The organism is Limobrevibacterium gyesilva, from assembly GCF_025989185.1.
Taxonomy (GTDB): domain Bacteria; phylum Pseudomonadota; class Alphaproteobacteria; order Acetobacterales; family Acetobacteraceae; genus Limobrevibacterium; species Limobrevibacterium gyesilva.
Genome location: NZ_JAPDNT010000007.1, coordinates 1 through 57,671 on the forward strand (window position 1 = coordinate 1; position 57,671 = coordinate 57,671).

Genomic DNA, 57,671 nt, shown 5'->3' on the forward strand with positions numbered 1-57,671 from the left:
GGGCGCGTTCAGGCCGGGCACGCTCGGGCCGCGCACGCTCAGGGGCTGCCTGCTCGGGGGCTGCCTGCTCGGTCGCCGCGTGTTCGAACAGCGGCACCTCGGCGGGCGCTTCCTCGGCCGCGGCCGCGCTGCGCTTCGGCGCCGCGCGCCGCGGCTCGGCCTTCTTCGGCGCAGGCTTGCCGCGGGCGCGGCCACGTCCGCGGCGGCCGTCGCTCTCGGCCCAATCGACGGGATCAAGCTCCTCGATCGTGATGCGCGGGATCTTGTGGCCGGTCAGCTTCTCGATCGCTTCCACCGCCAGCCGGTCCTCGGGCGTGGCAATCGTGAAGGCGCGGCCCTCGCGCCCGGCACGGCCGGTGCGGCCGATGCGGTGCACATAGTCCTCGGCATGGTGCGGCACGTCGAAGTTGAACACATGGCTCAACCCGCCGATATCGATGCCCCGCGCCGCGACGTCGCTGCAGCACAGCAGCCGGAGTTCGCCGGCCTTGAACTTCTCCAGCGTGGCGAAGCGCACCGACTGCGCCATGTCGCCGTGCAGCGCGCCGACGCTGAAATTGTGCTTGGCCAGCGACTTGTAGAGGATGTCCACGTCACGCTTGCGGTTGCAGAAGATCAGCGCGTTCTGCACGTCCTCGCTGCGGATCAGGCGGCGCAGCGCCTCGCGCTTGTCGTGCTCGGCCACCAGCGCCAGGCGCTCGGTGATGGTCGTCGCCACCGATGCGGGCTTGGAGACGGTGATCTCCTTCGGATTCTGCAGGAACGCATCGGCCAGCTTGCGGATCTCCGGCGCCATGGTGGCGCTGAAGAACAGCGTCTGCCGGTTGGCCGGCAGCAGCGACACGATCTTCTCGACATCGGGGATGAACCCCATGTCCAGCATGCGGTCGGCCTCGTCGATCACCAGCACGCGAGTGTCGGTCAGCAGGATGCTGCCGCGCTCGAACATGTCCATCAGTCGGCCGGGGGTGGCGATCAGCACGTCCACGCCGCGCATCAGCACGTCCTTCTGATCGGACATGCTCTCGCCGCCGATGATCAGCGCGTGCGTCAGCTTCAGGTACTTGCCGTATTCGACGAAGTTCTCGGCGACTTGCAGCGCCAGTTCGCGCGTCGGCTCCAGGATCAGGCTGCGCGGCATGCGGGCGCGTGCACGGCTGCCGGACAGGATGTCCAGCATCGGCAGCGTGAAGCCGGCGGTCTTGCCGGTGCCGGTCTGCGCGCAGCCCAGCACGTCACGGCCGGCGAGCACCGCGGGAATGGCCATCTGCTGGATGGGCGTGGGCGAGCGGTAGCCCTTCTCGGCCACGGCACGCAGGATGGGCTCGGACAGGCCCAGCTCCTCGAAGCCAGGCGCGGCCGGCTCCGCCGGCGCCTCCGCTTCGGGCGCCTCGGCTTCGTTCGGGACGTCTTGGGGATGTTCTTCGGGGCGAGCATCCGGCGCGTCTTCGCGGATATGCGCCCCCGTGACAGGAACAGCATCGGGCGACGGCCCCGTGGCGTCGGGCTCCGCGTGTGCGGGCAGGTCCGCCGGGGCGGTCATGGGTTCGGTCAACGGAATGGTCTCGGTCAAATTGCCTGTGCTTCCATGGCAGCACCGATGGCCGGTGCGCCGCAGCTAGCGCGCGGGTCGCGCACCTGTGCTGCGGCATATCTGGAAACGGCGGCCGAAAGTCAAGCTTGGCAGCGCCGCGAGGTGCCATTAACTCCGATTGTATGCCCGAATCCGTTCTGTTCCTGCCTGGTTTGCTGTGCGACACCCGTCTGTGGCGCGACCAGATCGCTGCACTCTCCGACATTGCCCATGCAACCGTCGCGGACCTGACCCGCGACGACAGCGTCGACGACATGGCACGGCATGCGTTGCAAGGGATGCCAGATCGTTTCGCTTTATGCGGCCTTTCGATGGGCGGCTACGTGGCGCTCGCGCTGATGCGCCTGGCGCCCGATCGCGTCACCCGGTTGTGCCTGATGGACACCAGCGCCAGGCCCGACAGCGAGGAACAGGCGCGGCGCCGGCGCGGGCTGATCGCGATGACGCGCGCGCACCGCTTCCGCGGCGTGACGCCGCGCCTGCTGCCCATGCTGATCCATCCTGCCCGCCAGACGGACACGGCATTGACGCAGGAGGTGATGGACATGGCCGAGCGGGTCGGCCGTGACGCCTTCCTGCGCCAGCAGAATGCCATTCTGCATCGCCCGGACAGCCGCCCGCATCTTCCGGCCATCAACGTGCCCACGCGTGTCGCGGTCGGCAGCGACGATCAATTGACGCCGCCGGATCATGCACGGGAGATCGCCGCCGGCATTCCCGGCGCCATCCTGCACGTCGTCAGCAACAGCGGACATCTGCCGCCGATGGAGCGGCCGGATGAAGTTTCGGAAATTCTCCGCGATTGGCTGGCCGAAGCCTTATAATGCGTGAAGTCCGTCGCATTCTCCGATGAGAGTCTCAGCGATGATCAGTTCCAGGACTACCTGCTTGCGCGTCCTCGCCGCCGTTGCGGTGGTCGGTGCTTTGGCCCTGCCCACTGCGGCACAGGCGTGGCGTGGCGGGTGCTGCGGCGGCGGGTGGGGTGGCGGCTGGCATGGCGGCTTTCGTGGCGGTGTATTCGTGGGGATCGCGCCACCCCCGATCTTCTTTGGCCCGCCGGTTTTCTTCGCCCCACCCCCCGTCGTCTTCGCCCAGCCCCCGGTCTTCCTCACCCCGCCGGCCTTTGCGGCCCCGCCGGCCTTCGCGCCCAGCGGTCGCTCCTGCGTCGCTGGCGCCTTTGTCTGCCCGCTCGACAATCCGGGTCCGCCCGGCGCCACCTGTTCGTGCCCGACCAATAATGGGCGTGCCTTCGGCCAGATTCGCTGACCGGCCCGAATATCTTGACCGACGACGACCACCCGCCACCGATCGGGGATTACGCGCTGATCGGAGACGGCACCACGGCGGCGCTGGTCGGCCGGGATGGTGCCATCGACTGGCTATGCTGGCCGCGCTTTGACAGCCCTGCCTGCTTCGCCGCCCTGCTGGGCACCCCCGGGCATGGCCGATGGCGCATCGCCCCCGCCGATGCGCACCCGCGCATCCATCGCCGCTACCGCGACGGCACCCTGGTGCTGGAGACGCTGTTCGCCACTCCGGACGGGGAGGTGGCGCTGGTGGACTTCATGCCGCCTGGCCTGGGCTCGTCCAGCGTGATCCGCCTGGTGCAGGGCCGCCGGGGGCGAATTCCCATGCGCATGCACCTCCTGCCGCGCTTCGACTACGGCGCGGTCACGCCCTGGATCACCCCGCTGCCCGACGGCTCCGGCCTGCGCGCCATCGCCGGCCCCGACATGGCCGTGCTGCGCACGACGCTGCCCCTCGACCAGCGCGACGGCGCCACCACGGCCGCGTTCACCATATCCGCCGGCGAGACCGCCACGTTCGTGCTGACCTACGCCGCAAGCCACCTGCGGCCGCCCGTTGCCGTCGATCCCGCGGCGGCACTCACCGCCACCGAGGTGTTCTGGTCCGGCTGGTCCACCCGCTGCACCTATCATGGCTGCTATCGCGACGCGGTGCTGCGCTCCCTCGTCACGCTGAAGGCGCTCACCCATGCGCCCACCGGCGGCATCGTTGCCGCGCCCACGACCTCGCTGCCGGAGCAGCCCGGCGGCAGCCGCAACTGGGACTACCGTTATTGCTGGCTGCGCGATGCGTCGCTGACGCTGCAGGCGCTCCTGCACGCCGGCTACACCGAGGAAGCGCGCGCCTGGATCGGCTGGCTGCAGCGCAGCGTCGCCGGACGGCCGGACCAGCTTCGCATCCTCTACGGCCTGGCCGGGGAACGGCGCGTTCCCGAATGGGAAGCCGACTGGCTGCCCGGCTACCAGGGGGCACGTCCGGTGCGCATCGGCAACGGCGCTGCCGGCCAGTTGCAACTCGACGTGTTCGGCGAGGTGTCGGACACGCTGCATCTTGCCCGCACCAGCTTTCTGGGTGGTGACCCGCACGCCTGGGATCTGCAGCGCCAGCTGGTCGAGCATCTGGAAACCGTCTGGCACCTGCCGGACGAAGGCATCTGGGAGGTGCGCGGCGGCCGCCGGCATTTCACCTTCTCGAAAATCATGGCCTGGGTCGCGCTCGACCGCGCCATCGCCAGTGCCGAGACCTTCGCGCTCCCTGCACCGCTGGACCGTTGGCGCGCTCTGCGCACGCGCATCCACGACACTGTCTGCGCCGAGGGTTTCGACCGCACGCTGAACAGCTTCACCCAGAGTTTCGGCACCAGGGACCTCGACGCCAGCCTGCTGCTGATCCCGCAGCTCGGCTTCCTGCCGGCCGGCGATCCGCGTGTGGCCGGCACGATCGCTGCCATCGAGCGCACCCTGCTGACCGACGGGCTGGTGCGCCGCTACGACACCAACACCGGCCAGGACGGCCTGCCCCCCGGCGAAGGCGCGTTCCTTGCCTGCAGTTTCTGGCTTGCCGAGGCCATGGCAAGGCAGGGCCGCATGGACGAAGCTCGCACCCTGTTCGAACGCCTGCTCGCACTCTGCAACGATGTCGGCCTGCTCGCCGAGGAATACGACCCCGCCACCAGAACCCAGCTCGGCAATTTTCCCCAGGCCCTCACCCATGCCGCCCTGATCCGGGCCGCGCTGGTGCTGGGCACGTAAGGCGGCGCGTCGGCCCGCCTTCCTTATTCCGCCGCCGCCAGCGCCGCGCGGCGCGGGCGGCGTTGCAGGGCGAGGTAGACGATAGGGGTGGTGTAGAGGGTCAGGGCCTGGGAGACGATCAGGCCGCCGACGATGGCGATGCCCAGGGGGCGGCGCAGCTCGGCGCCGGTGCCGAAGGCCAGGGCCAGCGGCAAGGCGCCGAGCAGGGCCGCCAGCGTGGTCATGATGATCGGGCGGAAGCGTTCCAGGCAGGCGGCGTGGATGGCCTCCTGCGGCGAGCGGTTGTGCTGGCGTTCCTCTTCGAGGGCGAAGTCCACCAGCATGATCGCGTTCTTCTTCACGATGCCCATCAGCAGCAGGATGCCGATGATGGCCATGATCGACAGGTCGGTGCCGGTGACGAGCAGCGCCAGCAGCGCGCCCAGCCCGGCGGAGGGCAGGGTGGAGATGATCGTCAGCGGCTGTGTCAGGCTCTCGTAGAGCACGCCGAGCACGATGTAGATCGCGAGCAGGGCGGCGGCGATCAGCAGCGGTTGCGAGCTGAGGCTGTCGGTCAGGAAGCGGGCGTTGCCGGCGAACTGGGTGCGGATGGTCTCCGGCATGTGCAGGTCATTGGCGGCCTGCTGCACGGCGGCGAGCGCATCACCCATGGCCACGCCGGGGGTGACGTTGAAGGTGATCGTGGCGGCGGGGTACTGGCCCTGGTGGCGAACCGCCAGCGGCGCGATGCCGCGCTCCACGGAGACGACGCTGCCCAGCGGAATCTGCTGCCCGTTGCTGGCGCCGACGAAGATGCGGTTGAGCATGACCGGGTCGGTCTGCAGCGCCGGGTCGGCTTCCAGCACGACGCGATACTGGTTGCGCTGGGCGTAGATGATCGAGATCTGGCGCTGCGCGAAGGCATTGTTCAGCGCGTTGTCGATGGCTGACACCGAGACGCCCAGGCGGGATGCTGCCACACGGTCGATCACCACATTGGCCTGCGGGCCGGCGCGATCCTGGTCGCTGCTGACATCGGCGACGAGCGGCACCGCGCGCAGCCGGTCCACCAGGCGCTGCGTCCAGTCGCGCAGCTCCGTCAGATCCTGGTCGATCAGCACGAACTGGTTGGATCCGCCGGAACGCCCGCCGCCGCGCAGGTCCTGGGCCGAGAACAGGAAGACCTGCAGCCCGCCCACGCGGGCGAGCTGCGGGCGCAGGCGGGCGATGACCTGCTCCGACGACACGCCGCGTTCGGGCAGCGGCTTGAGGCTGACGGTGAGCTGGCCGCGGTTCAGCGACGACCAGCCGGAGGTGACGCCGATCACCGAGCCGACGCCGGCGACGGCGGGGTCCTTCAGGATGATCTCGACGGCGGCGCGCTGCCGCTCACCCATGGCGGTGAACGAGATCGACGGGTCGGCCAGCGTCCCGCCCTGGATCAATCCGATATCCTGCGTCGGAAAGAAGCCCTTGGGGACGATGGTGTAGAGCCAGACCGTCAGCCCCACCGTGGCGATGGTGGAGAGCAGCATCAACACGCGGTGCCGCAGCGCCCAGTCCAGGGTGCCGGCGTAGAGCCGCAAGGTGGCCTTGAAGGCGCGGTCCACGCCGGCGTCGATGCGCGTCCACAGCGTCCGCTTGCGGGGTGGCGCGTCGGCCCGCATGAGGCGCCCGCACAGCATCGGCGTCAGCGTCAGCGACACCAAGGCGGACACGGCGATGGCCAGCGTCAGCGTCACCGCGAATTCATGGAACAGCCGGCCGAGGATGCCGCCCATGAAGATGATGGGGATGAAGACGGCGACGAGCGAGATGCTGATCGACATCACCGTGAAGCCGATCTGCCGAGCGCCGTCGAACGCCGCCTGCAGCGGCCGCTTGCCCTGCTCCATGTGGCGGACGATGTTCTCGATCATCACGATGGCGTCGTCGACGACGAAGCCGACCGAGATGGTCAGTGCCATCAGCGAGAAATTGTCGAGCGAGAAGCCGTACAGCCACATCGCCGCCAGCGTGCCGGCGATGGACAGCGGCACGGTCACGCCGGCGGCGACGGTGGGCACGGCCCGGCGCATGAACAGCAGCACCACCAGCAGCACCAGCGCCACCGAGATCAGCAGCGTGTACTGCACGTCGTCGACGCTGGCGCGGATGGTGCTGGTCCGGTCCGACAGGATGGTGAGCTTCACGTCCGGCGGCATCCACGACCGCAGCAGCGGCAGCACCGCCTTCACGTTGTCCACCGTCGCGATCACGTTCGCGCCGGCGGATTTCGTCACCGTCAGCAGAATCGCCGGCTGGTTGCCGAACCAGGCGGCGAGGCGAACGTTGGCCACGCCGTCGACCACGCTGGCGACGTCGGACAGGCGCACCACGGCGCCGTTCGCGGTCTTCAGCACCAGCGGCGCGTATTGCGCGGCGCGCGACATCTGGCCGTTCAGCCCGATCGTCTCCGCGCGCTCGGGCCCCTGGAAGCCGCCGGTGGCGCCGTAGACGTTGGACTGGCGGATGGCGGTGTAGACGTCCTGGGTGGACAGCCCGGCCGCGGCCAGCGCGGCCGGGTCCAGCCGCACCCGCACGGCCGGCTTCTCGGCGCCGTTCACCGTCACCTGCGACACGCCTTCGACCTGCGACAGCCGCTGCGCCAGGATGCTGTCGGCGGCGTCGTAGACCTGCGCCATCGACAGCGTGTCGGAGGTCAGCGCGATCGTCATGATCGGCGCTTCGGCCGGGTTGAACTTGCGGAAATACGGCCGCGTCGGCAGGTCCGCCGGCAGGTCGGCCGTGGCCGCGTTGATGGCAGCCTGCACGTCGTGCGCGGCGCCGTCGATGCTGCGGTTGATGTCGAACTGCACGACGATGCTGGTCGAGCCGACGGAGCTGGTCGAGGTGATCTCGGTCACCCCGGCGATCTCGCCCAGCCGGCGCTCCAGCGGGGCTGCGATCGAGGCGGCCATCGTCTCGGGGTCGGCCCCCGGGCGCGCCGCGAACACCACGATGGTGGGGATGTCCACGCTGGGCAGCGGTGCCACCGGCAGGAAGCGATAGGCGACGGCGCCGGCCAGCAGCAGCCCGAGGGAGAGCAGCACGGTGGCGACGGGGCGGCGGATGAAGGCGGCCGAGAACCCCATGGCGGGCTACTCCGCCGGGGCCGCGCCGGCGGCCGGGCCCGCGACGCGCAGCCGCAGCCGCTCCAGCGCCAGATAGATGGCGGGCGTGGTGTAAAGGGTCAGCAACTGGCTCAGCAGCAGGCCGCCGACGATCGTGACACCCAGCGGGAACCGCAGCTCCGAGCCGGTGCCGCGTTCGATCACCAGCGGCAGCGCGCCCAGCAGCGCGGCCATGGTGGTCATCATGATCGGCCGGAAACGCAGCAGGCAGGCTTCCTCGATCGCCGCTTCGGGCGAGATCATGCGGGTGCGCTCCGCCTCGATCGCGAAGTCGATCATCATGATCGCGTTCTTCTTCACGATGCCCATCAGCAGCACCACGCCCACCAGCGCCACCAGCGACAGGTCCGAGCCGACGAGCATCAGCGCCAGCAGCGCGCCGATGCCGGCCGAGGGCAGGGTGGACAGGATGGTCAGCGGATGGATCGTGCTTTCGTACAGCACGCCCAGCACGATGTAGATCACCACCACCGCCGCCAGGATCAGCCACGGCTCGCTGGCCAGCGACCGCTGGAACTCCGCGGCATCGCCGGAATAGCTGCCGGAGATCGTCGCCGGCAGGCTGATCTCGTGTTCCGCCGCGGCCACGGCCTCGACGGCCTGGCTCAGCGATGCTCCCTGCGCCAGGTTGAAGCTGATGGTGACCGAGGGAAACTGCGCCTCATGCGTGATCGCCAGCGGCGCGGTCACGCGCTCGATCGTGGCGATGGCCGTCAGCGGCACCTGGGCGCCGCCGTTACCGGGCATATGCAGTTGCAGCAGCGAGGACGGGTCGGCCTGCCAGGACGGGTCGGCCTCCAGCACCACGCGATACTGGTTGGCCTGGGTGAAGATGGTGGAGATCTGGCGCTGGCCGAAGCTGTCGTACAGGATGTCCTGCACCTCCTGCATGGTCACGCCCAACCGCATGGCGGCGTCGCGATCGACCCGGATGAAGGTGCGGAAGCCGTTGTTCTGCTGGTCGCTGGTCACGTCGCGCAGGATCGGCATGGCCTTCAGCCGGTCCAGCAGCCGCGGCGCCCAGGTGTTGAGCTCCTGCGCATCGGTGTCGATGAGCGTGTACTGGAACTGGGTGCGGCTGACGCGGGTGCCGATCTGGATGTCCTGCACCGGCTGCATGAACACCGACAGGCCGGGGATGCCGGCCAGGCGCGCGGTCAGCCGCGTGGCGATGGCGTCGGCCGACTCGCTGCGCTCCCGGCGCGGCTTCAGCGTGATGGTGAGGCGGCCGGTGTTCGGGGTGGCGTTGATCGAGCCCGCGCCGACGAACGACACCACGCTCGTCACCGCCGGATCCTGGCGGATCAGCTCGGCCGCCTGGTCCTGCAACGCGCTCATGCGCGGGATGGAGACGCTCTGCTCAGCTTCGGTCACGGCCACGATCACGCCGGTGTCCTGCAGCGGCAGGAAGCCCTTGGGCACGATCACGTACAGGAACACCGTGCCGGCCAGTGTGCCGGCCGCCACCAGCAGCACGAAACGCTGGTGGCGCAACGACCAGAACAGGGTGCGCCGGTAGAAGCGCAGCATTGCCTGGAACCCGGCCTCGCCGGCGCGCGCGATCCAGCCTGGCCGCGCTTCGCTGGCCGGCTTCAGCAGCCGCCCGCACATCATCGGCGTCAGCGTCAGCGACACCACGGCCGAGACGATGACGGACACCGACAACACCACCGCGAACTCGCTGAACAGCCGCCCGACCACGCCGGTCATGAACAGCAGCGGGATGAACACCGCGATCAGCGACACCGTCAGCGACACGATGGTGAAGCCGATCTGGGCCGCGCCCTTGTAGGCGGCCTCCAGCGGCTTCATCCCGTCCTCGATGTAGCGCACGACGTTCTCGATCATCACGATCGCGTCGTCGACCACGAAGCCGGTCGCGACAGTCAGGGCCATCAGCGACAGGTTGTCGAGCCCGTAGCCGCACAGCGCCATCACGCCGAACGTGCCGACCAGCGACAGCGGCAACGCCACGGCCGGGATCACGGTGGCGCGCCAGCTGCGCAGGAACACGTAGATCACCAGCACGACGAGGAAGATGGACAGGATCAGCGTCGCCTGCACGTCGTTCACACTGGCGCGGATGGTCTCGGTGCGGTCGTTCACGATCACCATGTTGATGGCGGCCGGCATGGCGCGGCGCAGGTTCGGCAGCTCGCGCTTGATGCGGTCCACCGTCTGCACGATGTTGGCGCCGGGCTGGCGCTGCACGTCGATGACGACGGCCGGCTGGCCCTGGTAGCGCGCGCCGGTGCGGTCGTTCTCCACGCCGCCCACCACGCTGCCGACATCGGACATGCGCACCGGGGCGCCGTTGCGATAGGCGATCAGCAGGCTGCGGTAGGCATCGGGGCTCAGCAGCTGGTCGTTCGCCCCCAGCGCCACCGCCTGGCGCGGCCCGTCGAAGCCGCCCTTGGCGCCGTTCACGTTGGCGGCGGCCACGGCGCTGCGCACATCCTCCATCGACAGGCCGTAGGCGGCCAGCCGCGCGGGATCGACGCGCACCCGCACCGCCGGGCGCATGTTGCCCTGCACCGTCACCTTGCCCACGCCGTCGATCTCGCTGAGCTTCGGCTGCAGCAGCGTGTCCGCGGCGTCGCTGACCCGGTCGAGCGTGATGTTGTCGGACATCAGCGCCAGCGTGATGATCGGCGCGTCCGCCGGGTTCACCTTCGAGTAGACCGGCGGATAGGGCAGGCTGGACGGCAGCGTCCCCGCAGCGGCGTTGATCGCCGCCTGCACGTCCTGCGAGGCGCTGTCGATGTTGCGGTTCAGCGAGAACTGCAGGGTGATCTGGCTGGTGCCCTCCGAACTGGTGGAGGTCATCGTCGTCAGGCCCTGGATCTGCCCGAACTGGCGTTCCAGCGAGGCGGTGATCAGGTTCGCGACCGTGTCCGGGTTGGCGCCCGGCAGTTGCGTCGTCACCTGGATGGTCGGGAAATCCACCTGCGGCAGGGCCGAGACCGGCAGCGCCCGATAGCCCAGCGCGCCGGCCAGCAGCACCGCGATCGCCAGCAGCGAGGTGGCGATGGGCCGCGCGATGAAGGGGGCGGAAATGTTCACGCCCGGCCCCTCAGGTGTTGCCGCGGTTGCGTTGCCCGCGGGCCACCGGCGCAGGGCTGCTCGCGGGCACCGGTGCCTGTGCGCCCGGTGCCTGTACGCCCGGTGCCTGGGCGCCCGGCGCCGCTGCAGCCGATGGCGGCGTGGCTGTCGGCGACGGCAGCACGTTCACCTTGGCGTTGTCGGTCAGCCGGGCCGCGCCGTCCACGACCACCTTGTCGCCGGGGGTGACGCCCTCGGTGATCACCGCGGCCACCTGATCCTCATGGCTCACCGTCACCGGGCGGCGCGTCACCGTGTCGTCGGCGTTGAGCAGGTAGACATACGGCCCGCGCGGCCCGCGCTGCACCGCCACCGGCGGCACCACCACCGCGCCGTGCCGCGTCTCCACGCGCAGCCGCACCGTCACAAAGGCGCCGGGCCACAGCACCAGCCGTTCGTTGGGGAAGCTCGCCTTCAGCTTGATGGTGCCGGTGGCGGGGTCCACCACGTTGTCCAGCACCGTCAGCGTGCCGCGGTCCAGCACCGGGCGCGCGGTGCTGGCGCCGCTGGCCTGCGGCAGGGCCAGCACCTCCGGCGTGCCCGCGGCCATCGCCGCGGCAACCGCCGGCAGGCTCTGCTGCGGCAGGGTGAACACCACGGAGATCGGCTTCAGCGTCGTGATCACCGTCAGCGGGACGGCGTCGCTCGCGTGGACGATGTTGCCGGCGTCGATCTGGCGGATGCCCACCCGCCCGTCCACCGGGGCGGTGATGGTGGTGTAGCTGACCTGCGTGCGGGCGTTGTCGATCTGCGCCTGGTCCTGCGCCACCTGCGCTTCCAGCTGCGCCACCAGCGCCCGCTGCGTGTCCGCCTGCTGCGCCGAGGTGTAGGCGGTGGCCGCCAGCTTCTGGTACCGCCCGAGGTCGATGCGGGCATTCGCGAGATTCGCCTCGTCCTGCCGCTTCTTGGCCGCGGCCTGGTCCAGTGCCGCCTGGAACGGGCGCGGATCGATGCGCGCCAGCACGTCGCCCACCTTCACGTCCTGGCCTTCGCGGAAGTTCACCTCCACCAGCGGCCCGTCCACCATGGGCTTGATGGTGACCATGGCGGAGGCCTGCACCGTGCCCAGCCCGTCCAGGTAGATCGGCACATCCTTCTGCTCGGCGGCGGCCACCAGCACGGGAATGGCGTCTGGCCCGCGCCGGCCGCGCGCCTGCTGCGCCGAGGGATCGCGCAGCGCGAACCACCAGTATCCGCCGCCGGCGGCGATCAGCAGGCAGACCAGAAGCAACAGAATCCGACGCATAAGCAGGCCTATCCCCGAACAGCGGCGATCATATGACGCCGTGGCGATCACATGACCCAGTCATATGACGCCGTGGCGACCATATGACCCGGTCATATGACGCCGTGATAGATGGTGCTGGCCGGCGGAACTACATCGGATCTCGACCAACCGCCGCCCAGCGCCTTGTAAAGGCTCAGCAATGCCTGAAAGCGGCTCAGCCGGACCTGGGCCAGCGTGTCCAGGTCGGTGAACAGGGTGGTCTGCGCCTGCAGGGCGGTGACGATGTCTATGGTGCCCGCCAGCAACTGGGCGCGGGCGATGTCCGCCGCCTGCTGCGCGGTGGCGACTGCAACGCGCTCCAGCGCCTCCTGCTCCGTGGCAAGCCGGTAGGCCGCTACCGCGTTGTCGACATCGGTGAAACCCTGCACCACGGCCTTGCGGTAGGCGGCCAGCAACTCGTCGTAGTGACCCTTTGCCAGCTCGAACTGGCCCTGCTTGAGCCCGTTGTCGAAGATCGTCTGGGTGGCGCTGGCCGCCGCCGAGGCGAAGAACGACCCGGGTCCGAACAACGAGTTCAACCCCAGGCTCAACCAGCCGGCGGACCCGGTCAGCGTGACCTGTGGAAAGAAATCTGCCCGCGCCACCTTGATGTTGGCGTTCGCCGCGACCAGCGCCGCTTCCGCTGCCGCGATGTCCGGCCGGCGCGCCAGCAGGTCCGATGGCAGGCCCGCCGCCACCTCCGGCAGCGCCAGCGTGTTCAGCGTGCCCGGGCGCAGCGTGATTGCCTCGGGCGGGCGGCCGGTGAGGATGCCCAGGCCGTTCATCTGCTGCGCCAGCTGGCTCTGCAGGCCCGGGATCTGGGCGCGGAGGCCGGCCACCAGCGCGGCCTGCTGGGACACGTCCAGCAGGTTCGCCGTGCCGACCTGCTGGCGGGCGGTGATGGCGCCCAGGACCTGCTCCGCATCGGCGAGGTTGCGGCGGGCGATGTCGATGCGGTCCTGCAGTGCCAGCGCCTGGAACCAGGTGGAGGCGACGGAGGTGACGGCGGTCAGCACCACCGTCTGCTGGTCGTACCGGCTGAACAGGGCGGAGGCTTCGGCGGATTCCTGGGTGGCCCGCAGCCGGCCCCAGAAGTCGAGTTCATAGCTGATGCTGGGCGCGAGGCTGACGCTGCGCGCCTCCACATAGCCCGACCGCCCGCCGGCGCGCTGGAAGCTGCGGGCCCAGCTGTCTTTCCCGGTCGCATCCACCGCGGGCAGCAGCGGGCTGCCGGAGATGCGCACCTGCGCGTCCGCCTGCTGCACGCGGGCAACGGCCGCCTTGATGTCGAAATTGCCCCGCAGCGTCTCGGCGACCAGCCCGTTCAGGTCCGGCGAGGCGAAGCCGCGCCACCATTCCTCCGACGGCCACGCCAGCGGCGTCTGCGCCTGCGCGGGCATCTCCTTGTATGCCGCCGGCACCTCCAGAGCCGGGCTCTTGTAGTCCGGCCCGAGCGAGCAGCCCCCCAGCAGCAGCGCGAATGTCAGCGTCATTGCCAGGGGGCAGGTGCGGTGCTGCATCATGTCGTTCAAACACGGCGCCGGCTCCCAGGCGGGACACCGGCGCCATCGCAATCCTTCCGTTACGGCGCTTATAGCCAGCCGGACGTTACCTGTTGATGACGGCTGCATTGCGGCACGTCATTCTCCGGATGCCGCCAGGATGCGCTGCGCCAGTTTCAGGTGCGGCCGGTCGATCATCTTTCCGTCCAGCGCGAACACGCCGGCATCGGGGTTGGCGGCAAAGGCGTCGCGCACCGTCCGGGCCCAGGCGACCCGGTGCGGATCGGGGGTGAAGGCCGTGTTCACCGGCGCGATCTGATCGGGGTGGATGCACAGCTTTCCTGCGAACCCGTCCGCCGCCGCGGCCGCGGCCTCGCGGGCGAGGCCCGCGGCATCGCGCGGATCGGGCCAGGGCGTATCCAGCGCCGGCAGCCCCGCGGCGCCGGCCGCGATCAGCACGGCCGCGCGCGCATGCGCGACCGGCGCCGGATAGGCGAAGTCCGGCCGGCGCGGGGCGATGCCCAGATCGGCCGACAGGTCTTCCGCGCCGAAGCAGAAGGCCAGCACCCGCCGCGCCGCCCCCGCCATGCCCGCGAGTCCCAGCACCGAGGCGGCGGTTTCGGTGACGATCGGCAGCACCCCGATCGACCCGACCGCCTGGCCGGAGGCGACTTCGAGCACTTCCAGATGGTGGTCCAGGGCCAGCAGGTCGTCGGCGCCGCTGCATTTCGGCAACATCACCGCCTGCGGCCGCCCGGGCACCACGGCGGCGAGGTCGGCCAGGTACCACGGCGTGCCGCGCGGGTTGACGCGCACGATCACGCCGGGCCGGGTCACTGCCGGCAGCAATGCGGCCGTCGCCGCGCGCGCGGCGTCCTTGGACGGTGGCGCCACCGAATCCTCGAGGTCGAGGATCACCGCGTCGGCGACCGAGGCCAGCGCCTTCTGCGCCTTGCGCTCGGAATCGCCGGGCGCGAACAGCGGGCTGCGCAGCCGCATCTCCGGCCGGCTCATGCGGTGCCGCCTTCCGGCCGGCGTCGCATCAGCGCCTGCCGGTCGCAGGTCGCGACCAGCGTGCCCTTCTGGTTGAAGGCCTGGTGGCGGAACGTCACGATGCCCGCATCCGGCCGCGATTTGCTGGCCCGCGCGGCCACCACGGTGGTGCGCACGCTGATCGTGTCGCCGGCGAACACCGGGGCCGGGAAGGCCGTGTCGGTCATGCCCAGATTGGCCACCGTGGTGCCCATCGTCAGATTGTGGACGGACATGCCGATCATCAGCCCCAGGGTGAAGATCGAATTCACCAGCGGCTTGCCGAATTCGGTCGTTGCCGCGAACTCGGCGTCGAGGTGCAGCTTCTGCACGTTCATGGTCAGGCTGCAGAACAGCACATTGTCCGCCTCGGTGACCGTCCGGGTCCATTCGGCGTCGATCACCATGCCCTCGGCGAGGTCCTCGAACCACAGGCCGGCCATTGGTCAGACCATTTCCGGCCGGTCGAAAGCGCTCTGTTGCATCGTCTTGCTCCTTGGTTCGACTTGAAACAATCTTGCGCGGACCCGCACGATATGCAAATCAGCATAGACGGTTAAGACAAACCAAGGGAGACGTCCGGGGTGTCCGACACCATCCTGGCCACCAATGGGCTCACACGCGAGTTCCGGGGCTTCGTCGCCGTCAACGGTGTCGACCTGGCCGTGCGCGCGGGAACGATCCATGCGCTGATCGGCCCCAACGGGGCCGGCAAGACCACCTGCTTCAACCTGCTCACCAAGTTCCTGCAGCCGACGCGCGGAACCATCCGGTTCAAGGGGCACGACATCACCGGCCTGAAGGCGGCGCAGGTGGCGCGGCTGGGGCTGATCCGCAGCTTCCAGATCTCCGCGGTGTTCGCGCATCTGACGGCGCTGGAGAATGTGCGCGTGGCGTTGCAACGCGCCCGCGGCGGCAGCTTCGACTTCTGGCGTTCCGATGAGGTGTTGCACATCTATGACGACCGCGCCCGCGAGCTGCTGGCGGATGTCGGGCTCACCGAATACGTCGACACCCCCGCCGCGCAACTGTCATATGGCCGCAAGCGCGCGCTGGAAATCGCCACCACGCTGGCGCTCGATCCCGAGATGATGCTGCTGGACGAACCCACCGCCGGCATGACGCATGAAGACGTGGACCGCATCGTCGGGCTGATCGGGCGGGTGCGTCAGGGACGGACGATCCTGATGGTCGAGCACAACCTCTCGGTGGTGGAAGGGTTGTGCGACACCATCACCGTGCTGGCCCGCGGCCAGGTGCTGGCCGAAGGCGACTACGCCGCCGTCTCGAAGAATCCTGACGTGATCGCCGCCTATCTGGGGACATCCGATGCCTGACGTAAGCGCGCATGCTTGAAGTCCGGGGGCTGAATTCCTGGTACGGCGAAAGCCACATCCTGCATGGCGTCGATTTCGACGTGCAGGAAGGCGAGGTGGTGACATTGTTGGGCCGCAACGGCGCCGGCAAGACCACCACGATGAAGAGCATCATGGGCCTGGTGCCGCGCCGCCAGGGCAGCATCAGGTTCAAGGGGCAGGAGACGTTGTCCCTGCGGCCGGACGAGATCGCCAGGACGGGCATCGCGTTCTGCCCGGAGGAGCGGGGCATCTTCGCCTCGCTCAATGTGACCGAGAACCTGATGCTGCCGCGCACGGTGGCGCCGGGCGGGCTCGACCTGCCCACGATCTACACGCTGTTCCCCAACCTGAAGGAGCGCGCGAGCAGCCAGGGCACCAAGCTGTCGGGCGGCGAGCAGCAGATGCTGGCCATCGCCCGCATCCTGCGCACCGGCGCCAAGCTGCTGCTGCTGGACGAGCCGACCGAGGGCCTCGCCCCGGTGATCGTGCAGCAGATCGGCCGCACCATCCGCGAGATCAAGCAGCGTGGCTTCACCGTGCTGCTGGTCGAGCAGAATTTCCGCTTCGCCGCCACCGTCGCCGACCGCCACTACGTCGTGGAACATGGCCGCGTGATCGACATGATTCCGAACGCACAGCTTGAGGCGAGCATGGGCAAGCTGCACGGCTATCTGGGCGTCTGACCGCCTGGGCTACCGGCCGCGGCAACCGCGGCCGGACGACCGACGACACAACAAGGCCGGCGCAGACCGGCCGCCAACCGGGAGACTGCATGATGCGCCTTTCGCGCCGTTCGCTGCTGGGTACCGCCGCCGTTGCCGCCACAGTTCCGGCGATGCGCGCCGGCGCGCAGACGCCCACGCTGAAGCTGGGCGTGCTGACCGACCTGTCCGGCCCCTACCAGGATATCGGGGGTCCGTTGGCGATCGCCGCCGCCCAGCAGGCGATCGAGGATTTCGGCGCCGCGGGCAAGGGGATGAAGGTCGAGGTCGTCTCCGCCGACCACCAGAACAAGCCGGATATCGGCGCCAACGTAGCCCGCCAGTGGTTCGACCGCGACGGCGTGGATATCATCCTGGAAGTGGCGAACTCCGGTGTGGCCCTGGCCGTCGCCGGCGTCGCCAAGGAGAAGAACAAGGTCTACATCAACTCCGGCGCCGCCACCTCCGACCTCACCGGCGCGCAGTGCAATGCCAATACCATCCATTTCGTCTATGATACCTACATGCTCGCCAGATCCACTGGCGGAGCGCTGGTGAAAGCGGGCGGCGACACCTGGTTCTTCATCACCGCCGACTACGCCTTCGGCCATGCGCTGACCCGCGACGTGACCACCTTCGTCGAGCAGGCCGGCGGCAAGGTTCTGGGCGGCGTGCGCACGCCGTTCCCGGGCACCACCGATTTCTCCTCGTTCCTGCTGCAGGCGCAGAGCAGCGGCGCCAAGGTGATCGGCCTGGCCAATGCCGGGGCCGACACCATCAACACGATCAAGCAGGCGAAGGAGTTCGGCATCAAGCAGAAGCTCGGCGGCCTGCTGGTGTTCCTCAGCGACGTGCACGCCATGGGGCTGGACATCTGCCAGGGCCTGGTGCTGACCGAGAGCTTCTATTGGGACTTCAACGACAGGACGCGCGCCTTCGCCGAGCGGATCAAGCCGAAAGCGCCGAGCAAGCGCCCGACCATGGTGCACGCCGGCACCTATGCCAGCGCGCTGCATTACCTGAAGGTTGCGCACGACATGGGTGTGGCCCAGGCGAAGGCCGACGGCGCGGCCACGGTTGCTCGCCTGAAGGCGATGCCCACTGATGACGACTGCTTCGGCAAAGGCGTCATCCGCGCCGATGGTCGCAAGATCCATCCGAGCTACCTGTTCGAGGTGAAGAAGCCGGGCGAGAGCAAGTATCCCTGGGACTACTACAAGCTGCTCGCGACCACTCCGGCCGAGGAGGCTTTCCGTCCGCTGAACGCCGGCGGATGTCCGCTGGCCAAGGCGTAGATCTGAACACAACCAAGACATACGGAGAAAGCGACATGGAGATTTCCCGCCGTGCTTTGCTGGGTACTGCCGCAGCGGTCGCCACCGTCCCGGTGGCGCGCCGTGCGCGCGCCCAGGCCAACACGATCAAGATCGGCGTCCTGAACGACCAGTCCGGGCCGTATCGCGACACCGGCGGCCCCACCTCGGTGATCTGCGCGAAGCAGGCTGTCGAGGAGTTCCAGTCGAAGGGCTTCAATGTCGAGGTGATTGCCGCCGACCATCAGAACAAGCCCGATCTCGGCGCCTCGATCGCCCGCGAGTGGTACGACCGCGAAGGCGTGGACCTCATCATCGACGTGCCGACCTCCTCGGTCGCGCTGGCCATTGCCGGCGTGTCGAAGGAGAAGAACAAGGTCCACATCAACGTGGGCGCTGCCACCTCCGACCTCACCGGCAAGTCGTGCTCGCCGACGCTCGTCCACTACTGCTACGACACCTACATGCTGGCGAAGTCCACCGGCGGCGCCACCGTGAAGGCGGGCGGCGACAGCTGGTACTTCATCACCGCCGACTACGCGTTCGGCCAGCAACTGCAGAAGGACACCACCGCCTTCGTCACCGCAGCCGGCGGCAAGGTGCTGGGCAGCTCGCCCTATCCGTTCCCGGGCACTACCGACTTCTCCTCGTTCCTGCTGCAGGCGCAGTCTTCCGGCGCCAAGGTGCTGGGCCTGTGCAACGCCGGCGGCGACACCGTGAACAGCATCAAGCAGGCCAAGGAATTCGGCATCAAGATGCGGCTGGCGGCGATGCTGATGTTCGTCACCGACGTCAATGCACTGGGGCTGGACGCGGCACAGGGCCTGGTGCTGACGGAAAGCTTCTACTGGGACCTGAACGACCGCACCCGCGCCTTCACCAACCGGGTGAAGGCGAAGACGCCGAACAACTGGCCGAACATGATCCACGCCGGCAACTATTCGGGCACCTTGCACTTCCTCAAGGCCGTGGCCGACATGGGCGTGGCCGAGGCAAAGAAGAGCGGCGCCGCCATCGTCGAGCGCATGAAGAAGATGCCGGTCGACGATGACTGCTTCCAGGGCAGCATCCGCGTGGATGGCCGGGGCATGTTCCCCAGTTACTTGTTCGAGGTGAAGAAGCCGTCCGAGAGCAAAGGGAAGTGGGACTACTTCAAGACCCTCGTCACCACCCCGGCCGACCAGGCCTGGCGCCCGCTGAACGAGGGCGGCTGCTACTTCGTCACCGCCTGATCCTCAGCTTCCACGCGCGCCGGCGGCCCCCATGTTCATGATCCTCGGCTATCCCGCCCCGCTGATGTTCGGCCAGCTGCTGCTGGGCCTGATCAACGGGGCGTTCTACGCGCTGCTCTCGCTTGGCCTTGCCGTGATCTTCGGCATGCTGAACATCGTGAACTTCGCACACGGCGCGTTGTTCATGCTCGGCGCGTTCGTGGCATGGGGGCTGCTGGAATATCTCGGCATCGGCTACTGGGTGGCACTGTTCCTCGCCCCCCTGATCGTCGGCGTCTTCGGCGTGCTGACGGAGAAGCTCCTCATCCGCCACCTCTACAAGCTCGACCACCTCTACGGCCTGCTTCTCACCTTCGGGCTGGCGCTGATCATCGAGGGGCTGGCACGCAACCAGTACGGCAGTTCCGGCATGCCGTACCGCATTCCCGCCGCGCTGCAGGGCGCCACCGATCTCGGCTTCATGTTCCTGCCGAACTACCGCGGCTGGGTGGTGCTCGCGGCCGCGGTGATGTGCCTCATCACCTGGCTGGTGATCGAGAAGACCTCTGTCGGCGCCACCCTGCGCGCAGCCACCGAGAACGCGCCGCTGGTCCAGGCCTTCGGCGTGAACGTGCCGCGGCTGATCACGCTGACCTATGCCGGCGGCGTGGCGCTGGCCGCCTTCGCCGGGGTGCTGGCGGCGCCGATCTACTCGGTGAACCCGAACATGGGGGCGAACTTCATCATCGTGGTGTTCGCCGTGGTGGTGATCGGCGGCATGGGCTCGATCCTGGGCTCGATCGTCACCGGCTTCGGCCTGGGCATCATCGAAGGGCTCACCAAGGTGTTCTACCCGCAGGCCTCCGCCACGGTGATCTTCCTGGTGATGGTCATCGTGCTGCTGGCGCGACCGGCCGGCCTGTTCGGAAAGGCGGCCTGAGATGATGGGATTCTCGCGCGGACAGGCCGTCGCCTTCCTGCTGATGACCGCGCTCGTCGTGGTCGCGCCGTTCGTCCTCTACCCCGTATTCCTGATGAAGGTGCTGTGCTTCGCGCTGTTCGCCTGCGCCTTCAACCTGCTGGTCGGCTATGTCGGGCTGCTGAGCTTCGGCCACGCCGCCTATTTCGGCATGGGCAGCTACGTCGCCGGCTATGCCGCCAAGGTCTGGGGCTTCACGCCGGAGCTCGCCATCCTCGCCGGCACCCTCACCGGCACCGGGCTGGGGGTCGTGTTCGGCTGGCTGGCGATCCGCCGGCAGGGCATCTATTTCGCCATGATCACGCTGGCGCTGGCGCAGATGAATTACTTCTTCTGCGTACAGGCGCCGTTCACCGGCGGCGAGGACGGCATCCAGCAGATCCCGCGCGGCCGCCTGTTCGGCGTCATCTCGCTGCAGAACGACATGGCCATCTATGCCGTCGTGGCCGTGGTGTTCCTGTTCGGCTTCCTGCTGATCCGCCGCATCGTGCATTCGCCGTTCGGCCAGGTGCTGAAGGCGATCCGCGAGAACGAGCCGCGCGCCATCTCGCTCGGCTACCGCACCGACGACTACAAGCTGGTCGCCTTCATCCTCTCCACCGCCATCGCCGGCGCCGCCGGCGCCACGAAGGCCCTGGTGTTCGGCATCGCCACGCTGACGGACGTGCATTTCGCCATGTCCGGCGAGGTCGTGCTGATGACGCTGCTGGGCGGCCTCGGCACCATCTTCGGTCCGGTCATGGGCGCGTTCGTGGTGACGGCCATGGAGAACTACCTGGCCCAGTTCGGCGCCTGGGTCACGGTGACCCAGGGCGTGATCTTCGTCGCCTGCGTGCTGGCGTTCCGGCGCGGCATCATCGGCGAACTCGGCGCCAAGCTGCGGCTGGCGCTGTAGCCGGAGGGGGGCCGGGCGTCCCTGGCCCTCCTTCCCCTACCGCATCACCCCTCGCAGCCACGCGGACGCATCGGCGACGGCGTCGCGCGCCTTCGCGACCGCCTGCGTCAGCCGCACGAAGCCGTGCAGCACGCCCGGATAGGTCTGCAGCGTCACGTCCACGCCGGCCGCGCGCATCTTCTCCGCCATCCGCTCGCCGTCCGAGCGCAGCACGTCCAGCTCGGCGAGCTGGATCAGGGTCGGCGGCAGCCCCGTCGGGTCCGCGCGCAGCGGTGCGGCCAGCGGGTTCATCCGGTCCACGGGATCGCGCACATACAGGTCCCAATAGGCTTGCATGGACGCGGTGGTCAGCCCGTGGCCCTCGGCGAATTCCACATAGCTGGGCGACTCGAAATCCGCGTCGGTGACGGGATAGGGGGTCAGGATGCCCCGCAGCGCCGGCCCACCGGTGTCGCGCAGCCGCAGGGCGGTGGTCAGCGCCAGGTTGCCGCCGGCGGAATCTCCGCCCAGCACGATGCGGCTGGCATCCAGGCCCCACTCCATCCCCGCCAACGCGCTCACCACCTCGGCGCATTCCAGCACCGCCTGCGGGAAGCGGGCTTCCGGCGCCAGCGCGTAATCGACGCTCACGCTCGCCACATCCGCCGCGGCGGCGTATTCGCGCACCAGCCGGTCGTGCGTGTCGATCGACTGGAACACCCAGCCGCCGCCATGGAACCACACCAGCACCGGCAGCCTGGCATCGGTGCGCGGGCGGTGTACCCGGCACTGCACCCGGCGGCCGCGCGCCAGCACCCAGTGCTCGGTGGTTTCGGCCATCGCCGGACCGCCCTGGCCCCACATCATCGCGAGCCGCTCGTTGATCGCCCGGCTCGGCCCGAACGGCTCGGTCATCAGCACCGGCGGCAGCCTGGCCGCGGCGTCGTCCATGGCCTGGCGGGCCGCCCGCATTTCCGGGTCCCATCGGTCGTGGCGCATGCATCCCCCCATTTGAAGTGACATTCCGGCATACTGGCCTCCCATGACGCTTCGGGGAACACGCTTGCCCCGGAGCCGCGCGTTTCGTGTATGCTGCATTGCACAATGACCATGATATCCCGCCCGGGCTCCGGCCGGTTCCGGCCCGAGGCCCTGTTTCGCCCCAGCTCCATCGCCGTGATCGGCGCGGATACGGCCGACGGCGTCCAGGTGATGGGCAACCTGCTGGCGGGTGGCTTCGGCGGCGCCATCCTGCCGGTCGGCCCGGGGTTGTCGGCGGTCTCCGGCGTGCTGGCCTATCCCGACATCGCCTCGTTGCCCGTGGTGCCGGATCTGGCGGTGGTCTGCTCCCCCGCCGAGCAGGTTCCCGCGGCCTTCGCGGAGCTTGGCCGGCGCGGGACCCATGCCGCGGTCGTCACCGGCATGGCCGGCGGCCTGCGCGCGCTCGCGAGCAGCAGCGGCGTGCGGTCCCTGGGCCCGGGCTCGTTCGGCATCTCCGTCCCGTCGCTGGGGCTGAACGCCACCCGTTCGCATCTGCTCGCCCGTCCCGGCCGGATCGCGCTGGTCTCGCAATCGGCCGCCCTGTGCCGGGCGGTGCTGGACTGGGCCGAGCCGAACGGCGTCGGCTTCAGCCATATCGTCGGCATCGGCGGCAACGACGATATCGGCTTCAGCCTGGTCCTGGACTGGCTCAGCCGCGATCCCGGCACCGGCGCCATCCTGCTCGACATCCGCCGCATCAAGGACCGCCGCATGTTCCTCTCCGCGGCCCGCGCGGCGGCACGGCTGCGCCCGATGGTGGCGATCCGCGCCGGCGGCCGGCTGCTGGACCCCAGCGGCGACGCCGACGCCACCTTCGTCGCCGCCCTGCGCCGCTGCGGCGTGCTGAGCGTGTCGACGCTGGAAGACCTACTGGCCGCGGCCGAAACCCTCACCCGCGCGCGCCCGGCCCGCGGCGAGGCGCTCGCCATCGTCACCAACGCCATCGGCCCCGCCCAGCTGGCCGCCGACACGGCGCTGCGCGACGGCCTGCACCTGGCGCAACTGACCCCGGAGACCAAAGGGGTCATCGGCCTCGCCCTGCCGAACGCCTTCGGGCCGCGTTCCGATCGGGCCGGCACAGTGCCCCAGCCGACAGTGGGCGACATCGTCTATGTCGGCCCGGATAACCCGATCCGCCTGGCCGAGGCCGCGTCCCTGCTGGCCGGTGCCGAGGAGGTCGGCGGCGTGCTGATCGTCCACGCCCCCACGGGCGAGGCCGATGCTGCCGGCATGCAGGCCATCGCCGCGGCGTCCGGCGCCATCAAGGTCCCGTTGCTGGTGTGCGCCATGGGCGAGACCACCGGGGCCGCGCATCGCCGCCAGCTCGCCGAAGCCGGCGTGCCCGCGTTCTCGGCGCCTGAGCAGTCCGTGCGGGGCTTCCTGCATCTGGTGCAGAACCGCCGCAACCGCGCCGCCGCCCGCGAGCTGCCGCCCAGCACGGTGCTCACTTTGGCGCCCGACCGCGCGCAGGTGCAGCATTTGTTCCGCCGCGCCCGCGGCCGCGCCGCCGCCAAGGGCCACGCCGCGCTGGCCCAGGACGAGGCGATGGCGGTGCTGGCCGCCTACGGCGTGCCGACGGCGCCGGCGCGCGTCGCCATGAACGCAGCGGACGCGGCCGTCGCGGCGGCGTTGCTGGGCTTTCCGGTGGTGCTGAAGCGTCGCCGCACGGACCGTCTTGAACCCGGCGCGCGCAGCGGTCTCGCGCTGGACCTGCGCGACGCCGATCAGGTCCGTGCCGCCGCCCACATGCTGGAGCGGCGGTCCGGTCCGGACGGCGCGCCGCCTGGCTTCCTGGTGCAGCGCCAGGTCGGCCGGGCCCGCGAGCTGCTGGTGCGCGTGCGCGAGGACGCGGTCTTCGGCCCCACCATCGCCTTCGGCCAGGGCGGCACCGCCGCCGACATCCTGTACGACGTCGCCGTCGACCTGCCGCCGCTGAACCTCACGCTTGCCCGCGCCCTGATCTCGCGCACCCGCGTCGCCGCCACGCTGGGTCCGCTGCCCGACCAGCCCGCCGCGAATGCGGATATGGTCGCCGACACGCTGGTGCGGGTCAGTCAGCTCATGGTCGATTTCCCGGAGATCGCCGAGCTCGACGTCAATCCCCTGTTCGCCGATGCCGATGGCGTGCTGGTGGCCGACGCCTGGATCCGCCTGCGCCCGCCGGGCGAGGCCGGGCGGCTGGCCATCTCGCCGTATCCCGCCGAGCTCGCCGGCGCCTTCGTCGCCAACGGCCAGACCCTTGTCATCCGCCCGATCCGCCCCGAGGACGCGACCGCGCATGTCGCCTTGTTCCAGCGCCTGTCGCCCGAGGACATCCGCTACCGCTTCTTCTCCGCCATGCGCGAGCTGTCGGCGGAGCAGATCACCCGCCTGACCCAGGTGGACTACGAGCGGGAGATGGCGTTCGTCGCGGTGCGCGAAAGCGCCGGCGAGACGGTCGGCGTCGCCCGCCTGGTCTGCGAACCCGGCACCGGCGAAGGCGAATTCGCGGTTGTGGTGCAGCCGGACATGAAGGGGCGTGGTCTCGCCCGCCACCTGATGCAGCGGCTGATCGCGTGGGGCCGTTCCCAGGGGCTCACCGCCATCGTCGGCCACGTGCTGGCCGACAACCAGCCGATGCTGGGCTTCGTGCGCCGCCTCGGCTTCACCCTCCGCCGGCTGCCGGCGGAGGGTGACATATTCGAGGCCCGGCTGCCGCTGAGCAGGGAGGCGGCGACCCCGGGCACCGCGGCGTAGCCGGGTCGCGGCCCGCCGGCGATCCCTGGCCGGCCTGTCGTTCCCTACGCCCCCGCCGCCAGGCGCCGGGTCCAGTCGCGCAGGCCGGTGATCAGCTGGCCGATGAGGCCGCGGGCCGTGTCGTCGGTCAGGTTGCCGTCCTTGTCGAATTTCTGGCTGGCGTTGGCGACGAAGATCTCCGGCCGGTTCAGCACGTGCATGTTCAGCCCCGTGGCGATCTGGCGGAAATGGTACTGGGCGCGGGCGGTCCCCAGCCCGCCGCCGGTGCCCAGCAGCGCCACCGGCTTGCCGGCCCAGGCGCTCTGGCCGGAGGGGCGGGAGCCCCAGTCCAGCACGTTCTTCAGCACGCCCGGCAGCGAGTAGTTGTATTCCGGCACCGCGAAGAGCAGCGCGTCCGCCTTGCCGATGCGTGCCTTCAGGCGCGCGGCCGGGGCCGGGTAGGCGGCGGCCTCGACGTCGCCGTTGTAGAGCGGGATGTCGCTGTAGTCGCAGATCTCGATGGCGACGTCGTCGGGTGCCATGGCCTGGGCCGTGCGCAGCAGCGCGGTGTTGAACGAGCCCCGGCGCAGGCTGCCGGAGATGGCGAGGATATCGAGCTTCGAGTCGGTCATTCCAGGTGCATTCCCGTTCTTGCCGCCGGAAGGCTAGGACGGCACGCGGGAGCCGCCTAGTGTGGGAGCATGGAGACGCCCGCAATCGCCGCCCCGGCGCACATCGTTGCCAGCGCCGCGCGGCGGCGCGCGATCCTGTGCGTGCTCGGCGCGTCCGCCTGCTTCGCGGTGGCGGCCGCCTTCGTGAAGGCGGTGGCGGGCGCGTTTCCGACCTTCGAGATCGTGGCCTTCCGCAGCGGGCTCGCGACACTGGCGACGCTGCCGCTGCTATGGCGGATCGGCGGCCTGCGCGCCCTGCGCACCCGCCGGCCCTGGAGCCATGTCTGGCGCATGATCTGGGGGTTCACCGGCATGGCGACCTCGTTCTACGGCTACGCGACGCTGCCGCTGGCCACCAACACCGCGCTCGGCTTCGCCATGCCGCTGGTGCTGACGGTCCTGTCCGTGCCCTTGCTGGGCGAGCGGGTGGGCTGGCGCCGATACACCGCGGTGCTGGTCGGACTCGTGGGCGTGCTGGTCGTGGTGCGGCCCTGGGGCGGCGCGGCAGACGCGCTGCCGCTGGTGCCGGCGGCGGTGGTGCTGTTCGGCGTGGTGGCGTGGGCGCTGGCGATGATCAGCATCCGCAAGATGGGCGAAGCCGGCGAGAGCAACGTCGTGATCGTGCTGTGGTTTTCCATCGGCAGCACGGTGATGGCGGCGGTGCTGACGGTGCCGGTGTGGGTGACGCCCGATCCCCTGCAGCTGGCCGCGCTGTGCGCGGTCGGCGTCATCTCCGCGCTGGCGCAGATGCTGATGACCGAGGGCTACCGCGCCGGCGAGACCACGCTGGTGGCCCCGTTCGAGTATGGCGCGATCATCTACACGACGACGCTGGGCCTGGTGATCTGGGGCGAGGTGCCTGACGGCTGGAGCCTTCTGGGCATCGCCATCATCATCGGCTCCGGCCTGTATATCTGGCGGCGCGAGGCGGTGCTGGGCGTGCGCCGGAGTTGAGGCGGCGGCCTCAGCGGAACGCCGCCACCACCACCGTCAGCAGCCCCAGCACCAGGTTCACCTGGATCAACTGGCGGATGCGGTCCACCAGGGGCGCGGCGGCGGCCCGGTCGCCGGCGTCCAGCGCCGCGCGCAGCCCGCGCCAGGGCCCGAAGAAGATCGCCAGGAACAGGCCGGCCATGATCAGCCCGGTGAGGTGCATCACGTTCACCGCCCAGTTCACGCCGCCGAAACCGCCATACAGCAGGAACAGCATGGCGTAGCCGGTCAGCAGCATCACCGGCATGGCGTGCCAGATGATGCGGAAGAAGCGCCTGAACACCTGCCCGTGCAAGGCCAGGCGCTGCGGCGGCTCCAGCACCGCCAGGCTGGGCCGCAGCACCAGCAGCGCGAACCCCATACCGCCCACCCACACCACCGCGCCCAGCAGATGCAGGGCCAGAAGCACGCTGCCGATCATCCCAGCACTCCTTCGATCTCGGCGAGCAGTGCCCGCAATTCCTGCGACGCGGTCGAGCGCGGCGCCGATTCCGTGACGCCCAGCCCTTGCGCGAACGCGCCGGCGAAGCCGACCCGGTTGCCCAGCGCGGTTGCGAAGGCCGGATAGCCGCGGCTGGCGATCTCCGCCGTCACCGCATCGCGCAGCCGGCCGGAAGCCGGGACGCGGTTCAGCAGGATGCGCGCCCGGCGCTTCTCCTCGCCGGCGACCTTCAGCGTGCCCTCGGCTGCCCACAGGTCCGGCGGGCTGGGCTGGATCGGCACCAGCACCAGATCGGCGGCGCGAATGGCCAGCTTGGCGTCGGTATCGACCTGCGGCGGGCTGTCGATGATCAGCACGTCGTGGCTGCGGCGCAGCTTGTCGAGCTCATTGCCGAGCCGCCAGCCGGACACGTCCGACAAGGTGATGGCGGTGGCGTTCTTGTGGGCCGCGCGCAGGGCGTGCCAGCGCGCGAGGCTGTGCTGCGGATCGATGTCCAGCACCGCCACCTTGCGGCTTTCGGCCAGGGCCGCGGCCAGATTGGCTGCCAGGGTCGTCTTCCCCGCGCCGCCCTTCTGCTGCGCCACCGTGATCACCACCGACATCGCGCGCGACTCCCTTGCACCGCAACAGTCTACTGTGGCGCATCGGAGATTCGGCGACCAATTACGGAGCCTGCGCACGTGACCACCGAACTGCTGACCCCCGCCGAAACCGCCGTGGCGGACCGTGCCGCCGTCGCCCTGGGCCGCCCGGTCGAATGGCTGATGGAGAATGCAGGCCGCGCAGTGGCCCGGGCCGTGCACGCCCGGTTCGCGCCGTGCCGGACCCTGGTGCTGTGCGGCCCCGGCAACAATGGCGGCGACGGGTATGTGGCCGCGCGGCTGCTGGAGCGGATGGGCTGGCCGGTCTCCGTCGCCGCCCTGGCGCCCGCCAAGGGCGACGCCGCCGCCGCGGCCGCGCGCTGGCGCGGCCCGATGGTCCCGTTCACCCCCGCCGAGGCCGCGCGGGCCGACCTCGTGATCGACGCGGTGTTCGGGGCCGGGCTGACCCGGGATGTCGGCGGTGAAGTGGCCGATGTGCTGCGCGCCGCCGGGCGCCTGGTGGCGGTGGACGTGCCGAGCGGCCTGGATGGCGCCACCGGCCAGGCCCGCGGCTTCGCGCCGCAGGCAGCCCTGACCGTTACATTCTTCCGCCTCAAGCCCGGCCACAAGCTGCTGCCGGGGCGCACGCTGTGCGGCGAGACGGTGCTCGCCGACATCGGCCTGCCGGAGCAGGTGCTGCAGGCGGTGCAGCCGCGGACGTTCCTGAACGGACCGGCGCTGTGGCGGCTGCCGGCGCCGGCGCCGGACAGCCACAAATACGCCCGCGGCCATGTCACCGTGCTCGGCGGCACCACCATGACGGGCGCGGCGCGCCTGGCCGCCGCCGGCGCGCGGCGGGGCGGGGCGGGGATGGTCACCATCGCCGCGCTGGGCCGGGCCGATGTCTACCGGGCCGGCGATCCCGGCGTGATCGTCGATGCGGCGCCCGTCGAGGTCCAGTTGCGCGATCCCCGCCGCGGCGTCTGGGTGTGCGGCCCCGGCCTGGGCTTCGACGCGGCCGCTTCGGTTCTGCCGTTGCTGCTCGCCGCCGGCCGGATGGTGGTGGCGGATGCGGACGCGCTGACCGCCTGCGCCGGCGACCCCGGCCGCCTGCGCGGCGCGGCCGTACTGACGCCGCATGCCGGCGAGTTCGCGCGCGTGTTCGGTCCGCTCGGCCCCGACCGCCTGGAAGCCGCCCGTGCCGCCGCAAGGCGCTCGGGCGCGGTGGTGCTGCTGAAAGGCTCGGACAGCGTCATCGCCGCCCCGGACGGGCGGGCCGCGATCAATGATTCCGCGCCACCCTGTCTTGCCACCGCCGGCGCCGGCGACGTGCTGGCCGGCCTGGTCGCCGCCCTGCTCGGCCAAGGCATGCCGGCGTGGGAGGCCGCCTGCGCCGCCGCCTGGCTGCATGGCCGTGCGGCCTGCCTCGCCGGCCAGGGTCTCGTGGCCGAAGACCTGCCCTGCGCCATCCCGCGTGCGTTTGCCGCCGCGCGCGCATAGACTTGCCACTCGCTTCGTCCACTCTCCCACGGAGATCCCGCGTGAACGAGATCGCCTCGCCTGGCCTGTTCGACCGCGCCATCCGGCGCATCACCACGGTCTGGCGCGATATGGCCGCCGGCGTCTCGCGCGACGAGGACGAGAGCATCGCCGCCCAGATGCAGGCCTGCCTGTCCGGCCGCGGCGGCGAGATCAGCGCCCGCAACCGCGCCGCCAAGCTCGCCCAGTCCTACCTGGTGTTGGACGAAGCCGGCCGCATCGAGTTCCTGCGCACGCTTGCCGGCTTCGATTCCGACCACGCCGCCGTCGCCGGCGCGTATGACGTGCTGCAGAAAGCGGGCGACGAGGCCGAGCGCGCCAGCGCGCAGATGCAGCTCCGCCGCGCGCTGGAGCCGCCGCGGCTGCGCCTGCTGACCCAGCTCACCACCATCCCGGACGGCATGAAGTTCCTGGTGGACCTGCGCGCCTTCCTGCTGAGCCGGATGCGCGGCGATCCGCCGCTGACCGCCCTCGAATCCGACCTCAAGACGCTGCTGGCGAGCTGGTTCGACGTCGGCTTCCTGGAACTGCGCCGCATCGACTGGGACAGCCCCGCGGCGCTGCTGGAGAAGCTGGTCGGCTACGAGGCGGTGCACGAGATCCGCGGCTGGCGCGACCTGAAAGACCGGCTGGATTCGGACCGCCGCTGCTACGCGTTCTTCCACCCGCGCATGCCCTCCGAGCCGCTGATCTTCGTCGAGATCGCGCTGGTCCAGGGCCTGGCCACCAGCGTGCAGACGCTGCTCGACCAGAAGGCGCCGGTGCTGGACCCCGGCGCGGCCGACGCCGCCATCTTCTATTCCATCAGCAACTGCCAGCGCGGCCTCGCCGGTATCAGCTTCGGCAACTTCCTGATCAAGCGCGTGGTCGAGGTGCTCGGCCGGGAGTTCCGCAACCTGCGCACCTTCGCCACCCTCTCGCCCATCCCCGGCTTCCGCCGCTGGCTGGATGCGCGGGCGAAGGCCGAGGACGCCACGCTTCTCACCGACGACGAAACGGCCGCGTTGCGCGAGGTCAGCGACGCCGAGACCGGGCTGCAGGCGCTGGCCACGATCCTGTCCCGCCGCGCCTGGCTGCGCGACGCCGGCCTGCGCAAGGTGGTGGAGCCGATCGCCGTGCGCCTGTGCGCCCGCTTCCTGCTGATCGAGGGCCGCGAGAAGCGCGCGGCCGATCCGGTGGCGCATTTCCACCTGTCCAACGGCGCGCGCGTGGAACGCATCAACACCATGGCCGATATCTCCGACAAGGGCCTGAAGGCCAGCGCCGGGCTGATGGTGAACTACCTGTATGATCCGGCGAAGATCGAGCAGTATCACGAGGACTACGCCGGCGAGGGCAAGCGCAGCGCCTCGACGGCGGTGCGTCGGCTGGCGCGCGGCTGAAGCAGATTCCGGGGGAACAACGATGAACGTACCGTCCAGGCCGACCGCGCCGCCGATGACCGACGCCCGCCACCTGCAACTGCTGCATGCGCTGGAGAAGAAGCTGCTGTGGCTGTCGGCGTGGATGATCCACAACGCCAACCACGTCCGCCCCAACCGTGACGGGCTGAAGGTGGGCGGGCACCAGGCGTCCTGCGCCTCGGTGATCTCGATCATGTCGGCCCTGTATTTCGACGTGCTGCGCCCGCAGGACCGCGTGGCCGTGAAGCCGCATGCCGGCCCGGTGTTCCACGCCATGAACTATCTGTTCGGCCGCCAGAGCGTGGACAAGATGGCCCGCCTGCGCCAGATGGGCGGCGTCCAGCCCTATCCCAGCCGGGTGAAGGACGGGCCGGAGGTGGATTTCTCCACCGGCTCGGTCGGCCTCGGCGTCGCCATGACCAGCTTCTCCGCCCTCATGGCCGACTATGTGCGCCTGCACGGGCTGGGCCGCGCGGACATCGCTCCCGGCCGCCACATCGCCATTGCCGGCGACGCCGAGCTGGACGAGGGCAACATCTACGAGGCCCTGCTGGAAGGCTGGAAGCACGACGTCCGCAATGTCTGGTGGATCATCGACTACAACCGCCAGAGCCTGGATTCCGTGGTGCCGGACCGCCTGTTCGGCCGCATCGAGGGCCTGTTCCGCGACATGGGCTGGAATGTCGTCACCATGAAATATGGCCGGCAGCTGCAGGCCGCCTTCATGCGCGACGGCGGCGAGGATCTGCGCCGCTGGATCGACGACTGCCCGAACAGCCTCTATTCGGCGCTGACCTTCCAGGGCGGGGCCGCCTGGCGCCAGGCGGTGCTGGCCGATCTCGGCCGCTGCCGCGGCGTGCGCGCCATCATCGACCCGCTGTCGGACGACGAGCTGGCGGCGCTGATGACCAATCTCGGCGGCCACGACATCGAATACATCATCGAGCAGCTGCGCGCCGCCGACGCGGCCGGCGACCAGCCGACCTGCTTCATCGCCTACACCATCAAGGGCATGGGCCTGCCCTTCGCCGGCCACAAGGACAACCATGCCGGCCTGATGTCCAAGGAGCAGATGGAAGGCTTCCGCGCCGCGATGAACATCCGGCCCGGCCATGAATGGGACCGGTTCGAGGGCCTCGACGCCGGCGCGGACGAGCTCGACGCCTTCCTGGCATCAGTGCCCTTCGCCACCCCGCTGACGCCGGACGGCCGCACGCTGACCGCGCCCATGGTCGCGATTCCGGAGCAATTGCCGCTGCCGCGGCTCGCGGGGCGAAAGATGTCCACGCAGGCCGGGTTCGGCGATATCCTCGCCGAGATCGGCCGCGGCCAGGGCGCGTTGAAGGAGCTGGCCGAGCGCATCGTCACCACCAGCCCGGACGTGACGGTGTCCACCAATCTCGGTCCCTGGGTGAACCGGCGCGGCGTGTTCGACCGCCACACCCGCAACGACGTGTTCCGCGACGCCAAGCTCGCCAGCGCCCAACGCTGGGGTATGGCCCCGGAAGGCCAGCACATCGAACTCGGTATCGCCGAGCAGAACCTGTTCCTGCTGCTCGGCGCCGCCGGCCTTTCCCATTCGCTGCACGGCGCGCGGCTGCTGCCGGTCGGCACCGTCTACGACCCGTTCGTGAACCGCGGCCTCGATGCGCTGATCTACGCCTGCTACCAGAATGCGCGCTTCCTGCTGGTTTCCACGCCCTCGGGCCTGACGCTGGCGCCGGAGGGCGGGCAGCACCAATCGATCAACACGCCGCTGATCGGCATGAGCACGGATCGGCTGGTCAGCTACGAGCCCACCCATGTGGACGAACTCGCCATCCTGCTGCGCCATGCCTTCCACCACATGCAGCAGCCCGACGGCTCGGCGGTGTGGCTGCGCCTGTCCACTCGCCAGATCGAGCAGAAGGCCCGCACGCTCGACCCCGCCGCCGTCATCGCCGGCGCCCATTGGGCGGTTCCACCGGCCCCTGGGGCCCGCGTCGCGCTGGCCTATCAGGGCCCGATCGCGCCGGAAGCCGAAGCAGCCTTCGCCGAACTGGCGCAGGAGGAGCCTGGCGCCGGCCTGCTCGCCGTCACCAGCCCGGACCGGCTGCACGCCGGCTGGCTCGCCGCCGGCCGCGCCCGCCGCACCGGCGAGCGCGCGGCGACGTCGCATGTCGAGCGCATCCTGGCCCCGCTGTCGCGCGACGCCGCGCTGGTGACGATCCTCGACGGCCACCCGGCCGCGCATGCCTGGCTCGGCGCCGTGCGCGGCCAGCGCGTGGTGCCGCTGGGACCGGACCGGTTCGGGCAGGGCGGCGACATTCCGGACCTGTATCGGGAATACGGCCTGGACACCGACGCCATCCTGGACGCCTGCGCGCAGGCGCTGCTGGGGTAGCAACGGAGGACCGAGAAGCCCGGGGTCGGCCAACCGGGGCCTTACTCAGACGGGCTGGTGATCGGGCGCGTCCGCGCCGCCGCGCGCCGCCACGATCACCGGCGCCGGGAACAGGCTGTACGCGTTCGCATTGGCGTCGTAACGCAGCCGCGTGGGTGTCTGCCCGGCCAGCGTCGCCACGATGTCCGCGCGCACGGTCGGTGACTGGCGGTAGTACTGGTGCGACCGGTCCGGCGAATCGAGCACGCCGCTGATCAGGTCGTTCACGCCGGTGCAATCCACGAACTCGTAGACGTTCGGCGAATAGAAGCGCGTATCCGCCTTGTCCGGCGGCCCGTCATATCCCAGCCGGAAATCGCGGTTGACCACATGGCTCAGCGCCATCGCAACGTCGTTGTTGTTGTAGTAGACGGTGATCTCCCGCCCGAGGCGCCAGAGATTGGACAGCCGGCCGCCGTTCGGCGCGCTGAACGTGCTGGCGGACTCGTCGGCCGCGGCCAGCACGATCTCGTCGAACAGCGGCGGCCCGGGCTGCGGGTTGGCTGCGAACCACGCCTCCACCGCGCTGCCTAGCATGTAGTTGCCCATGCTGTGGCACAGCAGATGCAGCCGCCGTGTGCCGATGCGCTGCTGCAGGGCCTGCAGCTCGCGCAGGAACAGGCCGAAATGAAACGCCGACTGCCGCGCCTGGGCCTGGTCGTGCCGATAGTCGGAATAGTCGCCGATGATGTCGGCCAGCACATAGGGCCGCGCCGGCCAGGTGAAGGCGATCACGTCGAACACGCTGCTGGCGCCCGGCACCGTCGCAGCACCCATCCAGCTCTTGTTGTACGCGGCGCGCTTGATCGCGTCGGTGAAGCTGTTGGCCGCACCGTGCACGAACACCAGGATGTCGTTCTGCGACCGCAGCACCGGCTCCAGGTCCTTGTCCGCGAAGCCGTCCTGGTTGAGCGGCGATATCGCGACGATGTCGCCGCTTGCGGGAGCAGCCAGGGTGATGTCGGTGACGGTGGCGGTGGCGCAAGACAGCGCACCCGCGCTGGCCGGCAGCGTCTCGTCGCCGAAATCCGGCAATCCCGCGGCGCTGTCCAGAAGGCGCTGACGGTTGGTGGCGAACAGGATGTTCGGCATCGCACATGCTCCCCCGGCTTGCGACCGGCATTGGCGTGACGGCTCCGGGGCGGTGCGGTGGTTCGGCCCTGCTCGGTCCACGCCGGCATTTCGCCCGGAAGCACCGCATCATCTCAGCGGGCACGGGCCGCACCATCGGCTCGAACGCCTCCGGCGGCATCACCGCGTGGTTGGGATCGAACGTGGATTGATCGTACAGGTCGTACCGGCAGACCGCACTTTGGAAATACGGATCATTCCGAAATTTTTCGTGAACGCGGCTGCCGCCCAAGCCCCTGTGAGTGCGTGGGTAACGCTTGCTTCAGGCGGACGATTCGCATCGACAATTTATGTCCGCGGGCATTAGCGTTTGTGCCAGCGTCTGCTTGCCGCGGATGTCGGGCTAGCCTGTGCGAATAGGGGGACGTCCCATGCTGCGTCGCCTGCTGCGGTGCCTGGCCTGCCTGCCGTTCGCGCTGTCGGGCGCGCCGCTGGAAGCTTCGGCCCAGGCACCACCGGCGCCGGTTCCCGCGCCGTCGCAGGAGGAGGCGACATCCTTCAGCGCCGAGCAGCTTGATGCGCTGCTGGCACCGGTGGCGCTATATCCGGACACGCTGCTGACCCAGCTTTTGATGGCCTCGACCTTTCCATTGCAGATCGTAGACGCGGCGCGTTGGGTGCAGGATCCCACGCACAAGGGGCTGACTGGCGGGCAACTGGAGCAGGCTTTGCAGCCGCTCGCCTGGAACCCGAGTGTGAAGTCGCTCGTGCCGTTCCCGCAGGTCCTGCTGATGATGAACGACAAGCTCGACTGGATGCAGCAGCTTGGTTTTGCCTTTGCCACCCAGCAGGCCGACGTGCTGGCCTCTGTCCAGCGCCTGCGCCACCAGGCGCAGCGGGCCGGCAACCTCAAGAGCACGGAGCAGCAGGTGGTCAGCGCCAGCTCTGATTCGCAGGCCATCACCATCGCGCCGGCCGACCCCCAGGTGGTCTATGTGCCGACGTACAACCCCGCCACGACCTACGGCGCCTGGCCCTATCCCGCCTATCCGCCGGTGTATGTGCCGCCGCCGCCCGGCTATGCATTCGGCACTGCGCTGGCCACGGGATTGGCCTTCGGCGCGGGCGTGGCGATCGTCGGCGGGCTTTGGAACCTTGGCAGCACGAACTGGGGCCGCGGCGACGTCAACGTGAATGTCAACCGGTACAACAACATCAATACGAACCGCGGGCAGATCTCGTCGGCAACGTGGCGGGCGCCGGCCCAGCGGCCGGGGGGGGGTGGGGCGGCCCGCCCGCCCGGCGGTCCGGTTGGCCGGCCGGCGGGGCGTGGTGGTCTGCCGGCCAACGCCGTCGGCCGCGCGAACGTTCAGGTACCTGGCGGGTTGGTGAATCGCCCGCTTCCGCCGGGTGGCGCGCAAGGCGGCCTGGGCGGCGCTGCGCGCCCTGGGCCGGGCGGGCAGGGGCCGCAACGCCAGGCGCAGGGCGCCCGCACGGGCCAAGCCAGCCGTGCGAACCAACCCGCCCGGCAACCCTCCGCCTCCCGGCAAGCGGCCCCCGCCTTCTCCGGCATGAGCGATGGCCGTCAGGCCCAGCAGTTCTCGAATCGTGGCGCCCAAAGCCGCCAGGGGCAAATGCAGCGGTCGGCGCCCCGCCCGCAGGCCAGTGCCGCGCGTGGCGGCGGTGGCGGACGCGGCGGCGGTGCCCCACGCGGCGGCGGTGGCGGGCGTGGCGGTGGCCGCCGGTAGCAGCAGGAGCGCACGCCAATGAGATTCCATCTCCGACAGCGGGCCAGTACCGTCCTGTTGCTGGTCGCCATCGCCTGCACCGGGGCGCCGCGGTCTCCCGTCGCAGCGCCGCCGCAGAAAGCGCCCGTTCCGCAGACCACCTTCCAGACGCCGGATGACGCCACACAGGCACTCGTCGACGCGCTCAAGGCCAACGATCCCGGGAAACTGCGCGCTGTGCTCGGACCCGGCAGCGAGCGGCTGGTCGGCTCGGGCGATCCAGTTGCCGATGCGGCGCAGCGGCAACGATTCCTCGCGGCCTATGCCGAGAAGCATGACCTCGAGACCGTCGGTGAGAACCGGAGGGTACTGCATGTGGGGCAGAATGACTGGCCCCTACCGATGCCCCTGGTCGCCGACGGAGGTCGCTGGCGGTTCGATTCGACCACAGGCGCCCAGGAGATTGTCAACCGCCGGATCGGTCGCAATGAACTGGCTGCCATTGGCGTGATGCTGGCCTATGTCCAAGCCCAGCGCGATTTCGCCGCCCGGGACCGACAGGCGGGTGGCCCGGGCGCGTATGCACAGCGCCTGTTCAGTTCGCCCGGCAAGCATGACGGCCTATACTGGCCTGCCGCGGCCGGAGAGCCCGACAGCCCGCTCGCCGAACTGATTCAGCGTGTCGCGAGCGAGGGATATCCGGGCGAGCCGTCGAAAGGCCCACCCAGGCCATACCAGGGATATCTCTTCCGCCTGCTGAAGGCGCAGGGTCCGAACGCGCCGGGCGGCGCTAAGGACTATGTCGTGGACGGGCGCATGACCAGCGGATTCGCGCTGGTCGCGTGGCCTGCAGTCTACGGCGCCTCGGGCATCACCACTTTCCTGGTCAACCAGGACGGGGTGGTGTTCCAGAAGGATCTCGGCCCCCGCACCGGGGCACTGGCCGGGGCGATGACCCGGTTCGACCCCGACATCACCTGGGCGCGGGTGGACGTGGTGGAACACTAGCCCTTTGTTTTCAGTGGCCTGCTGGCCCCTGCGTCCGCCGCAAGATGCGGCGAACTTCGGGGGCAGGACACTAGCGCCGCCCCTTGTTCGTTGTGTCCCGGGTCGTGTCTTATGGCATGGGCGTCTTGTGACCGATGGCCGGGTGCGCTAAGTCCCCGCGCTCACGGTCGCGGTTCGCGGGCGTGGTGGAATTGGCAGACACGCCAGATTTAGGTTCTGGTGGCGCAAGCCGTGGGGGTTCAAGTCCCTCCGCCCGCACCACCCGGCCGTGCTATGCTGATGAATTTACTGAGGATCCTCCGACAGATGCAGGTCACCGAGACGCTCTCCGACGGGCTCAAGCGCGCCTACACCGTGGTCGTGCCGGCCGCCGACATCGAGAGCCGGCGCAGCAAGCGGCTCGCCGAGATCGGCAAGACCGTCAACCTCCCGGGCTTCCGCCCCGGCAAGGTGCCGCTGCCGGTGGTGAAGCAGCGCTACGGCACCGCCGTCACCGCCGAGGTGCTGGAAGAGAGCGTCAACGACGCCACCCGCCAGGTGCTGAGCGATCGCGGCCTGCGCGCGGCCACCCAGCCGAAAGTGGATGTCGTCAGTCTGGAAGAGGCCAAGGACCTGGAGTTCAAGGTCGAGGTCGAGCTGCTGCCCGAGATCGCGATGCCGGATTTCGCCGCGATCGAGCTGACCCGTCTGAAAGCCGAACCCAGCGCCGAATCGGTGGACAAGGCGCTGTCCGAGATCGCCGCGCGCAACCGCGATCTGGTCGAGGTGGCGGAAACCCGCCCCGCCGCCAAGGGCGATGTCCTGACGGTCGACTTCGTCGGCAAGGTCGACGGGGTGCCGTTCCAGGGCGGCACCGGGACGGAAATGGATGTCGAGGTGGGCGGCGCCGGCTTCATCCCGGGCTTCACCGAGCAGCTGGAAGGCCTGGCCCCGGGCGAAAGCCGCACCATCGACGTGAGCTTCCCCGAGGAATACGGCGCCAAGGAGCTGGCCGGGAAGGCCGCGACGTTTGACATCACTGCCAAGAAGCTGAAGCAGCCGGTGGTGCCGGCGGTGGATGACGAGTTGGCCAAGAAGCTCGGCTTCGAGGGCATGGACCGGGTGCGCGACCTCATCACCCAGCAGATCCAGCGCGAATACGACCAGCTGTCCCGCCTGCGCCTGAAGCGCCAGCTGCTGGACGCGCTCGCCGCCACCGCCGCCTTCCCGGCGCCCGAAGGCATGGTGCAGGCCGAGTTCAACCAGATCTGGCAGCGCATCGAGGCCGACAAGGCCGAGGGCAAGCTCGACGAGGAAGACAAGGCCAAGGACGAGGACACCCTGAAGGCCGAGTACCGCGCCATCGCCGAACGCCGGGTCCGCCTGGGCCTGCTGCTGTCGGAGATCGGCCGGGTGAACGGCATCACCGTGGCCGCCGACGAGATGACCCGCGCCATGCGCGCCGAGGCCGGCCGCTATCCCGGCCAGGAAGCGCAGGTGATGGAGTTCTTCCGCAAGAACCCGCAGGCCGCCGAGACGCTGCGCGGCCCGATCTTCGAGGAGAAGGTGGTCGATTTCGTGCTGGAGCTGGCGAAGCTGACCGACAACGCGGTCACCCCCGAGGAGCTGGCCCGCGAGCCGGACGCGGCCGCCTGATACGCGCCTCCGGCGACGATCGACCCGGACAAACGACGGGGACCGCAGCCGCATGGCTGACAGCGGCCCCGCCGGCTCCTATTTACACGGAATTGACGTCACGCAATCCATTCTTCCGGCCCGCACAAGGCCGGGGAACCGCAGGGGTAGAGAGCACATGGCGGACCGCGATCCCGTCGAGATCTACAACAACAATCTCGTGCCGATGGTGGTCGAGCAGACCGCCCGGGGCGAGCGCGCCTACGACATCTACTCGCGCCTGCTGAAGGAACGCATCATCTTCCTGACCGGCACGGTCTTCGACCAGGTCAGCAGCCTGATCTGCGCCCAGCTGCTGTTCCTGGAGAGCGAGAATCCCACCAAGGATATTTCCTTTTATATCAACAGCCCCGGCGGCGTTGTCTCGTCGGGTCTGGCGATCTACGACACCATGCAGTACATCCGCAGCCCGGTTTCCACCGTGTGCATCGGCATGGCCGCCTCGATGGGCAGCCTGCTGCTGACCGCCGGGGCCAAGGGCAAGCGCTTCGCGCTGCCGAACAGCCGCATCATGGTGCATCAGCCTTCCGGCGGCGCCCAGGGTCAGGCGACCGACATCGAGATCCAGGCGCGCGAGATCCTGACGCTGCGCAAGCGGCTGAACGAGATCTACGTGAACCACACCGGCCAGTCGATCGAGGCCATCGAGAGCAAGCTGGAGCGCGACAGCTACATGTCTGCCGGGGAGGCTCGCGATTTCGGCCTGGTGGACGAGGTGGTGGAGCGCCGTCCGGTGCCGGCCGAGAGCGAGACCAAGAGCTGAACGGCGAGCGGGCGTCTGGCGTCGGGCCGAGCGGCTGGACCGGGACCGGGCGGCCGCCGGCGCCTTGGGATCACGGCAGCATCCCGCGATTCAGCGGGAGCGACCCCTTGCGGGCATGTGGCTTGCATAAACATTTACCTTGGCAAAGCGGCGCTTTGCCGGCCTTTCCCTTGCCGGTTCTTGTCCGCCTCCCTGAGCGGGGGCTAGACTTGCGGCGGTGTGTCCCCGGTAGTCCGGGACAGGAGTGCTCATGAGCAAATCCGGCGACTCGAAGAACACCCTCTACTGCTCGTTCTGCGGCAAGTCGCAGCATGAAGTCCGGAAGCTGATTGCCGGACCGACCGTGTTCATCTGTGATGAATGCGTCGAATTGTGCATGGACATCATCCGCGAAGAGCACAAGACCCACCTGGTGAAGTCCCGCGACGGGGTGCCCACGCCCAAGGAGATCTGCAAGGTCCTCGATGACTACGTCATCGGCCAGGCCCATGCGAAGAAGGTCCTGAGCGTGGCGGTGCACAACCATTACAAGCGGTTGGCGCACGGGGCGAAGAACAACGACATCGAGATCGCGAAGTCCAATATCCTGCTCGTCGGCCCCACCGGCTCGGGCAAGACGTTGCTGGCGCAGACGCTGGCGCGCATCCTCGACGTGCCCTTCACCATGGCGGACGCCACCACCCTCACCGAGGCCGGCTATGTCGGCGAGGATGTGGAGAACATCATCCTGAAGCTGCTGCAGGCGGCCGACTACAATGTCGAGCGGGCGCAGCGCGGCATCGTCTATATCGACGAGGTCGACAAGATCAGCCGCAAGTCCGACAACCCCTCGATCACCCGCGACGTGAGCGGCGAGGGGGTGCAGCAGGCCCTGCTGAAGATCATGGAAGGCACCGTCGCCTCGGTGCCGCCGCAGGGCGGGCGAAAGCATCCGCAGCAGGAATTCCTGCAGGTCGACACGACGAACATCCTGTTCATCTGCGGCGGCGCCTTCTCGGGGCTGGAGAAGATCATCGGCGCCCGCGGCAAGGGCTCGGGCATCGGCTACGGCGCCGAGGTCCGCAGCCCGGACGAGCGGCGCACCGGCGCAATCCTGCGCGAGGTGGAGCCGGAAGACCTGCTGCGCTTCGGCCTGATCCCCGAGTTCATCGGTCGCCTGCCGGTGGTCGCGACCCTTGAGGACCTGGACGAATCGGCCCTGGTCGAGATCCTGACCAAGCCGAAGAACGCCCTGGTCAAGCAGTACGGGCGCCTGTTCGAGATGGAAGGCGTCAAGCTGACCTTCACGGAAGATGCGCTGGGATCGGTGGCCACGCGCGCCATCGCCCGCAAGACCGGCGCGCGCGGTCTGCGGTCGATCATGGAAAGCATCCTGTTGTCCACCATGTTCGACCTGCCGGGCCTGGACGGGGTCGAGGAAGTGGTGATCAACCGCGAAGTGGCCGAGGCCCGGTCCAATCCGCTGTTCCTCTACGGCAAGGAGCGGCGGGCCGAGACCAGCGCCTGACACGGATCTGCTCCCTGCAGTTGTCGTGCGGGGAGCAGGCCGGCGCCGCCCCCGGTCGGCGCCACGTGGATGTCAAGATCTTGTGGCACGGTCGGGGTGTGCCGATATCCGGATCAATCATCCAGGTGCCATAGTTATCTGCAGTGGGTCACTATTCGTCCTGGGGGATGCGGTCCGTGCCTGAAATCGGGGCGGGTCGTATGCCGACTGTCCTGTAGGAGGTCATTCTATGACGGATTCAAAGAAGCCAGACGTCGAAGGCGCCCCCGAGGCCCCCGAAGACGCCAAGCAAGGTGCGGAGGCCGCCCCGAAGGCGCCGCGCGCCACCCGTGCCGTGAAGGAGGCTGCCGCCAAGGAGCAAGGCTCCAAGGAGGGTGAGCCCGCGCCGGTCCGCGCCGACCTGATGCCGGTGCTGCCGCTACGCGACATCGTGGTGTTCCCGCACATGATCGTGCCCCTGTTCGTGGGGCGCGAGAAATCGGTGCGGGCGCTGGAAGCGGTGATGAAGGACGACAAGCAGATCCTGCTGGTCGCCCAGAAGAACGCCGCCCAGGACGACCCGTCCGCCGACGACATCTATCGCGTCGGCACGGTCTCGACGATCCTGCAGCTGCTGAAGCTGCCGGACGGCACCGTGAAGGTGCTGGTGGAGGGCGGCCGCCGCGCCAAGATCGCCGCGTTCAAGGAGACCGAGAACTACTTCGAGGCCTTCGTGGAGCCGATGTCCGACAAGGACACCGACGCGAAGGAACTGGAAGCCCTCGGCCGCACCGTGGTCAGCCAGTTCGAGCAGTACATCAAGCTCAACAAGAAGATCGCGCCCGAGGTCCTGGTTTCTCTCAACCAGATCGAGGAGCCCAGCAAGCTGGCCGACACCGTCGCCAGCCACCTGAACCTCAAGATCGCCGAGAAGCAGGAATTGCTGGAAACCCCGCGCGTCGGCGAGCGGCTGGAGCGCGTGTTCGGACACATGGAGTCCGAAATCGGCGTGCTGCAGGTGGAGAAGCGCATCCGCAACCGCGTGAAGCGGCAGATGGAGAAGACGCAGCGCGAGTACTACCTGAACGAGCAGCTGAAGGCGATCCAGAAGGAGCTGGGCGAAGGCGAGGACGGCAAGGACGAGACCGCCGAGCTGGAAGCCAAGATCAAGAAGACCAAGCTGTCGAAGGAAGCGCGCGAGAAGGCGATGGGCGAGCTGAAGAAGCTGCGCACCATGAGCCCGATGAGCGCCGAGGCGACGGTGGTGCGCAACTACCTGGACTGGATCCTGTCGATCCCCTGGAAGAAGCGCAGCAAGGTCAAGAACGACGTGAACGAGGCCGAGAAGGTCCTCAACGCCGACCATTACGGGCTGGAGAAGGTCAAGGAGCGTATCCTCGAATACCTGGCCGTGCAGTCGCGCAGCAACAAGATCCGCGGGCCGATCCTGTGCCTGGTCGGCCCACCGGGCGTCGGCAAGACGTCGCTGGGCAAGTCGATCGCGCGGGCCACGGGGCGCAACTTCGTGCGCATGTCGCTGGGCGGCGTGCGCGACGAGGCGGAGATCCGTGGCCACCGGCGGACCTATATCGGCTCGATGCCCGGCAAGGTCATCCAGGGCATGAAGAAGGCCAAGACCTCGAACCCGCTGTTCCTGCTGGACGAGATCGACAAGCTGGGCGCCGACTGGCGCGGCGATCCGTCGAGCGCGCTGCTGGAAGTGCTGGATCCCGAGCAGAACGCCACCTTCGCCGACCACTACCTGGAGGTGGATTACGACCTGTCGGACGTGATGTTCGTCACCACGGCCAACAGCCTGCGCATGCCGCAGCCGCTGATGGACCGCATGGAGATCATTCGCATTCCCGGCTACACTGAGGATGAGAAGGTCGAGATCGCCAAGCGGCACCTGATCGCCAAGCAGACCGAGGCGCACAGCCTCAAGCCTGAGGAATGGTCGATCAGCGACGAGGCCGTGCGTGACCTGATCCGCTACTACACGCGCGAGGCGGGCGTTCGTAACCTCGAACGCGAAATCGCCAACCTGGCGCGCAAGGCGGTGAAGGAGATCGTCACCACCAAGGCGAAGAAGGTGGCGATCACCGTCAAGAACCTGGGCAAGTTCGCCGGCGTCCAGAAATTCCGCTACGGCGAGGCGGAATCCGAGGACATGGTGGGCGTGGTGACGGGCCTGGCCTGGACCGAGGTGGGCGGCGAGATCCTGACCATCGAGAGCGTGATGCTGCCCGGCAAAGGCAACGTGAAGCACACCGGCAAGCTGGGCGACGTGATGCAGGAGAGCGTGTCGGCGGCACTCAGCTATGTGCGCAGCCGCGCGATCAGCTTCGGCATCAAGCCGACCCTGTTCGAGAAGCGGGACATTCACGTCCACGTGCCGGAAGGGGCCACCCCGAAGGACGGCCCGTCGGCCGGCATCGCCATGGCGACCTCGATCGTCAGCGTGCTGACCGGCATTCCTGTCCGCCGCGACGTGGCCATGACCGGCGAGATCACGCTGCGTGGCCGGGTGCTGCCGATCGGCGGCCTGAAGGAGAAGCTGCTGGCGGCGCTGCGCGCCGGGATCACCACGGTGTTCATCCCGAAGGACAACGAGAAGGATCTGGCGGAGATCCCGGACAACGTGAAGAAGCACCTGAAGCTGCTCCCCGTCGCCCATGTGGACGACGTGATCATGCAGGCCCTGGTGCGCAGGCCGGAGCCGATCGAGTGGGTGGAACCGCCAGAACCTGCGGTGGCCCCGCCGGCCCAGCTCGCGACGCCGCTGGCGCACTGACCGGCTGATCGTAGTACGACTGCCTTTGGCCCGCCGGACACCGTCCGGCGGGCCATGTTTTTCGAGAATCGTGGCAAAATGCTACGAAAACTGCGGATTTTCCGAGTCGCTTCGTTGACGCGCCCGAAAACCGCCCTCTAGTGTCGGGCGCATCGGGCAGCGGCGAATCGACATCGCCGCAACGGAAGACTTATGTTTTGGACAGGATCAGGGGGCTTCAATCGTGAACAAAATGGATCTCATCGCCGCCGTCGCGGACTCGACGGATCTTCCGAAGGCCAAGGCGGCCGAGGTGGTGGATGCCGTTTTCGGCGCCATCGAAGGGGCGTTGAAGAACAAGGATGAAGTTCGCCTGGTCGGCTTCGGCTCGTTTGCCACGGCAACGCGCAAGGCCGCCAAGGGCCGCAATCCCCGCACCGGCGAGGAGATCAAGATCCCGGCCTCCACCTCGGTGCGCTTCAAGGCCGGCAAGGCCCTGAAAGATGCGGTGAACTGATCCGTCCCGCACGCAAGGACCGCCGATATCGGATATCAGGGGCCGCCCGTGCAGGGCGGCCCTTTGCGTTGGCACCGGATTTTTCGTAAATCCCCCGCGACGGCGGGCGGTTAGCTCAGCGGTAGAGCGTCTCGTTTACACCGAGAGGGTCGGCGGTTCGAACCCGTCACCGCCCATTCGTCGCAGGGCCGGGAAGCGTGTGCCCCGGCCATCTTCTTCCCCGGCATCTTTCTTCACGCACCGGCTTGACGCCGGTATCGCACCGCTCTACACGCTGCGCCCTGCCGATGCGGGTGTAGCTCAGTTGGTTAGAGCGCCGGCCTGTCACGCCGGAGGTCGCGGGTTCGAGCCCCGTCACTCGCGCCAGCATCGGGTCAGTAAATCCCCTACCTTGAAATCGGCACTTTTCCCTCCATGCCCCCTATGGCAGAGGGTAAGCGTTGGGGCTAATGTCCGGCCGCGCTGCGGTGCGGTATGATCGTCCCCGGCGGTTGGAAAGGATGAGCGGATGGCCCCTGTGCTCGCGAACTATTTTCCCATTCTGGTCTTCGTCGCGATCGCCGCGGTGATCGCCGTGGCCATGGTGGGCGGATCGCTGATTGCCGCGCGCCAGAAGCCGTATGCGGAGAAGCTGTCGGCCTACGAATGCGGCTTCGACGCTTTCGACGACGCGCGCCGCCGGTTCGACGTCCGGTTCTACCTCGTGGCCATCCTGTTCATCATCTTCGACCTGGAAGTGGCCTTCCTGTTCCCCTGGGCGGTGAGTCTGTCGGATATCGGCGTGTTCGGCTTCCTGTCGATGATGGGCTTCCTTGCAGTGCTGACGGTCGGGTTCATCTACGAGTGGTGCAAAGGCGCCCTGGATTGGGAGTAGGCGGCATGAGCGATGCCACGAGCGATATCCCCCTGGCCTGGAACAAGGACGCGCTGGCCCCCGGGGCGGCGCAGGATGCGGTGATCAAGGGCATCACCGGCGAGATCGACAACAAGGGCTTCGTGGTCGCCCAGCTCGACAAGCTGGTGAACTGGGCCCGCACCGGCAGCCTGTGGCCGATGACCTTCGGCCTGGCCTGCTGCGCCGTGGAGATGATCCACGCCTACATGCCCCGCTACGACCTCGACCGTCTGGGCATCATCCCGCGCGCGAGCCCGCGCCAGAGTGACGTGATGATCGTCGCCGGCACGCTGACCAACAAGATGGCCCCGGCCCTGCGCAAGGTCTACGACCAGATGCCAGAGCCGCGCTGGGTAATCAGCATGGGCAGCTGCGCCAATGGCGGCGGCTACTACCATTATTCGTATTCGGTGGTACGCGGCTGCGACCGCGTGGTGCCGGTGGATGTGTATGTCCCCGGCTGTCCGCCGACGGCCGAGGCGCTGGTGTACGGAATCATGCAGCTGCAGAAGAAGATCCGCCGCACGGGGACCATCCTCCGTGGCTGAGCAGGTGGGGACCGAAGCCAATGCGGCGCCGGCCGGCCCGCTGGATGCGCTGGCCGTGGCGATTCGCACCCTGCCCGGGGTGACGGATGTCGCGATCGAGAAGGGCGAGCTGGTGGCGCAGGCAGGCCGCGACGGTCTGGTGGCGCTGATGACCACGCTGCGCGACGATCCGCGCTTCGCCTTCGAGCAGGTGATGGACATCTGCGGTGTGGACTGGCCGGAGCGCGCCGAGCGATTCGACGTGGTCTACAACCTGCTGTCGGTGTCGCTGAACCAGCGCGCCCGCGTGATCCTGCACACTGACGAAGCGGCGGCAGTGCCCTCCGTTTGCGGCGTCTGGCCGGTGGCGACCTGGTGGGAGCGCGAGGCCTGGGACCTGTACGGCATCATCTTCTCCGGCCAGCCCGACCTGCGCCGCATCCTGACCGATTACGGCTTCGACGGGCATCCGCTGCGCAAGGACTTTCCGCTCACCGGCTATGTCGAGGTCCGCTACGACGAGGACCGCAAGCAGGTGGTCTACGAGCCGGTGAAGCTCACCCAGGATTTCCGCAGTTTCGACTTCCTGTCCCCGTGGGAGGCGATGACCTCGCTGCCTGGCGACGAGAAGGCGCACAAGGGCGAGGCGTCATGAGCGAGGCCGCAACCACGAAGAAGACGGTCGAGATCGACAGCCACTCGCTGAATTTCGGCCCGCAGCACCCCGCCGCGCACGGCGTGCTGCGCCTGATCCTGGACATGGATGGCGAGGTGGTGGAGCGCGCCGATCCGCATATCGGCCTGCTGCATCGCGGCACCGAGAAGCTGATCGAGTACAAGACGTACATCCAGGCGGTGCCGTATTTCGACCGGCTCGACTACGTCAGCCCGATGAGCCAGGAGCATGCCTTCGCGCTGGCCACCGAGAAGCTGCTGGGCATCGAGGTGCCGGAGCGCGGCAAGTGGATCCGCACGCTGTTCAGCGAGATCACCCGGGTGCTGAACCACCTGCTGAACGTGACCACCTACGCGCTCGATGTCGGCGCCATCACGCCCAGCCTGTGGGGCTTCGAAGAGCGCGAGAAGCTGATGGAGTTCCATGAGGCCGCCTCCGGCGCGCGCCTGCATGCGAACTACTTCCGCCCCGGCGGCGTCGCGAAGGACCTGCCGGCGGGCCTCGAAGACAAGATCGCCGCCTGGGCCGAGACGTTTCCGAAATTCATCGACGATCTGGACGTGCTGCTGACGGAAAACCGGATCTGGAAGCAGCGTCTGGTCGACATCGGCGTCATGACCGCGGAAGAGGCGCTGGCCTGGGGCTTCAGCGGCCCGTGCCTGCGTGCCTCCGGCGTGCCGTGGGACCTGCGCAAATCGCAGCCCTATGAGATGTACGACCGGGTCGACTTCAAAGTGGCGGTGGGCCGCAACGGCGATTGCTACGACCGCTATCTGATGCGCATCGCGGAGATGCGCGAGAGCGTCAGCATCATCAAGCAGTGCCTGGCGGCGATGAAGCCCGGCCCGGTGAAGGTGCAGGACCGCAAGTTCACGCCCCCCACGCGCGCGGAGATGAAGCGCTCGATGGAGGCGCTGATCCACCACTTCAAGCTGTACACCGAAGGCTTCCACGTGCCGGCCGGCGCCACCTACACGGCGGTCGAAGCGCCGAAGGGCGAGTTCGGCGTGTACCTGGTGGCAGACGGCAGCAACCGTCCCTATCGCTGCAAGATCCGCGCGACCGGGTTCGCGCATCTGCAGGCGATCGAGACGATGGCGAAACGGCACATGCTGGCCGATGCGGTGGCGATCATCGGGTCGCTCGACATCGTGTTCGGCGAGATCGACAGGTAGATGATGGCCGACAGCACCCAGCCCGCCAGCTTCGCGTTCGACACCGAAAGCAACGCGAAGATCCCGACCATCCTGGCCAAGTATCCGCCCGGCAAGCAGGCCAGCGCGGTGCTGCCGCTGCTCGATCTGGCGCAGCGCCAGATGGGCCGCACCACCGGCAGCGCCTGGGTGCCCCGCGTGGCGATGGACGAGGTCGCGCGCGTGCTGGGCATGGCGCCGATCCGCGTCTATGAGGTCGCGACCTTCTACCTGATGTTCAACACCGAGCCGGTGGGCAAGTACCACCTGCAACTCTGCACCACCACGCCGTGCTGGCTGCGCGGGTCGGACGATGTGGTGCAGGCCTGCCGCAAGGTGACGGGCATCAAGGGCTGGAAGGAAACCAGTGCCGACGGGCTGTTCACCATGTCCGAGGTGGAATGCGTGGGGGCCTGCGTGAACGCGCCGATCCTGCAGGTGAACGACGATTTCTATGAGGACATGGACGCCGCCAGCACCGAGAAGCTGCTGGAAGCGCTGAAGCGCGGCGAGGTGCCTCCGCCCGGTTCGGTGAAGGGACGCCAGACCTCGGCGCCCGAAGGCGGGCCGATCACGCTGACCACCCTGACCTTCAATCCGGCGGAGTGACCCGATGCTGAGCGATCAGGACCGGATCTTCACCAATCTCTATGGCCTGCATGACTGGGGCCTGAAGGGCGCGCGCGCGCGCGGCGACTGGGACGGCACGGCGGCGATCCTGGCGCGCGGCCGCGATGCCATCGTCGATGAAATGAAGGCCTCCGGCCTGCGCGGCCGCGGCGGCGCCGGCTTCCCCACTGGCATGAAATGGTCGTTCATGCCGAAGACCATCGGCGACCGGCCGCACTATCTGGTGGTGAACGCCGACGAAAGCGAGCCCGGCACCTGCAAGGATCGCGACATCATCCGCCACGATCCGCACAAGCTGATCGAAGGCTGCCTGGTCGCCTCGTTCGCGATGGGCGCGCATGCCTGCTACATCTACATCCGCGGCGAGTTCTACAACGAGGCCCGCATCCTGCAGGCTGCGATCGACGAGGCCTACGCGGCCGGACTGATCGGCAAGAACGCCTGCGGCTCCGGCTGGGATTTCGAGCTGTACCTGCATCGCGGCGCCGGCGCCTATATTTGCGGCGAGGAGACCGCGCTGCTTGAAAGCCTGGAGGGCAAGAAGGGCATGCCGCGCCTGAAGCCGCCGTTCCCGGCGGCGGTGGGGCTGTACGGCTGCCCGACCACGGTGAACAACGTGGAAAGCATCGCGGTGGCGCCGACGATCCTGCGCCGTGGCGCCGCGTGGTTCTCCGCCCTCGGCCGTCCGAAGAATTCGGGAACGAAACTGTTCTGCATCTCCGGCCACGTGAACAAGCCGTGCAATGTCGAGGAGGAGCTCGGCATTCCCCTGCGCGAGCTGATCGACACCTATGCCGGCGGCGTGCGCGGCGGCTGGGACAATCTGCTGGCGGTGATCCCTGGCGGTTCCTCGGTGCCGGTGCTGCCCAAAAGCATCTGCGACACCGTGCTGATGGATTTCGACAGCCTGCGCGAAGTGCGCTCGGGCCTGGGCACGGCCGCGGTGATCGTGATGGACAAGTCCACCGACATCATCAAGGCCATTGCCCGGCTGTCGCAGTTCTACAAGCACGAGAGTTGCGGCCAGTGCACGCCGTGCCGCGAGGGCACGGGCTGGATGATGCGGGTGATGAACCGCATGGTGCAGGGCCGGGCGGAACTCGACGAGATCGATACGCTGGAGCAGGTGACGCGCCAGGTGGAAGGGCACACGATCTGCGCGCTGGGCGACGCGGCGGCGTGGCCGGTCCAGGGCCTGATCCGGCATTTCCGTCCGGTGCTCGAGGAACGCATCAAGGCCTACAAGGCCCAGGCGTCCGGTCGTGCGGCGTCGGCAACATCGGGGCGGTCCATGCCTCTGGCGGCGGAGTAGTCCGATGGTGAAAGTCACAGTCGACGGCATCGAGGTCGAGGTTCCCGCCGGCAGCAACGTGCTGCAGGCCTGCGAGGCCGCCGGCAAGGAGATTCCGCGCTTCTGCTATCACGAGCGCCTGTCGGTCGCCGGCAATTGCCGCATGTGCCTGGTTGAGATCGAGAAGGCGCCGCCGAAGCCCTTTGCCTCCTGCGCCTATCCCGTGAACGACGGCATGGTCGTGCACACCGACAGCCCGATGGTGCGCAAGGCGCGCCGTGGCGTGATGGAATTCCTGCTGATCAACCACCCGCTCGACTGCCCGATCTGCGACCAGGGCGGCGAGTGCGACCTGCAGGACCAGGCGGTGGCGTATGGCACCGACCGCTCGCGCTACGAAGAGAACAAGCGCGCGGTGAAGGACAAGAATCTCGGCCCGCTGGTGAAGACCGTGATGACGCGCTGCATCCACTGCACGCGCTGCATCCGCTTCTCCACCGAGGTCGCCGGCGTGCCTGAACTGGGCGCCACCGCGCGCGGCGAGAGCATGGAAGTCGGCACCTATGTCGAGAAGGCGCTGACCTCCGAGCTGTCCGGCAACCTCATCGACATCTGCCCGGTCGGCGCGCTGACCTCCAAGCCGTACGCCTTCGTGGCGCGGCCGTGGGAGCTGAAGAAGACCGACAGCGTCGACGTGCTGGATGCGGTGGGCGCCAACATCCGCGTCGATGCGCGCGGCCCGGAAGTGCTGCGCATCCTGCCGCGCCTGAACGAGGACGTGAACGAGGAGTGGCTGGCCGACAAGTCGCGCTTCTCCGTCGATGGCCTGAAGCGCCGGCGGCTGGACAGCTGCTGGGTGAAGCGCGACGGCAAGCTGCGCAAGGCAAGCTGGCAGGAAGCCTTCGAGGCGATCGCGGCGAAGCTCGCCGGCCTCTCCGGCGATCGGGTCGGTGCGGTCGCCGGCAACCTCGCCGATGCCGAAAGCATGGTCGCGCTGAAGGACCTGATGGCCGCGCTCGGCTCGGCCAATCTCGACTGCCGGCAGGACGGTGCCGCGCTCGATGCATCGTGCCGCGATTTCTACAACTTCAACACCTCCATCGCCGGCATCGAGGAGGCGGACGCGCTGCTGATCGTCGGCAGCAACCCGCGCCGGGAAGCGCCGCTGATCAATGCGCGGATTCGCAAGCGTGTCCTTGCCGGCCCGTTCCCGGTGGCCGGCATCGGCCCCGAAGCCGACCTGACCTACGGCGTGGACTGGCTGGGCAACGCACCGGCGGTGCTGGCGTCGCTGCTCGACGGCACGCATCCGTTCGCGGCGACGCTGAAGGCGGCGAACAAGCCGATGATCATCGTGGGGCAGGGCGCACTGGCGCGCCCCGACGGCGCGGCGGTGCTGGCCGCGTGCTGGAAGCTCGCCGCCCAGACCGGGATGCTTGGTGCCGAGTGGCACGGCTTCAACGTGCTGCACACCGCGGCATCGCGCGTCGGCGCGCTCGATCTCGGCTTCGTGCCGGGGAGCAAGGGCAAGGGCCTCGACGCCATGCTCGGCGGCGGCGTCGATCTGCTGTGGCTGCTGGGCGCGGACGAGTTCGACACCGCGCGCATCGGCGCCGGCACCTTCGTCGTCTACCAGGGCCATCACGGCGACCGCGGCGCCGCCCGCGCCGACGTGATCCTGCCGGGTGCGGCGTACACCGAAAAGAACGGCACCTACGTGAACACCGAGGGCCGGGTGCAGCGCGGCCAGCTCGCCGTGTATCCGCCCGGCGAGGCGCGCGAGGACTGGAAGATCCTGCGCGCCTTCAGCGGCTTCATCGACAAGCCGCTGCCCTACGACAACCTCACCGCCATCCGCGCCCGGCTGGAGCAGGCGAACCCGGTGTTCGCCCGCACCAACGTGCTGCCGCGCTTCGGCTGCAGCGACACCGCCGGCCCCGCCGGCGAGCCGACCGCGCTGAGCGGCGCGCCGTTCCGCCCGTTCATCGAGAACTACTACCAGACCGACCCGATCAGCCGCGCGAGCCCGACCATGGCCGAATGCACCGAGACCTACATGCCGACCCTGCGGCAGGCGGCGGAGTAGGGCGATGACGGAATTCCTGCAAACCCCGCTGGGCATCCTGGTCCTCACGCTGGTCCAGGCGCTGCTGCTGCTGGTGCCGCTGCTGATCGGCGTTGCCTACCTCACCTATGCCGAGCGCAAGGTGCTGGGCGCGATGCAGCTGCGCCGCGGCCCCAACGTGGTCGGCCCGTTCGGCCTGTTCCAGCCCTTCGCCGACGCCATCAAGATGCTGATGAAAGAGACGGTCATCCCCACCGGGGCCAATCGTCTGCTGTTCCTGATGGCGCCGATGCTCACCTTCACCCTGGCCATGATCGCCTGGGCGGTGATCCCGGTGAACGACGGCTGGGCGATCGCCGACATCAACGTGGGCATCCTCTACCTGTTCGCCATCAGTTCGCTCGGCGTCTACGGCATCATCATCGCGGGTTGGGCCAGCAACTCGAAATACGCCTTCCTCGGCGCGCTGCGCAGTGCGGCGCAGATGGTGTCCTACGAGGTCTCCATGGGCTTCATCATGGTGACCGTGCTGATCTGCGTCGGCAGCCTGAACCTGAACGACATCGTGAATGCGCAGAAGACCGTCTGGTTCTGCATCCCGCTGTTCCCGATGTTCATCATGTTCTTCATCTCGACGCTGGCCGAGACCAACCGCTCGCCGTTCGACCTGCCGGAAGGCGAGAGCGAGATCGTCGCCGGCTTTTTCGTCGAATACAGCGCCATGAGCTTCGCCCTGTTCTTCCTGGGCGAATACGCGAACATGATCCTGATGAGCGCGATGACCACCATCCTGTTCCTGGGTGGCTGGCTGGCGCCGTTCGGCATCGAGCCGTTCACCTGGCTGCCCGGGCCGCTGTGGTTCATCATCAAGGTCGTGGCGGTGCTGTTCGTGTTCCTGTGGGTGCGCGCCACCTTCCCGCGCTACCGCTACGACCAGTTGATGCGGCTGGGCTGGAAAGTGTTCCTGCCCGGCTCGCTGCTGTACCTGGTGCTCGTCGCCGGCGTGCTGGTGGCGATGGGATGGCTGCCCCATGCAGCTTGATACCGGCAGCGTGACGGTCTATCCGCCCCACGCTCGTTGTCTTGTCGAGCGACACCCTGCGGCAGGCGAAGCCGGCCGGCCCGATGTCGCTCTCGGAGGAGCCTGACGCATGGCATTCCTGGACCGCACCGCCCGCAGCCTCCTGCTCGGCGAGCTCGTGGCCGGCATGGCGCTCACCTTGAGGTATTTCTTCAAGCGGAAGGCGACCCTCAACTACCCCTACGAGAAGGGCCCCCTCAGCCCACGCTTCAAGGGCGAGCACGCGCTGCGCCGCTATCCGAACGGCGAGGAGCGCTGCATCGCCTGCAAGCTGTGCGAGGCCATCTGCCCGGCGCAGGCCATCACCATCGAGGCCGAGCCGCGCGAGGACGGGTCGCGCCGCACCACGCGCTACGACATCGACATGACCAAGTGCATCTATTGCGGACTGTGCGAGGAAGCCTGCCCGGTGGATGCGATCGTCGAGGGCCCGAACTTCGAGTTCGCGACCGAGACGCGCGAGGAGCTGCTGTACAACAAGGAAAAGCTGCTGGCGAACGGCGACCGCTGGGAGCCGGAGCTGGCCCGCCGTCTCGAACTCGATGCCCCCTATCGCTGAGGAACAGGGCCGGTTCTGCCCGGTCCCCCGGAAACCGACATGAATGACATGATGCAAACGACAAACCGGGAGCGGGCAGGATGATCGCGACGCTCGCCTTCTACGTGTTCGCCGTGATCCTGCTGGTGTCCGCCAGCATGGTGGTCAGCGCGCGCAATCCCGTGCACTCCGTGCTGTTCCTCATCCTCACCTTCTTCAACGCCGCCGCCCTGTTCCTGCTGGCGGGGGCGGAGTTCCTGGCGATGATCCTGGTCATCGTCTACGTGGGCGCGGTGGCGGTGCTGTTCCTGTTCGTGGTGATGATGCTGGACGTCAACTTCGCCCAGCTCCGCGAAGGCTTCCAGCGCTACCTGCCCGTGGGTGCGACGATCGGCGTGGTGCTGCTGGTCGAGCTGTTCATGGTGCTCGGCGGCTGGAAATTCGCGCCCGAGGCAGCAAGCCTGCGCTTCGCGCCGGTGACTCCGGGCGTGCACAACACCGCCCAGCTCGGGCGGCTGCTGTACACGGACTATTTCCTGCTGTTCCAGGCATCCGGCCTCGTTCTCCTGGTCGCCATGATCGGCGCCATCGTGCTCACCCTGCGCGACAAGGGCGACGGGCGCCGCCAGGACATCTCGCGCCAGCTGGCCCGCACCGCCGCCGACACGCTGGTGATGGTGGATGTGGCCACCGGCGCCGGCATGAAGGACGTCGGCATCCTGCGGCCCAAGGTGGCGGAACCGGAGCCGGTCGCCGCCGCGCACGACCATGGGCATGGAGGGCACCACTGATGCTTGCGGTCGGTCTCGGCCACTACCTCACCGTCGCCGCCCTGCTGCTGGTGCTCGGCATCTTCGGCATCTTCCTGAACCGGAAGAACGTCATCGTCATCCTGATGTCGATCGAGCTCATCCTGCTCGCCGTCAACATCAACCTCGTCGCCTTCTCGGCCGTGCACGGCGACCTCGCCGGCCAGGTGCTGGCGATGTTCGTCCTCACCGTCGCGGCCGCCGAGGCGGCCATCGGGCTGGCCATCGTGGTGATCTATTTCCGCAACCGCGGCTCGATCCAGGTCGAGGACGTGAATCTGATGAAGGGCTGAGCAGATGCTGTTCGCCGTCGCTGTCTTCGCCCCGCTTCTGGGTTCCATCGTCGCCGGGCTGTTCGGCAAGGCCATCGGCGACCGCGCCGCCCAGGCCGTGACCATCCTGTGCATGATCCTCGCCTCGATCTGCGGCGTCAGCGCGTTCGTCTCGCTGGTCTATGGCGGGGCGCCGGCGGGCACGGTGTCGCTGGGCACCTGGCTCGACGCCGGCACGTTCCACGCGTCCTGGGCGCTGCGCTACGACGCGCTTTCCGCCGTCATGGTGGCCATGGTCACCTGCGTGGCGACGCTGATCCACATCTACAGCGTCGGCTACATGAGCCACGATTCCACCGTCTGGCGCTTCTTCAGCTACCTCTCGCTGTTCAGCTTCGCCATGCTGATGCTGGTGACGGCGGACAACCTGCTGCAGCTCTTCTTCGGCTGGGAAGGCGTCGGCCTCGCAAGCTACCTGCTGATCGGCTACTGGTACGACCGGCCGAGCGCCTGCGCCGCAGCGATCAAGGCGTTCGTCGTCAACCGCATCGGCGATCTCGGCTTCGCGGTCGGCATCGCGCTGGTGTTCGTCACCTTCGGCTCGATCGACTTCTCGACCATCTTCGCCGCCGTCGGCCAGCACCAGTCCGACACCTACTCGGTGTTCGGCACTTGGCGCGCCTACGAGGTGATCGGGATCCTGCTGTTCATCGGCGCCATGGGCAAGTCGGCGCAGCTCGGCCTGCATGTCTGGCTGCCGGACGCGATGGAAGGCCCCACGCCGGTCTCGGCGCTGATCCACGCCGCTACCATGGTGACCGCCGGCGTGTTCCTGATGGCCCGCTTTTCGCCGGTGCTGGACTACGCACCCGGCGCGCTCGCTTTCGTCACCTTCATCGGCGGCTCCACCGCCCTGTTCGCGGCCACCGTCGGCTGCGTGCAGAATGACATCAAGCGGGTGATCGCCTATTCCACCTGCTCGCAGCTCGGCTACATGTTCGTCGCCGCCGGCGTCGGCGCCTACCAGGCCTCGATCTTCCATCTGCTGACGCACGCCTTCTTCAAGGCGCTGCTGTTCCTGGGCGCGGGCTCGGTGATCCACGCCATGTCCGACGAGCAGGACATGCGCAAGATGGGCGGCATCTGGAAGAAGATCCCGCTGACCTATGCGGTGATGTGGATCGGCAGCCTGGCGCTGGGCGGCGTGTTCCCGTTCGCCGGCTACTACTCCAAGGACGCCATCCTCGAAGCCGCCTGGGCGTCGGAGACGGCGATCGGCCAGTACGGCTTCTGGTGCGGCCTGCTCGCCGCCGGCCTGACCGCGTTCTATTCCTGGCGCCTGCTGATCCTCACCTTCCACGGCAAGCCGCGCGCCGACCATCACACCATGGAGCACGTGCACGAAAGCCCGGCGGTGATGACCGTACCGCTGCTGCTGCTGGCGGCCGGCGCGGTGGTGACCGGCTTCGTCTTCCACGAGCAGCTGCTGGGCGAGCACTGGCAGGCATTCTGGGGCAACTCCATCCAGATCGCGCCGACCAACCATGTGCTGCACGCCATGGAGGAGGTGCCGGGCTGGGTCGCCCTCTCCCCCAGCGTGATCGGCCTGTTCGGCATCGCCGTCGCCTACCTGCTCTACATGGCCATGCCGCAGGTCCCGGCGCAGCTCGCCGCGACGTTCGGCGGCGTGTACCGCTTCCTGCTCAACAAGTGGTATTTCGACGAGCTGTACGACGCCGTCATCGTCCGCCCTTACTTCGCCCTGTCGCGCGCGCTGTGGCAGGTGGGGGACGCGACCATCATCGACGGCATTCCCAACGGCCTGGCCACGCTCACGACCGACAGCACGGCCCAGGTGGTGAAGATCCAGAACGGCTCCATCGCCGTCTACGCGTTCTCGATGCTGATCGGGCTCGTGTTCCTCGTCAGCATCTTCCTGCTCTTCCGGTGACCCCATGAACGCCGCTGGCTTCCCCCTGCTCTCGCTCGTCACCTTCCTGCCGCTGGTCGGCGGCGCGGTGATCATGTCGGTTCGCGGCGACGAGCAGACCGTCGCGTCCAACGCGCGCTGGACGGCGCTGTGGACCAGCCTGATCGTGCTGGCGCTGTCGCTGATCCTGTGGGTCCGCTTCGACCAGGCCGATCCCGGCTTCCAGTTCGTCGAGGACGTGTCCTGGCTGCCGCAATGGGGCATCTCCTACAAGATGGGCGTGGACGGCATCTCCGTGCTGTTCGTGCTGCTCTCCACCGTGCTGACGCCGATCTGCATCCTCGCCAGCTGGGAGTCGATCACCACCCGCGTGCGCGAGTTCATGCTGTCCTTCCTCATCCTCGAGACGATGATGGTCGGCATGTTCGCGGCGCTGGATTTCGTCGTCTTCTACATGTTCTTCGAGGGCGTGCTGATCCCGATGTATCTCATCATCGGGGTGTGGGGCGGCCCGCGGCGGGTCTATGCCGCGGTCAAGTTCTTCCTGTTCACGCTGGCCGGCTCGGTGCTGATGCTGCTGGCGCTGCTGGCCATGTGGTACCAGACCGGCACCACCGATATCACCGTGCTGCTGCACACCGCGTTCCCGGAGACGATGCAGACCTGGCTGTTCCTGGCCTTCTTCGCCTCGTTCGCGGTGAAGGTGCCGATGTGGCCGGTGCACACCTGGCTGCCGGATGCGCATGTGGAGGCGCCCACGGCCGGCTCGGTCATCCTGGCGGGCGTGCTGCTGAAGATGGGGGCCTACGGCTTCCTGCGCTTCTCCGTGCCGATGCTGCCGCTGGCCTCGGCGCAGCTGGCGCCGTTCATGTACACGCTGTCGGTCGTGGCCGTCGTCTACACCTCGATGGTCGCGTTGGCGCAGACCGACATGAAGAAGCTGATCGCCTATTCGTCGGTCGCGCATATGGGCGTGGTGACGATCGGCATCTTCACCGTCAACGTGCAGGGCATCTCCGGCGCGCTGCTGCAGATGCTGTCGCACGGCGTTGTGTCGGCCGCGCTGTTCCTCTGCGTGGGTGTCATCTACGACCGCATCCACACGCGCGAGATCGCACGCTACGGCGGCCTTGCCGACCGCATGCCCGCCTATGCGTTCACCTTCATGCTGTTCACCATGGCCAGCGTCGGGCTGCCGGGAACCTCGGGTTTCGTCGGCGAGTTCCTGGTCCTGGTCGGTGCGTTCAAGGTCAATTTCTGGCTCGCTCTGCTCGGCAGCCTCGGCATGATCCTCGGCGCCGCCTACATGCTGTATCTGTATCGGCGCATCATTTTCGGCCGGATCACCCGCGATGACCTCAAGGCGATCCTCGACCTGTCGCCGCGCGAGATTGCCGTGTTCGCGCCGCTGATCGTCCTGACGCTGTGGATGGGCATCTACCCGTCCAGCTTCACCGGCTTCTTCGATGCCGCCGTGGGTGCGATGGTGGATCACCACCAGGCCGCCCTCGCGGCGACCACCAAGCTTGCGGGGATGCTGCACTGATGACCTGGACCGCCATGAACTGGACACTGGCTGTCCCCGAACTGGTGCTCGCCTGCTGCGGCATGGGCATCCTGGTATTCGGGGTGCTGAGCAAGCGCGAAACCTTCCAGCTCTGCAGCATGCTCACCATCGGCGCCTTCCTGCTGACTGGGGTGCTGGTGCTGCCAGGCGCGTACGGCGTCGGCTACAGCGGCCTGTTCACCAGCGACGCCTTCAGCGCCTTCGTCAAGCTGCTGGTCCTGGTTGCC

Annotated in this window: 46 protein-coding genes and 3 tRNA genes (1 of these 49 running past the window's edge); 37 read left to right on the forward strand and 12 right to left on the reverse strand. The window is 68.5% G+C overall.

Annotated elements, in window-relative coordinates; translation table 11 throughout:
- Window positions 1–1,543, reverse strand: a 1,543-nt coding sequence (locus OL599_RS11335; protein WP_264713862.1) for a DEAD/DEAH box helicase, incomplete at its 3' end; no start/stop codon positions are given.
- Window positions 1,544–1,680: 137 nt separating this feature from the next.
- Between OL599_RS11335 and OL599_RS11340 the strand changes: the two genes are divergently transcribed.
- Both OL599_RS11340 and OL599_RS11345 read left to right on the forward strand, forming a co-directional pair.
- Window positions 1,681–2,418 carry an alpha/beta fold hydrolase gene (locus OL599_RS11340; protein WP_347403199.1) on the forward strand — a complete coding sequence of 246 codons (738 nt, stop codon included), beginning with the start codon at window positions 1,681–1,683 and terminating at the stop codon, window positions 2,416–2,418.
- Window positions 2,419–2,874: 456 nt separating this feature from the next.
- Window positions 2,875–4,653, forward strand: a complete 1,779-nt coding sequence (locus tag OL599_RS11345) for a glycoside hydrolase family 15 protein (protein WP_283949659.1) — start codon at window positions 2,875–2,877, stop codon at window positions 4,651–4,653.
- A 23-nt stretch (window positions 4,654–4,676) separates the two neighbouring features.
- On the opposite strand, the gene OL599_RS11350 is transcribed toward OL599_RS11345, so the two are convergent.
- From OL599_RS11350 to OL599_RS11375, 6 genes are all read right to left on the reverse strand, one after another.
- Window positions 4,677–7,766, reverse strand: a complete 3,090-nt coding sequence (locus tag OL599_RS11350) for an efflux RND transporter permease subunit (protein WP_264713863.1) — start codon at window positions 7,764–7,766, stop codon at window positions 4,677–4,679.
- A 6-nt stretch (window positions 7,767–7,772) separates the two neighbouring features.
- On the reverse strand, window positions 7,773–10,868 hold the full coding sequence (locus OL599_RS11355) for a multidrug efflux RND transporter permease subunit (RefSeq protein WP_264713864.1): 3,096 nt from the start codon (window positions 10,866–10,868) through the stop codon (window positions 7,773–7,775).
- A 10-nt stretch (window positions 10,869–10,878) separates the two neighbouring features.
- Window positions 10,879–12,153 carry an efflux RND transporter periplasmic adaptor subunit gene (locus OL599_RS11360; protein ID WP_264713865.1) on the reverse strand — a complete coding sequence of 425 codons (1,275 nt, stop codon included), beginning with the start codon at window positions 12,151–12,153 and terminating at the stop codon, window positions 10,879–10,881.
- Window positions 12,154–12,245: 92 nt separating this feature from the next.
- Window positions 12,246–13,667 carry an efflux transporter outer membrane subunit gene (locus OL599_RS11365; protein WP_264713866.1) on the reverse strand — a complete coding sequence of 474 codons (1,422 nt, stop codon included), beginning with the start codon at window positions 13,665–13,667 and terminating at the stop codon, window positions 12,246–12,248.
- A 147-nt stretch (window positions 13,668–13,814) separates the two neighbouring features.
- A complete protein-coding gene (locus OL599_RS11370; RefSeq protein ID WP_264713867.1) occupies window positions 13,815–14,690 on the reverse strand; it encodes an HpcH/HpaI aldolase/citrate lyase family protein in 876 nt (291 codons plus the stop codon).
- Window positions 14,687–15,151, reverse strand: coding sequence for a MaoC family dehydratase (locus tag OL599_RS11375; protein ID WP_264713868.1), 465 nt, complete (start codon window positions 15,149–15,151; stop codon window positions 14,687–14,689). The genes OL599_RS11370 and OL599_RS11375 overlap by 4 nt, the downstream gene beginning before the upstream one ends.
- A gap of 141 nt (window positions 15,152–15,292) precedes the next feature.
- On the opposite strand from OL599_RS11375, the gene OL599_RS11380 reads away from it, so the two are divergent.
- From OL599_RS11380 to OL599_RS11405, 6 genes are all read left to right on the forward strand, one after another.
- A complete protein-coding gene (locus OL599_RS11380; RefSeq protein ID WP_264713869.1) occupies window positions 15,293–16,045 on the forward strand; it encodes an ABC transporter ATP-binding protein in 753 nt (250 codons plus the stop codon).
- An 11-nt stretch (window positions 16,046–16,056) separates the two neighbouring features.
- Window positions 16,057–16,749: an ABC transporter ATP-binding protein gene (locus OL599_RS11385; RefSeq protein ID WP_264713870.1), complete on the forward strand. Its 693-nt coding sequence runs from the start codon at window positions 16,057–16,059 to the stop codon at window positions 16,747–16,749.
- Between the two features lie 89 nt (window positions 16,750–16,838).
- Window positions 16,839–18,062 (forward strand): ABC transporter substrate-binding protein, encoded by a 1,224-nt coding sequence (locus OL599_RS11390; protein WP_456306699.1) that lies wholly within the window; start codon window positions 16,839–16,841, stop codon window positions 18,060–18,062.
- 35 nt (window positions 18,063–18,097) lie between these two features.
- Window positions 18,098–19,312, forward strand: coding sequence for an ABC transporter substrate-binding protein (locus OL599_RS11395; protein WP_264713871.1), 1,215 nt, complete (start codon window positions 18,098–18,100; stop codon window positions 19,310–19,312).
- A gap of 31 nt (window positions 19,313–19,343) precedes the next feature.
- Window positions 19,344–20,231, forward strand: coding sequence for a branched-chain amino acid ABC transporter permease (locus tag OL599_RS11400; RefSeq protein ID WP_264713872.1), 888 nt, complete (start codon window positions 19,344–19,346; stop codon window positions 20,229–20,231).
- A 1-nt stretch (window position 20,232) separates the two neighbouring features.
- On the forward strand, window positions 20,233–21,165 hold the full coding sequence (locus OL599_RS11405; RefSeq protein ID WP_347403200.1) for a branched-chain amino acid ABC transporter permease: 933 nt from the start codon (window positions 20,233–20,235) through the stop codon (window positions 21,163–21,165).
- Window positions 21,166–21,201: 36 nt separating this feature from the next.
- On the opposite strand, the gene OL599_RS11410 is transcribed toward OL599_RS11405, so the two are convergent.
- Window positions 21,202–22,143 (reverse strand): alpha/beta hydrolase, encoded by a 942-nt coding sequence (locus tag OL599_RS11410; RefSeq protein ID WP_264713873.1) that lies wholly within the window; start codon window positions 22,141–22,143, stop codon window positions 21,202–21,204.
- Window positions 22,144–22,254: 111 nt separating this feature from the next.
- On the opposite strand from OL599_RS11410, the gene OL599_RS11415 reads away from it, so the two are divergent.
- Window positions 22,255–24,921: a bifunctional acetate--CoA ligase family protein/GNAT family N-acetyltransferase gene (locus OL599_RS11415; RefSeq protein ID WP_264713874.1), complete on the forward strand. Its 2,667-nt coding sequence runs from the start codon at window positions 22,255–22,257 to the stop codon at window positions 24,919–24,921.
- 44 nt (window positions 24,922–24,965) lie between these two features.
- Here OL599_RS11415 and OL599_RS11420 read toward each other — a convergent pair whose 3' ends face one another.
- The gene (locus OL599_RS11420; protein WP_264713875.1) at window positions 24,966–25,532 is read right to left on the reverse strand and encodes an NADPH-dependent FMN reductase; all 567 of its coding nucleotides are present in this window, start codon (window positions 25,530–25,532) and stop codon (window positions 24,966–24,968) included.
- A 69-nt stretch (window positions 25,533–25,601) separates the two neighbouring features.
- On the opposite strand from OL599_RS11420, the gene OL599_RS11425 reads away from it, so the two are divergent.
- Window positions 25,602–26,525, forward strand: a complete 924-nt coding sequence (locus OL599_RS11425; protein WP_264713876.1) for a DMT family transporter — start codon at window positions 25,602–25,604, stop codon at window positions 26,523–26,525.
- A gap of 10 nt (window positions 26,526–26,535) precedes the next feature.
- Here the strand turns inward: OL599_RS11425 and OL599_RS11430 are convergent, their stop codons facing one another.
- Together OL599_RS11430 and parA are read right to left on the reverse strand one after the other, a co-directional pair.
- Window positions 26,536–26,985: a CopD family protein gene (locus OL599_RS11430; protein ID WP_264713878.1), complete on the reverse strand. Its 450-nt coding sequence runs from the start codon at window positions 26,983–26,985 to the stop codon at window positions 26,536–26,538.
- Window positions 26,982–27,608 carry a ParA family partition ATPase gene (gene parA / locus OL599_RS11435; protein ID WP_264713879.1) on the reverse strand — a complete coding sequence of 209 codons (627 nt, stop codon included), beginning with the start codon at window positions 27,606–27,608 and terminating at the stop codon, window positions 26,982–26,984. Before parA ends, OL599_RS11430 begins: the two co-directional genes overlap by 4 nt.
- A gap of 78 nt (window positions 27,609–27,686) precedes the next feature.
- On the opposite strand from parA, the gene OL599_RS11440 reads away from it, so the two are divergent.
- Genes OL599_RS11440 through OL599_RS11450 form a run of 3 tightly spaced genes read left to right on the forward strand, consistent with a single transcriptional unit; the run spans window position 27,687 to window position 32,912 of the window.
- On the forward strand, window positions 27,687–29,087 hold the full coding sequence (locus OL599_RS11440) for an NAD(P)H-hydrate dehydratase (RefSeq protein WP_264713880.1): 1,401 nt from the start codon (window positions 27,687–27,689) through the stop codon (window positions 29,085–29,087).
- 41 nt (window positions 29,088–29,128) lie between these two features.
- Window positions 29,129–30,508 (forward strand): malonyl-CoA decarboxylase, encoded by a 1,380-nt coding sequence (locus OL599_RS11445; protein WP_264713881.1) that lies wholly within the window; start codon window positions 29,129–29,131, stop codon window positions 30,506–30,508.
- Between the two features lie 55 nt (window positions 30,509–30,563).
- Window positions 30,564–32,912: a 1-deoxy-D-xylulose-5-phosphate synthase N-terminal domain-containing protein gene (locus OL599_RS11450; protein WP_264713882.1), complete on the forward strand. Its 2,349-nt coding sequence runs from the start codon at window positions 30,564–30,566 to the stop codon at window positions 32,910–32,912.
- A gap of 45 nt (window positions 32,913–32,957) precedes the next feature.
- Here OL599_RS11450 and OL599_RS11455 read toward each other — a convergent pair whose 3' ends face one another.
- Window positions 32,958–34,043: an alpha/beta hydrolase gene (locus OL599_RS11455; RefSeq protein ID WP_264713883.1), complete on the reverse strand. Its 1,086-nt coding sequence runs from the start codon at window positions 34,041–34,043 to the stop codon at window positions 32,958–32,960.
- A gap of 410 nt (window positions 34,044–34,453) precedes the next feature.
- On the opposite strand from OL599_RS11455, the gene OL599_RS11460 reads away from it, so the two are divergent.
- The 24 genes from OL599_RS11460 to nuoN form a co-directional block, all read left to right on the forward strand.
- A complete protein-coding gene (locus OL599_RS11460; RefSeq protein ID WP_264713884.1) occupies window positions 34,454–35,770 on the forward strand; it encodes a DUF3300 domain-containing protein in 1,317 nt (438 codons plus the stop codon).
- Window positions 35,771–35,788: 18 nt separating this feature from the next.
- Window positions 35,789–36,757, forward strand: a complete 969-nt coding sequence (locus OL599_RS11465; RefSeq protein ID WP_264713885.1) for a DUF2950 domain-containing protein — start codon at window positions 35,789–35,791, stop codon at window positions 36,755–36,757.
- 176 nt (window positions 36,758–36,933) lie between these two features.
- Window positions 36,934–37,018 (forward strand) — tRNA-Leu (locus tag OL599_RS11470).
- 45 nt (window positions 37,019–37,063) lie between these two features.
- Window positions 37,064–38,392, forward strand: coding sequence for a trigger factor (tig, locus tag OL599_RS11475; protein ID WP_264713886.1), 1,329 nt, complete (start codon window positions 37,064–37,066; stop codon window positions 38,390–38,392).
- Window positions 38,393–38,549: 157 nt separating this feature from the next.
- Window positions 38,550–39,194 carry an ATP-dependent Clp endopeptidase proteolytic subunit ClpP gene (gene clpP, locus OL599_RS11480; RefSeq protein ID WP_264713887.1) on the forward strand — a complete coding sequence of 215 codons (645 nt, stop codon included), beginning with the start codon at window positions 38,550–38,552 and terminating at the stop codon, window positions 39,192–39,194.
- 250 nt (window positions 39,195–39,444) lie between these two features.
- Entirely contained in the window at window positions 39,445–40,701 is a 1,257-nt protein-coding gene (gene clpX / locus OL599_RS11485; protein WP_264713888.1) for an ATP-dependent Clp protease ATP-binding subunit ClpX, read from the forward strand.
- Window positions 40,702–40,930: 229 nt separating this feature from the next.
- A complete protein-coding gene (lon, locus tag OL599_RS11490; RefSeq protein WP_408886933.1) occupies window positions 40,931–43,474 on the forward strand; it encodes an endopeptidase La in 2,544 nt (847 codons plus the stop codon).
- A gap of 232 nt (window positions 43,475–43,706) precedes the next feature.
- Window positions 43,707–43,970 (forward strand): HU family DNA-binding protein, encoded by a 264-nt coding sequence (locus OL599_RS11495; protein WP_283949660.1) that lies wholly within the window; start codon window positions 43,707–43,709, stop codon window positions 43,968–43,970.
- Window positions 43,971–44,074: 104 nt separating this feature from the next.
- Window positions 44,075–44,146 (forward strand) — tRNA-Val (locus OL599_RS11500).
- Window positions 44,147–44,259: 113 nt separating this feature from the next.
- Window positions 44,260–44,336 (forward strand) — tRNA-Asp (locus OL599_RS11505).
- 142 nt (window positions 44,337–44,478) lie between these two features.
- The gene (ndhC, locus tag OL599_RS11510; RefSeq protein WP_264713890.1) at window positions 44,479–44,844 is read left to right on the forward strand and encodes an NADH-quinone oxidoreductase subunit A; all 366 of its coding nucleotides are present in this window, start codon (window positions 44,479–44,481) and stop codon (window positions 44,842–44,844) included.
- A gap of 5 nt (window positions 44,845–44,849) precedes the next feature.
- On the forward strand, window positions 44,850–45,413 hold the full coding sequence (locus OL599_RS11515) for a NuoB/complex I 20 kDa subunit family protein (protein WP_264713891.1): 564 nt from the start codon (window positions 44,850–44,852) through the stop codon (window positions 45,411–45,413).
- Entirely contained in the window at window positions 45,406–46,047 is a 642-nt protein-coding gene (locus OL599_RS11520; protein WP_408886934.1) for an NADH-quinone oxidoreductase subunit C, read from the forward strand. Before OL599_RS11515 ends, OL599_RS11520 begins: the two co-directional genes overlap by 8 nt.
- Window positions 46,044–47,243, forward strand: a complete 1,200-nt coding sequence (locus OL599_RS11525; RefSeq protein WP_264713892.1) for an NADH-quinone oxidoreductase subunit D — start codon at window positions 46,044–46,046, stop codon at window positions 47,241–47,243. The genes OL599_RS11520 and OL599_RS11525 overlap by 4 nt, the downstream gene beginning before the upstream one ends.
- 3 nt (window positions 47,244–47,246) lie before the next feature.
- A complete protein-coding gene (locus OL599_RS11530; protein WP_264713893.1) occupies window positions 47,247–47,870 on the forward strand; it encodes a complex I 24 kDa subunit family protein in 624 nt (207 codons plus the stop codon).
- Window positions 47,871–47,874: 4 nt separating this feature from the next.
- Window positions 47,875–49,203: an NADH-quinone oxidoreductase subunit NuoF gene (gene nuoF / locus OL599_RS11535; protein WP_264713894.1), complete on the forward strand. Its 1,329-nt coding sequence runs from the start codon at window positions 47,875–47,877 to the stop codon at window positions 49,201–49,203.
- Window positions 49,204–49,207: 4 nt separating this feature from the next.
- Entirely contained in the window at window positions 49,208–51,268 is a 2,061-nt protein-coding gene (gene nuoG / locus OL599_RS11540) for an NADH-quinone oxidoreductase subunit NuoG (protein ID WP_264713895.1), read from the forward strand.
- Between the two features lie 4 nt (window positions 51,269–51,272).
- The gene (gene nuoH / locus OL599_RS11545) at window positions 51,273–52,289 is read left to right on the forward strand and encodes an NADH-quinone oxidoreductase subunit NuoH (protein ID WP_264713896.1); all 1,017 of its coding nucleotides are present in this window, start codon (window positions 51,273–51,275) and stop codon (window positions 52,287–52,289) included.
- A 109-nt stretch (window positions 52,290–52,398) separates the two neighbouring features.
- Window positions 52,399–52,887, forward strand: coding sequence for an NADH-quinone oxidoreductase subunit NuoI (gene nuoI, locus OL599_RS11550; RefSeq protein WP_264713897.1), 489 nt, complete (start codon window positions 52,399–52,401; stop codon window positions 52,885–52,887).
- An 80-nt stretch (window positions 52,888–52,967) separates the two neighbouring features.
- On the forward strand, window positions 52,968–53,657 hold the full coding sequence (locus tag OL599_RS11555) for an NADH-quinone oxidoreductase subunit J (RefSeq protein WP_264713898.1): 690 nt from the start codon (window positions 52,968–52,970) through the stop codon (window positions 53,655–53,657).
- The gene (gene nuoK, locus OL599_RS11560; protein ID WP_264713899.1) at window positions 53,657–53,968 is read left to right on the forward strand and encodes an NADH-quinone oxidoreductase subunit NuoK; all 312 of its coding nucleotides are present in this window, start codon (window positions 53,657–53,659) and stop codon (window positions 53,966–53,968) included. The genes OL599_RS11555 and nuoK overlap by 1 nt, the downstream gene beginning before the upstream one ends.
- A 4-nt stretch (window positions 53,969–53,972) precedes the next feature.
- Entirely contained in the window at window positions 53,973–55,898 is a 1,926-nt protein-coding gene (gene nuoL / locus OL599_RS11565; protein ID WP_264713900.1) for an NADH-quinone oxidoreductase subunit L, read from the forward strand.
- A 4-nt stretch (window positions 55,899–55,902) separates the two neighbouring features.
- Window positions 55,903–57,423 (forward strand): NADH-quinone oxidoreductase subunit M, encoded by a 1,521-nt coding sequence (locus OL599_RS11570; protein WP_264713901.1) that lies wholly within the window; start codon window positions 55,903–55,905, stop codon window positions 57,421–57,423.
- 14 nt (window positions 57,424–57,437) lie between these two features.
- On the forward strand, window positions 57,438–57,671 hold the 5' end (the start) of the coding sequence (gene nuoN, locus OL599_RS11575; RefSeq protein WP_264714010.1) for an NADH-quinone oxidoreductase subunit NuoN. 1,188 nt of this gene lie beyond the right edge of the window; only the first 234 of its 1,422 coding nucleotides appear in the window; it begins with the start codon at window positions 57,438–57,440; the stop codon falls past the right edge of the window.

What these genes read in the sequence shown, in the direction of transcription:
- OL599_RS11350 (WP_264713863.1), bottom strand. Translation starts at nt 7,766, where the DNA reads ATGGGGTTCTCGGCCGCCTTCATCCGCCGCCCCGTCGCCACCGTGCTG.
- OL599_RS11360 (WP_264713865.1), bottom strand. Translation starts at nt 12,153, where the DNA reads ATGCGTCGGATTCTGTTGCTTCTGGTCTGCCTGCTGATCGCCGCCGGC.
- OL599_RS11365 (WP_264713866.1), bottom strand. Translation starts at nt 13,667, where the DNA reads ATGACGCTGACATTCGCGCTGCTGCTGGGGGGCTGCTCGCTCGGGCCG.
- OL599_RS11370 (WP_264713867.1), bottom strand. Translation starts at nt 14,690, where the DNA reads ATGAGCCGGCCGGAGATGCGGCTGCGCAGCCCGCTGTTCGCGCCCGGC.
- OL599_RS11375 (WP_264713868.1), bottom strand. Translation starts at nt 15,151, where the DNA reads ATGGCCGGCCTGTGGTTCGAGGACCTCGCCGAGGGCATGGTGATCGAC.
- OL599_RS11385 (WP_264713870.1), top strand. Translation starts at nt 16,057, where the DNA reads ATGCTTGAAGTCCGGGGGCTGAATTCCTGGTACGGCGAAAGCCACATC.
- OL599_RS11390 (WP_456306699.1), top strand. Translation starts at nt 16,839, where the DNA reads ATGATGCGCCTTTCGCGCCGTTCGCTGCTGGGTACCGCCGCCGTTGCC.
- OL599_RS11395 (WP_264713871.1), top strand. Translation starts at nt 18,098, where the DNA reads ATGGAGATTTCCCGCCGTGCTTTGCTGGGTACTGCCGCAGCGGTCGCC.
- OL599_RS11400 (WP_264713872.1), top strand. Translation starts at nt 19,344, where the DNA reads ATGTTCATGATCCTCGGCTATCCCGCCCCGCTGATGTTCGGCCAGCTG.
- OL599_RS11405 (WP_347403200.1), top strand. Translation starts at nt 20,233, where the DNA reads ATGATGGGATTCTCGCGCGGACAGGCCGTCGCCTTCCTGCTGATGACC.
- OL599_RS11410 (WP_264713873.1), bottom strand. Translation starts at nt 22,143, where the DNA reads ATGCGCCACGACCGATGGGACCCGGAAATGCGGGCGGCCCGCCAGGCC.
- OL599_RS11415 (WP_264713874.1), top strand. Translation starts at nt 22,255, where the DNA reads ATGATATCCCGCCCGGGCTCCGGCCGGTTCCGGCCCGAGGCCCTGTTT.
- OL599_RS11420 (WP_264713875.1), bottom strand. Translation starts at nt 25,532, where the DNA reads ATGACCGACTCGAAGCTCGATATCCTCGCCATCTCCGGCAGCCTGCGC.
- OL599_RS11425 (WP_264713876.1), top strand. Translation starts at nt 25,602, where the DNA reads ATGGAGACGCCCGCAATCGCCGCCCCGGCGCACATCGTTGCCAGCGCC.
- OL599_RS11430 (WP_264713878.1), bottom strand. Translation starts at nt 26,985, where the DNA reads ATGATCGGCAGCGTGCTTCTGGCCCTGCATCTGCTGGGCGCGGTGGTG.
- parA (WP_264713879.1), bottom strand. Translation starts at nt 27,608, where the DNA reads ATGTCGGTGGTGATCACGGTGGCGCAGCAGAAGGGCGGCGCGGGGAAG.
- OL599_RS11450 (WP_264713882.1), top strand. Translation starts at nt 30,564, where the DNA reads ATGACCGACGCCCGCCACCTGCAACTGCTGCATGCGCTGGAGAAGAAG.
- OL599_RS11455 (WP_264713883.1), bottom strand. Translation starts at nt 34,043, where the DNA reads ATGCCGAACATCCTGTTCGCCACCAACCGTCAGCGCCTTCTGGACAGC.
- OL599_RS11460 (WP_264713884.1), top strand. Translation starts at nt 34,454, where the DNA reads ATGCTGCGTCGCCTGCTGCGGTGCCTGGCCTGCCTGCCGTTCGCGCTG.
- OL599_RS11465 (WP_264713885.1), top strand. Translation starts at nt 35,789, where the DNA reads ATGAGATTCCATCTCCGACAGCGGGCCAGTACCGTCCTGTTGCTGGTC.
- tig (WP_264713886.1), top strand. Translation starts at nt 37,064, where the DNA reads ATGCAGGTCACCGAGACGCTCTCCGACGGGCTCAAGCGCGCCTACACC.
- clpP (WP_264713887.1), top strand. Translation starts at nt 38,550, where the DNA reads ATGGCGGACCGCGATCCCGTCGAGATCTACAACAACAATCTCGTGCCG.
- clpX (WP_264713888.1), top strand. Translation starts at nt 39,445, where the DNA reads ATGAGCAAATCCGGCGACTCGAAGAACACCCTCTACTGCTCGTTCTGC.
- lon (WP_408886933.1), top strand. Translation starts at nt 40,931, where the DNA reads ATGACGGATTCAAAGAAGCCAGACGTCGAAGGCGCCCCCGAGGCCCCC.
- OL599_RS11495 (WP_283949660.1), top strand. Translation starts at nt 43,707, where the DNA reads ATGGATCTCATCGCCGCCGTCGCGGACTCGACGGATCTTCCGAAGGCC.
- ndhC (WP_264713890.1), top strand. Translation starts at nt 44,479, where the DNA reads ATGGCCCCTGTGCTCGCGAACTATTTTCCCATTCTGGTCTTCGTCGCG.
- OL599_RS11515 (WP_264713891.1), top strand. Translation starts at nt 44,850, where the DNA reads ATGAGCGATGCCACGAGCGATATCCCCCTGGCCTGGAACAAGGACGCG.
- OL599_RS11525 (WP_264713892.1), top strand. Translation starts at nt 46,044, where the DNA reads ATGAGCGAGGCCGCAACCACGAAGAAGACGGTCGAGATCGACAGCCAC.
- OL599_RS11530 (WP_264713893.1), top strand. Translation starts at nt 47,247, where the DNA reads ATGGCCGACAGCACCCAGCCCGCCAGCTTCGCGTTCGACACCGAAAGC.
- nuoF (WP_264713894.1), top strand. Translation starts at nt 47,875, where the DNA reads ATGCTGAGCGATCAGGACCGGATCTTCACCAATCTCTATGGCCTGCAT.
- nuoG (WP_264713895.1), top strand. Translation starts at nt 49,208, where the DNA reads ATGGTGAAAGTCACAGTCGACGGCATCGAGGTCGAGGTTCCCGCCGGC.
- nuoH (WP_264713896.1), top strand. Translation starts at nt 51,273, where the DNA reads ATGACGGAATTCCTGCAAACCCCGCTGGGCATCCTGGTCCTCACGCTG.
- nuoI (WP_264713897.1), top strand. Translation starts at nt 52,399, where the DNA reads ATGGCATTCCTGGACCGCACCGCCCGCAGCCTCCTGCTCGGCGAGCTC.
- OL599_RS11555 (WP_264713898.1), top strand. Translation starts at nt 52,968, where the DNA reads ATGATCGCGACGCTCGCCTTCTACGTGTTCGCCGTGATCCTGCTGGTG.
- nuoK (WP_264713899.1), top strand. Translation starts at nt 53,657, where the DNA reads ATGCTTGCGGTCGGTCTCGGCCACTACCTCACCGTCGCCGCCCTGCTG.
- nuoL (WP_264713900.1), top strand. Translation starts at nt 53,973, where the DNA reads ATGCTGTTCGCCGTCGCTGTCTTCGCCCCGCTTCTGGGTTCCATCGTC.
- OL599_RS11570 (WP_264713901.1), top strand. Translation starts at nt 55,903, where the DNA reads ATGAACGCCGCTGGCTTCCCCCTGCTCTCGCTCGTCACCTTCCTGCCG.